Source organism: Parabacteroides sp. KHUB-02, from assembly GCF_056640955.1.
This window is the reverse complement of sequence record NZ_JBWQEV010000001.1, coordinates 2191008-2248678: the sequence shown is the minus strand read 5'-3', so window position 1 is coordinate 2248678 and position 57671 is coordinate 2191008. Positions and strand designations below refer to the sequence as shown.

Sequence of the window (57671 nt, the reverse complement as noted above, 5' to 3'; positions counted from 1 at the left end):
CTGCAAAGGTAGTCGTTTTTTCCATAAAAGAATCCGGATTTACTTAATTTTATATGTGTTAGATGATATTTTACAAATTTAGCCTCAATAGGCGTATTTTCGATCGTTAAAATAGTTGCTAATTAAAAAAAAATGCACATATTTGAAGCAAGTTATATAAAGTGGGTGGTTTTTTAACGAATGTTAGCTGTCATGGAAGAATCAAGGAATAAAAAACATGTTGAAGGTGGCGACAGGGAGATTCTATACTCTAAAGCCATTAAAGCGGGAAAACGGATTTATTATCTGGATGTGAAGAGGAATTTGAAAGATGACCTATTCGTTGCCGTTACGGAAAGTAAGAAAATTCAATCAAAGGATGGTTTGCAAATCTCATTTGAGAAGCATAAGATTTTCCTTTATAAGGAGGACTTTGAGAAGTTCATGGAGGGAATGCAAGATGTAATCAGTTATATCAAGAACTCAAATCTGAAGAAATCCGCGGAAGACGTGGTGGAACCTGAAGAGGAGGAAACGATTCATGGCGATTCCCCGGAGGAGGATATGGCTTCCGGTGCTATAAAGTTGGATATTGAGTTTTAATGTAACACGAAGAGAAAAAGATAACGGGCTGTTTTACTCATGGAGAGAAACAGCCCGTTATGTGTTAGGAGCTTTCCGCAAAGGAAAATCCTATTCTTTGCTGCGAATTATTCAGCCGGGTGGATAGCCTCTGTAGGACATGCGTCAGCGCAAGTTCCACAATCTGTACACATTTCAGGGTTGATGCTGTATTTATCACCTTCTGAAATTGCTCCTACCGGACACTCATCAATACAAGTTCCGCATGCAATACAATCATCGCTAATTACGTAAGCCATTTTTTTAAACGTTTAAATTGATAACTATTAGTAGGTGCAAAAATATAGCTTTCTTTCTATTTAAAAAATATCTACTGGCTTATTTTCTTCAAAAATCTTCTTTTTTGCAATATCTTTGTCGGGTTTTCGTTATTAAACAAAATAGGTTGAGATTTGAGACGATTATTACTTATATTATATGTGGTAAGCTTGGCTACCATGGGAGCCATGGCTCAAAAGGAAAGGGTGAGGAATCAGCCGTACGCTGATTTGAAATGGCTTCATCTGGGGTTTCATGTGGGTATTCACTCGCAGGATTTGTTATTGACCCATACCGGTGTCATGACCAATGGAGAGACTTGGTTCGCGGAGATTCCTTCTTACTCACCCGGCTTTAGTGTCGGGGTGATCGGAGATATGTATATGAATCCTTATTTCAATTTACGCTTCACGCCTTCTATCCATTTCGGAGATAAGAAATTTAAGTTTCGGGAACAGGCTACGGGAGAGGAATTCATCACGAACGTTCGTTCCAGTTATCTGAATTTCCCCTTAGACGTTAAATATACGGCTTTACGCTTGAATAATTACCGTCCTTATTTGATCGGCGGTATCTATGGCTCCGTGGATATAGGCCGTAAGAAAGGTAATCCGATTCTATTGAAAAGCACGGACTTCGGATTTGAGTTTGGCTTGGGATGTGATATCTATCTACCCTACTTTAAGTTATGCCCAGAGTTGAAATTCTGTTTCGGATTGGTTAACCTATTGGAGAAAGATCGTCCGGACTTGGTAGATCAAGCAAATATCAAATATACGGATGCCTTATCGAAAGCTACATCCCGTATGGTGATCCTGACATTTAATTTCGAATAAATAACTCGATATAGATATAAGCGGCCGGAATAGCCATCATTACGCTATCGAAGCGATCCAGCATGCCTCCATGTCCGGGTAATACATGCCCGGAATCTTTCACGCCTAACGTACGTTTCATCAAAGATTCGATCAAGTCGCCCCAAGTCCCGAATACTACGATTGTGCCGGCTAATCCAAGCCATGTGTACCAGTTCGTGGCCGGCATGAACCAAGCGAATATTTGGGAGGTTATTAATACGAATGCCAACCCTCCGTAAAAACCTTCCCAGGACTTCTTGGGAGAGATACGTTCGAACAATCTTCTTTTTCCAAGCATAGATCCCACTAGATAAGCTCCCGTATCATTTACCCATACGAAAACGAAAATAGCCAAGGCAAAATAGGGGATATGTACGATCTCGCCCGGCGTATTAGGTACCGATGTAATGAAGTTTAGCAGAGAGAAAGAGCCTGCGCAATAGATTTGACCGAATAAGGTCAATGCCCAGTTATTGATTGGATTACTGGCTTTATCGTAAAGCTCGGTGATCATGGTATACATTAAGAATAAAAGATAGGGGAGAAATATATTGCCTCCAACCAAGCCATTGGCGTAACCGAATGTGGCGGCGAAGAGGTAGGCTCCCCCCAAGGAGCTGACAAATCGTTTGATGGCGGCATTCTCATAATGTTTAACCAATCCGTAGAACTCCCATAGAGAAAGTCCGGTAATGAGTCCAAATACCGTAAGAAAATAATAGGAGTGGAAATAGATCGCACCGACTAATACCGCGACGAAAATGATGCCAGTCAATGCACGTGTAATCAGATTTTTCAAAACAATAGTGTTTTTGCTTGTTTGTAATTTTGGCTGCAAATATAACTAATAAATTGATAATACAGCAATAAGGAAGGCTGGATAGTAACTTTTGATCAAAGATACACCCCAGCCTTACTTGTTATGAATGTCTTGACTTTGGTCAAGCTATTTTCCCTGTCTTGTTTTCTTCGGTAGGAGTATCGGTTACGTTCTCCGTTGTTGCGTCCGCTTCCGCCTCCTTATCCGCATTCTCCTTGTTCTTTCCGTTAGCCTTTTCCTGCAACTCCAGAATCTCTTGGGAACGGGAGATCCAGGCGCGTTTCCCGAAGATATGCTCTACATCTTCCGAGTAGATTACCTCACGATCCAATAATACCTGCGCAAGTTTACTATGTCCTTCCTTATTCTCGGATAATATCCGTTTTGCCCTGTCGTATTGCTCATTGATGATCTTCTGTACTTCCGTATCGATCAATTTCGCGGTCTCCTCACTATAAGGCTTGGTGAATCCCCAATCCTGTCCGGTGGAGTCGTAATAGTTCAAGTTTGGAAGTTTATCGCTCATACCAAAGTAAACGACCATCGCATATGCTTGTTTCGTGACACGTTCCAAATCGTTGGATGCGCCTGTGGATATTTTTCCCAAGACTAATTCCTCTGCGGCACGTCCTCCTAAAGTAGCGCACATCTCATCCTGCAATTGCTCGCGGGTGGTGATCTGTCTCTCTTCCGGCAAATACCATGCCGCACCTAATGCCTTACCACGGGGAACGATTGTCACCTTAACCAGCGGATTGGCATGTTCCAACAACCAACTTAACGTAGCGTGACCGGCCTCATGGTTCGCGATACATTTCCGTTCTTCCTCCGTCGTGATCTTCGAACGTTTTTCAAGACCACCGACAATGCGGTCTACCGCATTCATGAAGTCTTCTTTCTGTACGAATTTCTTTCCGTTACGGGCGGCGATCAAAGCGGCCTCATTACAAACATTAGCGATATCAGCACCCGAGAAGCCCGGAGTCTGCCTTGCTAGGAACTCAGCGTCTACGCTTTCATCTATCTTGATCGGACGCAAATGCACCCCGAATATCTCTTTACGTTCATTCAAATCCGGTAATTCAACATGGATTTGTCGGTCAAAACGTCCGGCACGCAACAACGCTTTATCCAAAATGTCCGCACGGTTTGTAGCGGCTAAGATAATAACACCACTGTTAGAGCCGAAACCATCCATTTCGGTCAACAGCTGGTTCAACGTGTTCTCACGCTCATCGTTGCTATTCATATTCGCGTTCTTCCCACGGGCACGGCCTACCGCATCGATCTCATCGATAAAGACGATACAAGGAGATTTTTCCTTCGCTTGGCGGAATAAGTCACGCACACGGGAGGCGCCTACACCGACAAACATCTCCACGAAATCAGAACCAGACAAGGAGAAAAACGGCACATTAGCTTCTCCGGCAACAGCCTTCGCCAATAATGTCTTACCGGTTCCCGGAGGGCCTACCAACAATGCACCCTTGGGAATCTTACCTCCTAGTTCAGTATATTTTTCCGGATTCTTCAAGAAAGAGACGATTTCCTCTACCTCTTGTTTCGCTTCCGCCAATCCGGCGACATCCTTGAATGTCACCTTACGGTCATTATCTTTATCAAAAAGCTGAGCTTTTGCCTTACCAACGCTGAACACGCCACCCGGACCTGCGCCGGTACCACCGGACATACGTCTCATCAAGAACATCCATACACCGATCAATAAGATAATCGGGCCGAATGAAACCAAGAAATTCCAGATAGCGTCATCGCCTTCCTCGAACCGGACTTGTGTATCGATATGACTATCGGCTACCGCTTTGTCATAGAAATCGGAAAACTTGTCGGCCGACGGGATCTTTACGTATACTTTCGGAGAAACCCCGATTTTAGAAACGTCCATATTCCCAAAGACCTGTTCAGTCTTTCCATTTTTCACTGTAGCCTCCACCAAGTTCTTCTTGTTGTAGACTGTCATTTTATCGAATACGTTTTCCTGCGCTAGTTTCTGGAACTCTGTCCAGCCTAGCTCTTTCGTTCCCGAAGAATCATTTGTCATGTATAGGGCAACAAGCATGATGAAGATCAACCCGTACATCCAATACAAATTAAAGCGGAACATCTTAGGTTTCCCGCCTTTCGGTGTTTTATTAAATATATCGTTTTTATTTTCCATAAGAGATTATCATCAAATATTTAGGCCGGCTTAATCAATGTTAGGTACTTGTATAACCTTCGAGTCTGCCCAAAGGTTCTCTAAGTTATAAAATGCACGTTGTTCCGGCAGGAATATATGTACAAGAACCGTGCCATAATCCATGCCGATCCATTGAGCGCCCTGTGTACCGTCAATAGACAAAGGCTTCTCATTTGCATTCTTGCGTGCGAAATCCCATACGGAATCGGATAAAGCAGAAACTTGGGTAGGAGTGTTTCCCTCACAAATAACCATATATTGACAAATGGCACCAGAAGTCTGGCTTAAATCTACTGTTACAATATTTTTGCCTCTTTTTTCTTGAAGGCCTTCAACAATCGTTTTTACTAATTCTTTTGTTTGATCCATTTATTTCTATTGATATAATTTTCCAAGTCGCAAATATACTTCTTAATTCGTTACATACGTCTTTTTCTTTCATTAATATATGTGTAATACCTTGTTTGAGACTATCTCCTCGATCGTTATAAGCTTTTAAAAAAACACGTACGTCTTTCGGAGAAAACATGTACGTGTTTTATCCGAAAGACGTACGTGTTTTTTCTGGATATTTTTTTCGAAGGTTTATTTGCAAATTTTGAAAAAGTATATACCTTTGCACTCGCTAACAAGAGAGTTGGTGATTTGTTAAATATTGTTCTATGGTGTAATGGTAGCACAACAGATTCTGGTCCTGTTTGTCCTGGTTCGAATCCAGGTAGAACAACGTTTAAAGTTTACTTGACAATTTTGTAGAGATTGTTCTATGGTGTAATGGTAGCACAACAGATTCTGGTCCTGTTTGTCCTGGTTCGAATCCAGGTAGAACAACATAAAAAAAGCCTCGTTATTCGATAAGAGTAGCGAGGCTTTTTGTTGTAGATATCATGTTTTTATTTGTAACGAAGCCATTTGGACATCTCCTTTATACTAGGTTTCTTACCATACATGAGAATGCCTACACGGTATATTTTGGCGGAAAACCAAGTAAAACCGATGGATGATATATACAAAAATCCAATGGAAAGTAGTATTTCCCACAAAGGCACCTCGAATGGCACCCGGACCATCATGACGATCGGAGAAGTGAAGGGGATCATGGAGCACCAGAAAGCTAATGGTCCGTCAGGGTTTTCCATGCTATAGATCCCCGCATAGAGGGCGAAAACCAAAAGAAGCGTGACTGGTAGCATGAATTGTTGCGTGTCTTCTTGGCCGTCTACAGCTGATCCGATAGCGGCGAATAAAGAAGAATATAATAAGTAGCCGCCTATGAAATAAGCGATAAACAAGATGCCTATCTCGGTGAAGTTAATCGTATGAAGCATCTCTATCCATTCATTTGCCGGCTGCTGGGCTGCGATAACCGTCATGTTAGGGGTTGTGTTAAGTGCCATGCTTGATTGCAAGATCTCGCTTTCCATACCTCCTCCCAAAAAGAAAGTTCCCCCGGTGATGAGAATAAAGGTCATAACCGCCCAAAGGAATACTTGCGTAAGCCCGACAAAACCGATTCCTATAATTTTACCCATCATTAAGTCGAAAGGTTTGACGGACGAGATCATAATCTCGATGATCCGGTTCGTCTTTTCTTCCATAACCCCTTGCATGACCATTCCTCCATAGATTAGGATGAACATATAGATAAGCATGGTGAAAATTACTCCGGTTATGGATGCCACTACGGACGAGGATTGCTTTTCGCTTCCGTCATCCCCCCATTTGATCGTTTGTATGTTGAAATCTACTTTACTTTCTTTTATGATCTCTTGTAGATTGGGGATATTGAATGTTGCCAGTTTGTCACTCTCTATCTGTTTCTTTAATGTCATATTGACGAGTCGGCTCAAATCCGCCGGGATTTGTTTCTTGGAATAGAGGGTTGCGTTTTTCGGATTTTTCTGCAAGTCGTCGGAGATGTTGAGAAATGCGAATATCTCCTTTTCCGACATTTGCCTGTACTTATCCATATCTTTGTCGCCGTTGATAAAACGATAGCTTTCCGTATCCTCGAACAACGGGGCGTATTTGCCGGTGGCGTCGAGTATGGCGACTGTATGAACCTCATCTCCCTTGATGGAAGAGAGCCATAGGGGGACGAACGCAAGTGCAGCGAATAGAAACGGTGTGAGGAACGTGAGCAGGATAAATGACTTTTTACTTACTCTCCGGAGATATTCCCGTTTGATGATTAATCCAATTTTGCTCATACCTTTGATGTGTTTGTACCGGAAACGGTGTTGATAAAAATGTCATTCATAGAAGGGATCTCCTCCGTGAAGGAAAGAATCTCATATTGGGACGCCAGCCGGGTAAGCCAATCGGAGTTACTGATATTTTCTTCCTTGCGTATCCTTAACTCCTCAATACCTCCAGTCTCCTTGCGTACATTTAATATATAGGTATTACTCTTAAACCGTTCCCGTACCTCCTTGACATTGCCGGACAGGACGACCTCAGAGCGATTGATTAAAGCAATCTCGTCACAAATCTCCTCAACGGAGGACATGTTGTGAGTTGAGAATATAATGGTATGTCCGGCCGCCTTCAATTCCAATATCTCTTGTTTAAGGCGATCGGCGTTGACCGGATCGAATCCGCTAAATGGCTCGTCAAAGATCAATAGCTCGGGTTCGTGTATCACGGTAATGATGAACTGTACTTTCTGTTGCATACCTTTCGACAGCTCTTCCAGTTTGCGATTCCACCAAGGCATGATGTCAAATTTCTCGAACCAACGGGTCAAACGACTGCGTGCCTCTGGGTAGGAGAGACCTTTCAATTGTGCCAGATAGATCGCCTGCTCCCCGACTTTCATCTTTTTATACAACCCTCTCTCTTCCGGCAAGTAACCGATCTGGTAGATGTCTTCCGGGCTGGATTCATGGCCGTTGAAGCGAACGATTCCGCTATCCGGTGCCGTAATCCGGTTGATGATCCGGATCAAGGTTGTCTTGCCCGCCCCGTTAGGCCCCAGTAATCCAAAGATTGTTCCTTGAGGAACTTGGATACTTACCTTGTTCAGCGCCAGATGCCCGGCGTACTGTTTTACCACGTTTTCTGTCTCAAGGAAATTCATAGATGTTTTTTTATTACATTTTTAATACGATACGCTCACCTAGCTCTTTGCAGAGCACGTTCTTGATCTCGTTGAGGTGGGCGTTCTGTTTCATTAAATCAAAGATCTGTTCCATGTCACCCTTGTTTTGAGCCTCTTTGATTTTCGCTTGGATATCCTTTATCTTATAGAGGATATAGGCATCTTTCATGGAATAGATTTCCCGGGGTACCAAGTAATCCAATTTATCTTCTTCTTGCTCCAGTTCCCTGAACTTCGTATGATATTTACTAAGCTGGTACTTATCGCTGATAAGGTTGGCGGCAAGCCGGCTGATGTTCGGGTCCGGATGGGCAAGGAAATAACGACTGGCCATAAAGCCCTCGTTTTGACAATGTTCAGCAGCTTCGTCCAGCATTTGTTTGAAGGCTGGCGTATAAAACGTAAGGTCATCACGTTCCAGATCGAAACGGATATAATCGGCGACCCTCATGATGACATGCTCGTTGGTCTCCTCATCTACGTAGTCATAGAGGACACGTTCGCCATATCGTACGATATAGCGCAGAAGAGCCAACTCATAAGCCTCAAAAGGAGAACGTTTCGGTTGGACCTGTATGTTGGGAGCCGTCGGAACCTCGTAGGGAGGAGTAGGGGGCGGACCCGCTTCCTCTTCCGGAATATAGTCCTCGGGCGGTGGAGGCGGAATATTTTCCGGAGGAAGGGTATTCGCCTCTTCCGGTGTATACGGTTGGTAGCCGGGGAAATCCGGATACTCCGGAATCGTATTGACGGGAGATTGAATGGGCGGTGTATTCCTTACGGATTTAGCCGCTTGGTTCTCTTCCTTGTTGAGACGGATCTTATTGACCTCGTTGAGTAAGACTTGCTCGTCTATCTCCATGGTCGTACTACATTCCCGGATATACACGGAGCGAGCGATATTATTAGGTATGATCGCTACCGTACGGATAATATCCGAGATCAGGGCGGAACGTTTGATCGGATCGCCCCCCGCTTCCGCCAATAGTAACTTTGTCTTGAAACGGATGAAATCCGTCTCGTTCTGGCTGATAAACTCTGCGAACTCGCTTGCGCTATGGCTGCGGGCAAACGAGTCCGGATCTTCTCCCGCCGGAAGAAGCACGACCTTGACGTTCATCCCTTCTTCCAATAACATATCGATACCCCGGAGAGCCGCTTTGATTCCGGCGGCGTCTCCATCGTATAATACCGTGATATTATTCGTGAAACGATGTATGAGCCGGATTTGCCCTTGCGTGAGCGCCGTACCCGAGGAGGCAACCACGTTCTCTACGCCCACTTGGTGCATACCGATTACGTCCATATATCCTTCCACCAAGAAACAGCGATCCTGTTTCATGATTGCTTGCTTAGCGAAATAGATGCCGTAAAGCTCGTTACTCTTATGATAAATCTCGCTTTCGGGAGAGTTTACGTACTTCGCGGTCTTCTCGTCCTTTTTCAATACACGTCCGCCGAATGCCACGACCTTTCCACTTAGCGTATGGACGGGAAAGATAACACGTCCCCGAAAACGATCGTTCACGTTTCCGTTATCATAAGCGATAACTAAACCGGTTTTCTCGAGGAATTCCTTTTTATAACCTGCTTTTATAGCGGTTTTGTATAAAGCATCCCGCTGGTCCAAGCTATACCCGAGCTGGAATTTACGGATGATATCTTCCCGCAATCCTCGCTCGGCAAAGTAACGCATACCTACGCTTTTCCCTTCAACATGCTCATGTAATAAAGTAGAGAAGTATTGTCCCGCCCAACTATTGACGATAAGCATACTTTCCCGGTCGCTACGGATTTGTTTCTCTTTCTCGGTAAGTTCCCGTTCCTGTATCTCTATATTGTATTTTTTCGCCAGAAAGCGTAAAGCGTCGAAATAGCTGAGTTGCTCATGCTTCATGATGAAGTGAACGGCGGTTCCACCTTCTCCGCAAGCGAAACACTTACAGATATTCTTTGAGGGGGATACGTAAAAAGACGGTGATTTGTCCGAATGAAATGGGCATAATCCTACATAGTTGATCCCTCGTTTCCGAAGAGTCACGAATTCAGAGACAACATCCACGATGTTCGCCGCGTCCAATATCCGGTCTATGGTAGGTTGATCGATCATTTTAAATTACTCCTTATTTTAGCGAACACAAATGTAGTGAAAAATAACCAAACACAAACAAGGCTTGATGTTTGCTTGTGTTTGGTTATTTTTTGCTATATTTGCGGCGTGAAACGAATGCTACTCTCCAAGTACGCCTTCCAACTTATAAGATTATATTTTGTAACTGATTGGATATTAATAGAATATACATCCTTTCAGGACTAGAAGAATTATCCATCATTCTGTGGAACATCCTTTGACAGACAATTGGTTCGTATTGCGAGACTTGACCCGTCCCAATGCTAAACGCCCGGCCTATAGGTTGCTGGAGGAAAAGGGCATAGAGGTTTTCACTCCTATGCGTTGGCAGTTGGTCGAGAGGAAGGGTAAGCGGATTCGTGAGGAGGTTCCTCTTCTGCACGATTTACTTTTTGCCCATACGATCTGTGCGTGTATGGATCCAATCGTAGAAGAGATCAGTACTCTCCAATATCGTTATTTGCGTGGTGGCTACCGTAAGCCGATGACGGTAGGCCATGCGGAGATGAACCGTTTTATCCGTGCTGTCCATTCCGATGATTCCCCGCGTTATTTCTTGGTTGAAGAATTAACTCCAGCGATGTACGGTCGCATGATCCGCATCGAGGGTGGCCCATTGGATGGCTACGAGGGACGCTTACTTTCTATACGGGGTTCCCGAGTGAAACGTTCGATAGTGGAGATCCCCGGTCTGTTGGTCGCCGCTGTGGAGGTCGATCCTGTATATATTCGATTACTATAACATAGATCCCCTATATTCTACGGGAACGCATTGGGTGGCGTTTGAGCGGTCTGTTTATCAGCTGTTGCGTTTGTCACCCCAAAATCATAGGGCAATTTCAATTAGTTGACTTGGAGGATTCAATTATTCTTTATATTTTTGTCTTTAGAACAAAAAGAATGAGCCTATGAAGTCTACAGAGGAATACTTAAGTATATTAAGGAGCGAAAAAGAATCGTTGTTTCGTAAATATCAGATAAGTAATCTTGGTTTGTTTGGCTCGGTGGCTCGTTATGAACAAAGGGAAGATAGTGATATTGATATATATTACGAGAGTTCTCATATGAGTTTGTTTACATTATGTCGCCTAAAGTCAGAACTTGAGAAACTTCTAGGTTGTTCTGTTGATTTATTCCGTAAAAGAGAGTCATTTGCAGGAACTCGTATGGAAAAATCCATAAATAAAGATTTGATTTATGTATAAATGGAAAGATTCGGGACGAATTTTGGATTTAATAGACATGATGATTGATTCAATTCATGTTATATAAGTCCGTACATCTCATATTAAGGATGGCAATGATTTCTTATTGACTCCTGATGATATGTTCGTTTTGGATGGTGTTTGTATGAAATTGATTTTTATTGGTGAAAGTGTAAAAACTATAGATAAACTTTCAGAAGGAGAACTTTTCCCTTTATATCCTGTAATTCCTTGGAAGGAGATTATGAAGTTGCGGGATGTGATACTCATCATTATCTTAAAATAGATGTTGATATTGTTTATTCAACAATGAAGGAGGACTTACCCCTTTTGCAGGCAACCTTATTATCGATGAAGCAAGCTATTCTATCATAAACCATTCATCAATAATCCGTTCTCCACATGGGTCAGCAGGATACGCTCATTGAGTACTTCTGCCCCGCTGACAATTATGGGAAAGGTCTCTTGTATCATTGTTGTCTAGGTTTAAAAGAGAGAGACGCAAGAAGATATACCCAAAGCCGTCAAAGCGGCGATTAATGAGGAAAGATGTTTGGAGATTTTTTGAATAGGGGTAAACACGGACAGCTTGACTTTGAGAATATAGATGACTTGGAGGACGGAACTCCGATCGTTGCTAGATATAATAATAGGGAATTTCAGTTTGGTATTTACGGGGAAGGTTATGTTATCTATCAAGATTGCTGGCAGACGAAAGCCGGAGTTCTTGTGTTCAGTTTGGAACAAAGTTCCATTGAAGGGTTTTTCGAGGATTCAACAGTCTATGAATATACGCCCGATTTTGAATTTGATAAAAAGAAAGCGTATTATAATGCAAGACGCAATTTCTCGGAGCCGGGAAATAGTGTATGGGGATGATTTCACGCTCATGTGTATGCTCGACAGCATCGAAACTCATCACTTTCGTCACTTGGTTCTTGCATATGCTTGTTCCTTTGCGATCTCATGCCTGAAATGATCCGAAAATAACCCCCGAGGAGATGGTCAAAGAGCGTTTCATCCGTACCCGTATCAACGATGCGTGAAGCAGTCGTCTCAGACACCGCTCAACTGGCCGTTTTTGAGAAGATATACTGCATGTGCCCGAGGATATATACTGCGTTAGGCAATTAATATATACTTCACAGGGCAATTAATATATACTTCGTTTTCCATATCTACGGTTGCAATGTGCAGATCCTGCCCAATGCAACCCATGCGATCCAAATCATCCACCAGGGTGATGGTACGATCTTGCGGACGGAAAGCTGTATTACGCCCGCCGCTTCGGGACGCCACGAGTCACAGGCGCCGCCGTTGGGAAAAGTTAGGGCACTGAATATAAAACAAACAAAATACAAATGATGGATTTTCATAAGGGCAGATGGCGATTGGCCTTAGGCCGTCTGGTGAATTTGCGGTATATCAACCGTTGGATCATTTTTAGTGCGGACCTTTTCGTTTCGCTCTCCGTGTCGTTGCTGGGCGTACTAGGAATGTTCTCCATTCTGCATATACGTATAGGAGAGTCTGATGTGCTGAAAGTAGGCCTCTCCTCATTTGTGGGCAGTATCGTTTCGTTCTTGCTGTTCAAAGCATATCATGGGGTTATTCGCCATTCCACGCTGCGTGGCTTGTGGCGGATCGGTGGTGCTGCGATCGGCAAGTCGCTCTTGATGTTCCTGCTGCTTTGGCTGTTGAAAGCCCGTTTCAGCCCTTCTATCTATTGGTTGGGTGGAATCATGGACAGTACGTTGACGATCGTGATGTTGGTCACGTTGCGTGTCTTCGTGATCAATGTCTATAACAGCGTCCTCCTGCAACTCGGCAAGAAACGCAAGCGGGTATTGGTCTTTGGCACGGAGGAGGAGAGTGTGATGATCGCCACATCGGCGAACCGTCAGGTATTCATGCAGAATTATAGCATCATGGGCTTCCTTTCCTTTGGCAATTCCAAGAAAAGCATCCGGATCGCGGAGTTACCGGTCTACCAGATCGAGAACGTGGAGGATCTGTATCGCTTGATCCCTCGTAATAGTTTGGATGGCGTTCTCTTCCCCAATATAAAGGTTGCCCATCAGGAGCGTGACCGTTTGATCCGTTATTGCGAGCAGGCCTCCTTGAAGACATTGGTAGTCCCGGAGATGGAGGAGCTACGTGGAGGTGAGGCGAAACGTTCCGTCCGAGAGATCCGTATCGAGGATTTGCTAGGTCGTGAGGAGATCCATATCAACCTGGATGAGATCGGCAATTTGTTGGAAGGGAAGACTGTACTTGTCACGGGAGCCGCCGGCAGTATCGGTAGCGAGATCAGTCGCCAGCTGGCTCATTTCCCGATTAAGAAGTTGGTTTGCTTCGATTCCGCCGAGACTCCGATGCATAATCTCCGTCTGGAATTGGAAGAAAAATATAAGGGACTAAACTTTGTCCCAGTAATCGGCGATGTCCGTAGCCCGGACCGTGTGGATTATGTGTTCCGCAACTGGCACCCCCAAGTAGTGTTCCATGCGGCGGCCTACAAGCATGTCCCTTTAATGGAGGAGAACCCCTGCGAGGCGATCCGAACAAACGTGTTCGGTACTCGTGTGATGGCGGATGCCGCTGTAAGCTATGGTGTGGAGAAATTTGTGATGATCAGTACGGATAAGGCGGTGAACCCCACGAACATCATGGGCTGTAGCAAGCGCTTGGCCGAAATCTATGTACAGAGTCTGAGCCTTGCGATCGAGCGAGGAGAGGTGAAAGGCGAGACGCGTTTCATTACGACCCGCTTTGGCAATGTTCTAGGTAGCAATGGGTCGGTTATCCCCCGTTTCCGTGAACAAATCGCTCAAGGAGGCCCCGTGACGGTTACCCATCCCGATATCATCCGTTACTTCATGACCATTCCTGAGGCTTGCCGTCTGGTATTAGAGGCCGGTACGATGGGCAAGGGTGGTGAGATCTTCATCTTCGACATGGGAGAGCCGGTGAAGATAGCGGATTTGGCGAAGCGCATGATTGAACTGTCCGGGTTGCAGGTAGACAAGGATATCGAGATCAAGTATACTGGTCTTCGCCCCGGCGAGAAACTATATGAGGAGCTATTGAACAACAAGGAGAATACGAAAGAGACTCCTCACGAAAAGATCCGGGTAGCGGCGGTTCGTGAGTATGACTATAAGGATGTAGTAGAGCACATCCGTGTATTGACCGAATTATCCCTCCGTGTTCAGATCCTCTCGATGGTGAGGGAGATGAAATCCTTCGTGCCTGAGTTCAAGAGCCAGAACTCCCGGTTTGAGGAGTTGGATTGAATGTATTGTTATAATTGAATATTTATTTGTTTCTTTGCCATTATCCTTAGCAAGACAGATCGTCTGAAAAGCAATCAATAGGAGGAAGGAGGTATGGTAATAGAAAAGATTGGTTACATAGTGATGCTTATCACAGAGTTTGCCAAACCTTATCATTTGACACCGCAGCAGGCATATCGTTATATCGCTAGATATAAGGAATAGAAGTCTGTTTTGAGCATTATGGTATAATGCATACTTTGTCGTTGGATGATAATTTGATTAGCTTCGCTCTTTTTGGAAAAAAACTATTTCTAAGCTTCAAGTAATTTAAATGATGGAAACTGCAGATGTTGAATTTATGATGAATTGCCTCTGTGTGATATACTGAGTACTCTTGTTGAGGAACGAGGAATGGTAATTACAGTGGCTTTTGAGATACTATACAATTCTGATACTTATCAAAAACTGCTGAATCCTACTTCTGACCTTTATTTCCAAAGTCCACGCCATGTCTTGTTTTATTTGGATAAAGAATTCACTCAGGGGAAATTGGAAAGTGCTTAACGATAGGACGGTTAATTTGATAAACATTGTAAACACTCAAATTAGGGCTCAATATTAGAAGACTTATCTTTGCTGCGTAAATTTTAAATTTAGAATTATGTGCAGTAGCGAAGATTTAGAAGAGTCTTTAATTTGATACAGTTCCATTTCCCTTAATATATGTAAGAGCAGAGTTTATGGCAAGATGGATTTAGGGATTCAGATAAGTTCTAAAGTGATTACTTGCAGTTTAAAATCCCGATTGCTTTGTTCTATTAGTCTAAAGAAAACGTTTATGTTCGATTGATATGTCTTCTCCTTCGATAAAAAAGAACTTTATTTATAAAAGTATACTGACCCTATCTACTTACTTAATTAATCTTATGATATTCCCTTATGTATCAAGAGTATTAGGTGTGGAATATGTTGGCTTGGTTAATTTCGTGGATAATACAGTGAATTATTTTCTGTTATTTGCGACCATGGGTATGAGTATATTAGGGATACGTGAGATAGCTGCGGTAAAAAATGATTACCAAAGGAAAAGTCAGGTATTTTCCAATTTGATGGGTATGAACATCGTGTTTACATTATTTACATTAATCGTTTATCTAATCTGCATAGCTGTTGTACCTAAATTCAACCAATATGAAGAATTGTTTTATATAGGAGCAGGTAAGATACTATTTTCCGCATTTCTGATAGAATGGTTTTTTACCGGAATTGAGAACTTTCATTATATAACTTTGCGTAGTTTGTTTATTAAATGTATATATATCATATCCATATTGTTCTTGATTAAATCTCCTGCTGATTATCGGCTCTATTTTATCTTGACTGTGGGTGTTGTAGTGATAAATGCGTTGATTAATACCGTATATGTATATCGTTTTATTGATTTTCAGTTCAAGGATTTATTTTCCACACGGTTTTATAGGCAAAACTGTATGCTAGGACTTTATGCGATCATGACATCTATGTATCTTACGTTCAATGTGATGTATTTAGGTCTTGTGTCTGATAATGTGGAAGTAGGTTATTATACCACGGCGTTTAAGCTCTATTATGTAATATTGGGTTTGTTCTCAGCTTTTACCAATGTGATGCTGCCACGAATGAGCGCATTGATTTCAGAAGGAGAGGGACAGCGTTTTCATGAACTGATTGGTCGTTCGTTTATGGTAATAACGATGTTTAGTATTCCGATGATAGCCTGTAGTATAGCCTTGGCTCCTCAGATGATTTTTATTTTGGCGGGAGCAGGATATGAGGGAGCTATATTGCCTATGCGAATCATAATGCCCGCGATATTATTTGTAGGGATTGCGCAAGTGTTGGCTATTCAGGTTCTAATTCCTATGAAGAAAGACAAGATACTGTTGAAAGCTTCTGTTATAGGTGCTTTAGTTGCTTTATTAGTAAACTTAACAGTGGTATATCGGTTGGAAAGCGTAGGATCTGCTTTGGTATTGGTGGCATCTGAGACGGTGGTGACATTATTTTATATTTTATATACATTTCATCATAAGTTAGTTCATTTACCTTTGAAATACCTTGGACAAAGTATAGTTTGTGCTATACCAAGTCTCTTAGTTTGTTTATTATGTGGTAATATGATAGAAAATCCATCCCTGTCTTTTTTAGTAGCTCTTTTTGCTGGGGGGACTTGTTGGTTAGTGTCCTTTTATTTTATGAAAGGAAGAAATATTATAAGATATAAACCTTAATATATCCTCTGATGATTTATGCGTTTATTGTATTCCTGATGATTTTGTGTATCTACATTTATGATATACATAATAGCACTCGCTATAAATATACTTCTTTTTATTCGATTATATTCATCCTTATCCTGCTGAATGTGTTGAGTTATAAGATTGGTGGAGACACAGAAGTGTATATGTATCGTTGGAAGTATGATTATAGATCAATTTTTAATGTACCTTTGGCAGATGAAATAGATATTCGTTCAAAAGAAAGGCTTGGCTGGATATTATTGACATCATTTCTAAAAGGAATATGGGATAATTTTATCCTGTTAAGAATTGTCCTAGCTTGTTGGATAAATATGGTAGTGGCTTATTTTATTAAGAAAAACACTCGGTATATATTTACTGTGTTGCTGATCTATTTTGTAGTTTCTTATTTTAATTATAATTTTGAAATATTGCGTGAAAGCATTTCTATATCGTTTTTCTTGTTGTCATTCTCTTATTATCTAAATAAGTCATGGTTGAAGTATTTTTTGTGTTTCTTAGTTGCCTTCATGTTTCATGAGTCATCTTTGGTTTTACTGCTTCTTCCATTTTTTTATCTTGTTAATAAATTGAACTCTAGTAGTTTGTTTCTTCTTGTGTCTGTTCTGTATATATTTTTGAGTTCTTTGGATCTTGTAAATATATTGCTCTCTATAGTAGGATCTGATTTCGCTTTTTATGAAAAGTTGATAATTTATATGAATTCGGATATATATGGAGAAAATACAAGGGTTAATCCTTATGCATTCATTGTTGCTTCTGTTTTAACTCCTTTTATATCGTTGTTTATTTTAAAAAAACAACGAGGAAAAGAGTATTTAGTGATTTTTATATTGATGTCGATACTATTTAATATTTTGACATCAAGAGTGTATATATTTTATAGATTTACCAATTATATACTTTTGCCACTTGCAGTGGCTTATGCGGAAGTAATACATGCATTTTCTTCAAGATTTGTTGTTGGGAAACGGAAGAATATATTTGTTATACCTGTTTTGCTGTTCTATTTGTCATATAAAGTGTATAATATTTATATGGGCGATGGAGGAACAGATGGTAAATTTTATGATAGATATTTCCCCTATAGTTCTATAATCGATAAAAATGTTTCCAGTTATAGAACTCATATCTTAGATCAAATATCTGCTCGTCAGATGTGATAATTATGAATTATTTGCGAATTAAATAAAATTTATGGAATATCAAAATAGAAAAGCTCGTGTTATAGCCTTTTATCTTCCTCAATTTCATCCTATACCAGAAAATGATAAATGGTGGGGTAAGGGATTCACTGAATGGACGAATGTAGGAAAAGCTAAGCCCTTGTTTAAAGGTCATTATCAGCCACGTGTGCCTGCTGATTTAGGGTATTATGATCTTCGGATGCCGGAGGTACGTGAGGCTCAGGCGGAGATGGCTCGTGAAGCAGGGATCGAGGGCTTTTGTTATTGGCATTATTGGTTTGGTAATGGAAAACAATTATTGGAGCGTCCATTCAATGAGGTTCTTGAAAGTGGAAAGCCTAATTTTCCTTTTTGTTTGGGGTGGGCAAATCATACTTGGACAACTAAAACGTGGGCAAATGGAAGGATGGGTCAATCTACAGGAATGATTGCTGAACAAAAGTATTTAGGAAAGGAGGATTATATGATGCATTTCGAATATGTACTGAAAGCATTTAGGGATCCTCGATATATTTGTGTGGATGGAAAGCCTTTATTTGTTGTGTTTGATCCCTATGCTTTACCTAATGATTTTATCCCATTATGGCGTGAGTTAGCGCAAAAAAACGGACTTAAAGATATTCATTTTGTTGGATATACTCAAAATACGAGTGCTCATGGATTAAAAGATGAGCTAGGTAATGATATAGCCAAAGGATATTTCTCCCTTGATGAAGCAGGAATATATTACCAATATTTAATCGATAAATTAGGTTTCGATGCAGTTGCTTCTTTTGGCACTTGGCGTGCTGAAGTGCAACTTAAAAATAGAATATGGTTTATTATTCATAGAGTATTATCTTCTAGGTTTCATATTTCTTCATTAGATAAGTATGACTATTTAAAAATTATTAAATATTACTATGTTCCTGAGGATAAGTGGGATAATGTGTATCCTTCGCTTCTGCCTCAGTGGGATCGAAGCCCTCGTTCAGGAGTAAATGGCATTTATGTTAATTCCACACCGGTGAATTTTAAGAAAATGATTTACGAGGCTTTGAATCTTCTAAATAATAAGCAAGATGAACATAGAATTTTATTTCTTAAATCATGGAATGAATGGGCTGAAGGTAATTATGTTGAGCCTGACTTAAAATATGGTCATGGCTATTTAGACGTATTACGAGAATGTCTAGTAAATGATAAATAGGATTATGTTTATAGCATTAATATCTCGTGGTGTTCCTTCTAAACGTGATCCTCAATGGGGTTGTTTTGAAAAAGATCAAGCGGAAGCTCTTGTGGCAGTCGGGCATAAGGTTGCCGTGATTAGTGTGGATAGCCGTTTCCGGCTCTATTGGCGAAAACCTGGTATTTCTCATTATCGCTTGAATGGCATTGATTATTATGATTGTTTTTGGGTACCAGGAATTATCACCCATAGATTATTTGGAAAAAAAGTTGATTTTTCAATTAAAAGAATTCAACTTAAGAGGTTGTTTAATCGAGTGATTCGGGAACATAGCCTGCCGGATGTACTTTATTCTCATTATTTGACAAACTCATATGCTGCACTTATTTTGAAAAAGATGTATAATTTGCCATTGGTGGCAATTGAGCATTGGAGTCAGCTTAATAAGGATGTTTTATCGGATTATGCTGTTTGGTTAGGACGGGCAACTTATTCAGATTGTGATGCCGTGATTTCTGTTTCAGAATCTTTGAGGCAGCGTTTACTTCAACATTTTCAGATAAACAGTATTGTTGTGCATAATATGGTTGGATCAGAGTTTTGCTATAATTGTTCGAGAGGTAGCAAGGATGGTAAGATTCGTTTTGTTTCAACAGGTAGTTTGATTCATCGTAAAGGATATGATTTGTTAATCTCTGCTTTTGGTCAGCTCAAACTTCCTTTGGATAAATGGGAGTTGTTATTATAGGTGAGGGGGAGGAGCGTGTGAATTTGGAACAGCAGATTGATCGGGCAGGCTTGAATAGTAATGTTTATTTGTTAGGAAGGAAAGGGAAAAAAGAGATTGGCTCTATATTATGTAATAGTGATGTTTTTGTCTTGCCGTCGCGATCTGAAACTTTTGGTGTTGTTTATGTAGAAGCAATGATGATGGGATTACCCGTTATAGCTACAGTTTGTGGAGGTCCTGAAGAATTTGTGCAAAAAACAGATGGCTTACTTGTTCCTTGTGATGATGTTGAGGCGCTTTCTTCTGCAATAAAGGATATGTATGAGAATTGTCATCAATATGATCACAAAAAGATTTCAGCTGATAGTCGTGCTCGATTTTCTCCAAATGTAATAGCTTCTCAACTAATCAACGTATTTCAAGAAGTAATGTGTAAATAATGAAGGATATTGCTATTTATGGGGCTGGTGGTTTTGGTCGTGAAGTAGCCTCATTGATAAAACGAATAAATCGTATAGAAAATCAATGGAATTTTGTTGGTTTTTTTGATGATGATTTTAGGAATAAACCAAAAGGAAGTTCAAATGAATATGGATCTTTATTGGGTGGTATTGATGATTTGAATACTTATCCGTCAAATTTATCCTTGATTCTTGCTTTTGGAAATCCTAAAATATCGTATAGAGCTTATTCGAATATAAATAATCCTTTAATTGATTTTCCTAACATTGTTGCGCCCGAAGCTTATGTTTTAGATTGGGATAATTTTTTGATGGGAAAGGGTAATATTATCTGTAGTTTCGCTTCAATGAGTTGTAATGTTAGATTAGGAGATTTTAATGTTTTCAATAACAGGGTTTCTTTAGGACATGATGCTAAAGTTGGAGATTTCAATTCTTTTATGACAGCCGCTAGAATTAGTGGAGATACTCAAATTGGAACATTGAATTTTTTTGGTGTATCTTCTGTGGTTTTACAAGGTGTCAAGATAGGAACAGGTACGACTATTGGTGCAAATAGTGTTATAATGCGAAAAACAAAGGATAATAGTGTTTATGTGGGTAATCCCGCAAAAAAGTTTGATTTTATTTAAATATAATAATATATGGAATTACAAGATTTTATCAACAAGTTTTCTGAACAATTTGACGATACAGAGATATCTGTATTTAAGCCTGATACTCATTTTAAGGAGTTGGAAGACTGGTCATCGTTAGTAGCCTTATCCGTAATTGCTATGATTGATGAGGAATATGATGTATCTTTAAAAGGGGATGACTTGCTAAAGTCTGATACTATACAGGAATTGTTTGAACGTATAAAGAAGTGATAGATGGCGACTAATTTGGAAAAATTACAAACCGCTTTCTTTAAGGGTTTAAATCTGTCTTCTATAGACCAAATTCCTGCTCTTAAGTTAAAAGAATCTCCGAATTGGGATTCTGTTGGACATATTACGCTTATTTCAGAAATAGAGGATGCTTTTGACTTAGATTTGGAAGCGGATGATATGTTTGAGATCGATACGTTTGACTCGGCCATTAAGGTCTTAGAAAGTAAATATAATCAAAGATTCTAATGTTTGATTTCTCCTCTTTTCTATCGAATAAGGCTTTTATTACAGAGGATCATCATGTGTATACGTATGCTGATTTGCTGGGATTGTCTGAACGATTTTCTGAGCATCTAGTGCCACGATCATTGATTTTTATCGGCTGTGAGAACTCATTGGAGTCAATTGTGGCTTATGTCTCGTGTTTGCGATCGGGGGTAGTTCCTTTGCTGCTGAGTCGGGATGTTCCGGATGAGACCTTGTATCATTTGGAGGCTATTTATCACCCTCGATATTGTTGGTTCCCTAGTAGAAGAGATCTGCTTGTTAAGGGGAAGGAAAAATATTCATTGGGGGGATATTCTTTGATTCAATATGACGGAGATTCTCCTGTTTTACCTGAGGGGTTAGCTTTGCTATTGACTACATCGGGTAGTACAGGATCTCCTAAACTTGTTCGCTTATCGCATGACAATTTAAAAAGTAACGCATGTTCTATCATTGAATATTTGAAAATAACCTCTTCCGAGAAAGCGATCACATCTTTACCGATGTATTATTCTTATGGTTTATCTGTACTGAATAGCCATTTATTGGCAGGTGCTACCTTGTTGCTGACTGATAAATCGTATGTGCAGCGAGAGTTTTGGAAATTTGTTTTAGAAGAGAAGGCGACATCTTTTGCAGGTGTTCCCTTTACGTATGAAATTCTTAAGAAAATGCGTTTTGAGAAATTCTTGCCTTCATCTGTTAAGGTTATGACGCAAGCTGGTGGTAAATTGAATTCTTCTTTAATTAAGTATTTTTCGGAATATGCACGTTTGCACGATATACGTTTTTATGTAATGTATGGGCAGACAGAGGCCACCGCAAGAATGAGCTACTTACCTGCTGAGTATACTTTGAATAAAGTAGGGAGTGTAGGGGTCGCAATACCGGGTGGGCATTTTTCTTTGATTGACGAGGATGGTATGCGGATAGTGTCTCCTAATGTGGAAGGCGAATTAGTATATGAAGGCTCTAATGTTTTTTGGGGATATGCCGAATCATTAGATGATCTGTTTAAAGGTGATGAGAATAAAGGGATACTTTATACTGGCGATTTAGCTTATGTTGACTCGGAGGGATTTTATTATATATCAGGGAGAAAGAAACGTTTCTTGAAATTATATGGAAACCGAATAAGTTTAGATTTTGTCGAATCTATCGTGAAAGATCATTGCCAAGAATGTGCTTGTGTTGGTAGCGATGATAAACTAATTGTTTATGTTACAGATTTGGATAAAATTGATTCTATAAAATCGGTTTTGTCAAACCGAGTATTAATAAATCCTTCAGCTTATGAGGTTCGATTTATTGGCAAGATACCAAGGACTGATTCGGGTAAGATTATCTATTCTGATTTATCAATTATCTAATAGGGAAAATGAGTCATTTAAAAATCTCAAATGTAAAGATTGCGGGAATTACGTCATGTGTTCCTAAAATGATTGAGGAAAATAAGGAATTGTCTTTTTTTAAAAAGGGTGAGGCTGAAAAAGTGATAGCTTCTACAGGCATTGAGCGTAGACGTATTGCGGATGTGGATACGACTTCTGCGGATTTATGTTATGACGCAGCTGAAGATTTGCTCATGGGGCTGAACTGGAGACGGGATGAGATTGATTGCCTGATATTCGTGACCCAAACTCCGGATTATATATTACCCTCAAATGCTTGTATTATGCAAGGACGTTTAGGCCTAAAAACGGAATGTTATACATTAGATATATCTTATGGTTGTCCGGGTTGGGTTTATGGAATGAGTGTTGTTGCTTCTCTTTTATCATCTGGGTATATGAAGAAGGCTTTGTTGCTGGTTGGTGATACGCCTACGAAATTCAAATCAAGGAATGATAAGACCGCTTGGCCTTTATTTGGAGATGCGGGAACAGCAACGGCCTTAGAGTATTCGGAAGAATCGGATGATATGTTTTTTACGTTTGCGACAGAAGGGAAATCTTACCGTTCAATTATTGTTAAAGATGGTGGAGCACGGAATCCTGTAACTGAAAATTCATTGAAAGAAGTGGTTTATGGGGAAGGCATTGCTCGGCGACCATTAGATAGTGAAATGGATGGAATGTCTGTTTTTGCATTTGGGTTAAAAAGAGCACCGGAGTCGGTTTTGGATATTCTTAGCTTTGCTTCTTTAGAGGTGAATGAGATAGACTATTTTATATTTCATCAGGCCAATTTATTTATGAATGAGAAGATTCGTAAGAAATTGAAAATTCCGGAGGAAAAGGTTCCTTATTCGTTACGAGATTATGGAAATACAAGTTGTGCTACAATTCCATTGACATTAACCGCTTCGTGTAATGATATGCTTAAGAAAAAACAAAAAGTAATTGCGACAGCTTTTGGAGTAGGATTATCATGGGGTAGCATTTATTTTTCGACAGATTTACGTTATTTATCTTTGATAGAGTATGAGGGAAAACTATAATCCTTTTTCTCTTAAAGGAAAAAGAATTTTGGTAACCGGAGCTTCTTCCGGTATTGGAAAAAGTATAGCCTTAGAATGCAGTCGGATGGGAGCGGACTTGATATTAGTCGCAAGAAATGAAGAACGCTTAATTCGGGCTTTTACAGAGTTAGAGGATGGAGATCATTCTTATTTTAGCTGTGATATAGCGGATTCTCAGTCCATAGAGGACTTGTGTAATCATGTCGGTGTGATTGATGGCTTAGTGCATTCCGCAGGTATGGGATTGACATTGCCGTTTAAGTTTACAACGTATGAGATTTTGAGGAAGATGATGAGTTTGAATTTTGAATCTCCCGTACTATTAACTCAGAAACTGTTGAAATATAAACGAATAAATAAAGGAGCTTCTATTGTGTATCTATCTTCTATCGATGGACCGATTACAGGACATATCGGGAACTCTATTTATGCAGCGTCAAAGTCTGCGATACAGGGAATAGCGAAAGTTCAAGCGGTAGAATTAGCTGCTCAACGAATTCGTGTGAATTGTATACTTCCTGCAAGGGTAGAAACACCCTTTATTCATAGAGATAATATTTCAGAAGAACAGGTTAGTAAGAATCAATTGTCTTATCCTTTGAAGCGCTATGCGAAACCAGAAGAAATCGCTTACTATGCGATTTATCTGCTTTCTAATGCAAGTACTTTTACAACAGGTTCTAGTTTAGCGATAGATGGTGGATATACTTTATTATAATCTTGTTTTGAATTTTTATTCATAAACATATAAATGTCTTCTCATTTGCTATATCCCCGTTCTCCCAAGTCTATCGAAATGTTCTTAGCGGATTATAATATCAATCGTGAAACAGATATAGATTATTTCTTGATTCATCAAGCGAACAAGATGATTGTGGAGCGTATTGTGAAAAAACTGAAGTTGCCCAAAACGAAAGTGCCTTGCAATTTGGAAGAGTTTGAAAACTTAGGAGGTGCTTCGATTCCTTCATTGATGGTAACAAGGATCGCAGATCAACTTAGGACTAAAGAAACGACACTGTTAATGTCTTCGTTTGGACTGGAATTGAGTTGGGGGGCCATGTGGATGAAGACAAAACCGATGGTGGTTTCACAATTAGTAATATTGAAATAAAGGTAATAAAATGAATAAAACAGCTTTGATAACAGGAATAACCGGGCAGGATGGTTCTTTCCTTGCTGAGTTTTTATTGGATAAAGGTTATGATGTACATGGAACGATTCGTCGGTCATCGGTTGATTATCGTGAAAGGATAGCTCATCTTGAGGGGTTGCCCCATTTTCATTTGCACTATGCGGATTTGGGAGATTCAATGAGTATTTTGCAGGTTGTTAAACTTGTTCAACCCAATGAGATTTATAATCTTGCGGCTCAATCTCATGTGCAAGTCTCTTTTGATTCACCAGAGTTTACGGCGAATGTAGATGCGACAGGGGTACTTAGAGTCTTAGAGGCGGTGAGACATTGTGACTTAATAGGTAAATGTCGGATTTATCAAGCCTCTACATCAGAGTTGTATGGAAAAGTTGAGGAAGTTCCTCAGAACGAGAATACCCCTTTTCACCCCTATAGTCCATATGCGGTAGCAAAGCAATATGGATTTTGGATTGTGAAAGAGTATCGTGAGGCTTATAACATGTTTTGTTGCTCGGGTATCCTTTTTAACCATGAGTCAGAACGACGGGGGGAAACGTTTGTAACCCGAAAGATCACGTTAGCAGCAGCTCGCATAGCTCAAGGAAAGCAGGATAAATTGTATTTAGGCAATCTTTCCTCATTGCGCGATTGGGGATATGCCAAGGACTATGTGGAATGTATGTGGCTTATCTTACAGCAAGATACACCTGAGGATTTTGTGATAGCTACAGGAGAACAACATTCTGTCCGAGAGTTTTGCTATGAGGCTTTCAAGGCTGTTGGCATAGATCTGGAATTTAAGGGTGAGGGAGCTAATGAGATAGGAGTGGATAAGTCAACAGGGCGGATATTGATAGAAGTTTCCTCTGATTTTTATAGGCCTACGGATGTGGTGAATTTGTGGGGAGACCCAACAAAGGCAAAGCAAAAATTAGGCTGGGATCCAGCAAGGATGACCTCGTTTAAGGATTTGGTGAGAATCATGGTTGAGGCGGATATGGCAAAAGTAGCTGCTGAACGTGCGGGTGAGCAGGTTAAGTTAAATCTAGCGGAGTATTTGGAAAAGGGTATTGTGAAGTGATATGGAAAAGAACGCTAAGATATTTGTCGCAGGCCATCGAGGAATGGTGGGAAGTGCGATCGTTAGAGAATTGAAACGACAGGGATATACCAATATAATTACTCGCACGCATGCGGAGTTAGATCTTCTTCGGCAGGTAGATGTGGAGAATTTTTTTGAGGCTGAGTGCCCGGAATATGTTTTTCTTGCGGCAGCTAAAGTGGGAGGGATTATGGCTAATCAGAACTCGCTTGCTGATTTCATGTATGAGAATATGATGCTTGAAATGAATGTAATTCATTCCGCATGGAATACAGGGTGTAAAAAATTGGAATTTCTTGGTTCTTCGTGTATCTACCCGAGGTTAGCCCCTCAACCAATGAAAGAAAGCTGTTTGTTAACTTCGGAATTGGAGAAAACAAATGAGGCGTATGCGCTTGCAAAAATATCAGGATTGAAATATTGTGAGTTTCTCAATAGACAATATGGTACAGACTTTATTAGTGTGATGCCGACCAATTTATATGGTCCAAATGACAATTATCATCCAACCCATAGCCATGTTCTACCCGCTTTAATTCGTCGTTTTCATGAGGCTAAGGAAAAGAAACTTCCTTCTGTGGTGTGTTGGGGTGATGGAAGTCCTTTGAGAGAGTTCTTATATGTGGATGATTTGGCGAATCTATGTGTTTTCCTGATGAATCATTACAGCGGTAATGAAACAGTAAATGCAGGAACAGGAAAAGAATTGACCATAAAAGAGTTGACTGAGTTAGTGGCAAGAGTGGTTGGATATGATGGTATGATAGAATGGGATTTAACAAAACCGAATGGAACCCCTCGTAAGTTGCTTGATGTGTCGAAGGCGGAAGGTCTTGGCTGGAAATATAAGACAGAACTAGAGGAAGGGATTCGTTTGTCGTATATTGATTTTTTGACAAATCCTATGCGTGCGGAATGTTAGAAATGGTATAAAGACAAAGCATAGTTTAGGAAACAAGCAAATAGCAAGATTAGGGTGTGTCTTCCAAAATTAGGGATTATATGTCGATTATGAAAAAGAGGATAGTTCTAGTTAATCAAAGTTCAGGTTTCTTGGTTGTAGATGATTTGAATGCGTATTGTACTAAATATGATTGTGTGAGTATTCTTTGTGCAGGAATAAAGGAAGGCGTACGTTCAATTAACCCTAAAGTGCAAATAGATAAGATATGTAAATATAATAAAGCTAGTACTTTAAGAAGATTATTGACTTGGTCTTTGGGGACTATTCAGGTTTTATTTAAACTCCTTTTCAAATATAGAAATTTTGAAGTTGTATATTATACAAACCCTCCTATGGCATGTTTCTCCGCATTATTGTTGAGAAATAAGTTTAGGATTGTAGAGTATGATATATATCCCAATGCCCTTGAAGCTATAGGAATCTCAGATAGGCATATTATATATAGGATTTGGAAATCAATAAAAAAGAAGCTATATGCAAAAGCAGATGCTATTTATACTCTTAGTGAGGGAATGAAAGAGATATTGCTTGAGTATGGTGAGGCTGAAAAGATAAAGGTGGTACCATTGTGGTCTGCATCTGATGATTTTAAGCCTATATGCAAAGAACAGAATCCATTTGTTAAAGAACATCATCTTGAAAATAAATTTGTGGTGATGTATTCAGGAAACATTGGTTATACACACAGTGTGGAATGTCTTATTGAAGTAGCTAAAAATATGCAAACTGATAATGATGTTAAATTCTTAATGATAGGTGAGGGGAAAAAGAAAACGGATTTAGTGGCTCAAGCCGAAGAGTTAAATCTTCGTAATATAACTTTTTTGCCTCTTCAGGATTTTAATGTATTACCATATTCGTTAGCTTCTGCAGATTTGGGTATAATTACCCTTGATGAAAATGTATCAAGGGTCAGTGTTCCAAGTAAGACTTTTAACTTAATGGCTGTAGGTGTTCCTCTTCTTGCCATTTCTAATAATGATACAGAGATGTTTCGTTTGATTAGTAAGTACCAGAATGGTCGTTGTATTTCGAAGTCAAATGTGGATGATATTGTTGCTTATATCCGAGAATTAAAATCGGACAAAATGCTAAAACAAAAGTATTGTAATAATTCATTATTGGCTTCAAAGGATTTTACGTTTAAAAATTCAGAATTATATCTGTGATGTATTACTGCGATTTTTAATTTAGATCAGCTAGAGGCACAATCCTTTGCTTTAATGGGAATGTCCTAAATTGTTATATTTTGTATGTTATGTATTTGAAATTTAAGCGTTTATTTGACTTTTTTATTTCCTTCGCTATATTGTTGCTTTTATTTCCTCTTTTTATCATAGTTGCTGTTTTAATAAAGTTGGATTCGAAAGGCCCTATTTTTTATTTGCAAAGTAGAGTTGGTGAAAATGGGCGTGTTTTTAGGATTTATAAATTGCGTACGATGACAAATAAGGAGAGAGATCCTAATGTGAAACAAACGTATTTGCAAGATCCGGATATTACAAGAATAGGGGGACTTTTAAGGCGTTTTAAGATTGACGAGTTGCCTCAAATATGGAATGTGTTTATTGGTGATATGTCTTTAGTTGGCCCTCGCCCTGCGTTACCGAGTTTATATGAGAAATTTGGAGAAATTGCAAAGAAACGATGTGAAGTTAGGCCGGGAATGACAGGTTGGGCGCAAGTTAATGGTAATATCTATCTTCCTTGGGAAGAGCGTTTATGCTTGGATCGTGAGTATGTTGACCGTATGTCGTTTATGTTGGATTTGAGGATTCTTGTCAAGACCGTGGCGATTGTTTTGTTTGGAGAAGAAAAATATATTAAGAAATGAGGGTTGGATTGATTGGTAGTGTTGGCAGTAGTTTGCTGACGTTACAAAAGTTGGTGGAATATTCATTTAATGTTGTTGGAGTTTGGGGGTATGAACCTCACTCGACTTTAAATGTAAGTGGTTATTGTTCGATGCGTAGATTTGCGGAAGATAATCATCTTTCTTATTATCCTTTCATAAAAATAAATTCGAACGATATCAAGGAGCAAATTAGGAACGCTTCGGTTGATATTCTTTTTGTGGTTGGTGTCTCTCAGTTGGTTGATGAAGATATTATAAGATTACCTCGATTGGCTTGTGTAGGATTTCATCCAACGAAGTTGCCAAAAGGACGGGGTCGGGCTCCTATGGCTTGGCTGATATTGGACAAGGGAGAAGGTGCGGCAACTTTTTTTAAAATAGACACAAATGCTGATGAAGGGGATATTTTTGTGCAGGAACCTTTTTCTATAAGGGAAGATGATGATGTTACTTCTATTGGTGTTAAGTTGAAAGAGGCTATGGTTCGGGCTTTGGATCGTTGGCTTCCTTCTTTGTCTTCTGTCGGATTAAAAGGGATTCCTCAAGATGGGAAGGCGGCTACTTTCTATGCTAGGCGGGCTCCTTTGGATGGTTGTATAGATTGGTCGAACACGGCAAAAGATATTGATCGTTTGATAAAGGCTAGTACATCGCCTCATCCCGGGGCTTTCTCTTTCTATGGTAATAATAAGGTTCTGGTATGGAAATCAAATTATTATGCTGCTGGATATGCGAAAGGTGTTATTGGTCGTGTAGTGAATTTCAATAATGATAATCCTGTTGTTCAAACAGCTGATGGTTATGTTGAATTGGTGAAATATAACATGGTTGATTATTTGGATAGACCTGTCGATGAGCATTTGGTTGTAGGTTCTAGATTAGGCTATTATGATCAATATGAGATTTTCCGTTTGCGGAATGAGATAGAAATGATAAAGCAAGATTTAACGTTGTTGAAAAATGAAAAATAATGTTTTGTTTATCGCACCTCATGCGGATGATGAAATATTGGGCTGTGGGGCAACTATTTATAAGATGATACAAGAAGGTCATAATGTGTATGTGCTGATTATGACAAATGCCAGTAAATCTGATCCAAATATTTTTTCCGAAAAAGGTATTCAGCGTGTTAGAACAGAGGCACTGGAAGCTCATCGTTTACTAGGTGTAAAACAGACCTTTTTCTTTGATTTTCCAGCTCCTGCATTAGATCAATATCCAGGTTATATCATGTCTCGTGAAGTTTCAAAATGTATATCCGAAAATCAAATAGATACAGTGTTTATTCCCCATAGAGGAGATATACATAAAGATCATCGGATGGTCTTTGACAGTGTATTAGTCGCTTGTCGTCCTGTTGGAGATTATACGGTTAAGCGAGTTTATACCTATGAAACGTTATCTGAAACTGAATGGGCTGCTCCTTATGCGGATGATGCTTTTATTCCCACGGTGTTCATTCCTTGTAGTCAAGATGGAATGAAAATGAAATTGAGAGCGATGGAGTGTTATCAATCTCAACTAAGGCGGTTCCCTAGTTCTCGTTCTTTAGAGGCTTTGGAAGCTTTGGCGAAATATAGAGGTGCTACAATTAGCGTAGAAAGAGCTGAGGCTTTTATGCTGATCCGAAGTATTTTCTAAAATCACAATAATAATGAATAAACGAATTTACCTTTGCCTTGCTCACATGAGTGGCAAAGAACAAATGTATATCAAAGAAGCCTTTGATACGAACTGGGTCGTGCCTCTAGGTCCGAACGTGAATGGATTTGAGAAAGATCTGGAGGAATTCGTGGGTGAAGGTAAACATGTGGTGGCTCTGTCTGCCGGTACTGCCGCAGTGCATCTGGCGTTGCTTGCCTGTGGCGTGAAGCCGGGGGATGAGGTGCTGGTACAGAGCTTTACCTTCTGTGCTTCCTCGCATCCGATCACTTATTTGGGGGCTACGCCTGTGTTCGTGGACTCGGAGGTGGATACTTGGAATATGGATCCTGTGTTGTTGGAAGAGGCGATTCAAGATCGTTTCGAGAAGACGGGAAAAACACCGAAAGCGATTGTACCGGTGGCCTTATATGGGATGCCTTATAAGGTGGATGAGATTATGGCTGTCGCTGATCGGTATGGGATTCCGATCATAGAGGATGCGGCGGAGGGTTTTGGCTCTCGTTATGATGGACGTATGTTGGGTACGTTTGGAAAATATGGGGTGCTGTCGTTCAATGGGAATAAGATGATTACGACCAGTGGTGGTGGTGCGTTGATTTGTCCGGACGGGGAGGCTAAGCGGGAGATCATGTTCTACGCTACGCAGGCTCGGGAGGCTTATCCGTATTACCAGCATGAGCGGATCGGGTATAATTACCGGATGTCGAATATTTGTGCGGGTATCGGGCGTGGTCAGATGACGGTGGCTGACGCTCATGTGGCTCATCATAAGCATACGTGTGATTTATATCGGGAGCTGTTGAAGGATGTGAGAGGGATCACCTTGCATGAGAATCCTTCCGGTCGTTTTGATAGTAATTATTGGTTGAATACGATTGTCTTGGATCCTTTATTGAGGGTGAAAGGGCAGGAGAATGCTTATCAAGCAACGGTACAAGGTGCTGTTGGTGGTGCGGGCGGTGTGACTCACGCAGCGGTTAACGCACATACGGATTGCGAGCCGAATGCCAATGTTGAGGCGATGCGTGTGGGACTTGATGCGATGGGTATAGAATCCCGCCCTTTGTGGAAGCCGATGCATAAGCAACCTGTCTATAAAGATTGCCCGGCTTACGTGAATGGGGTGAGCGAATCTTTGTTTAAGGTCGGGTTGTGCTTGCCTTCCGGCCCCTATGTGACGGATGAGGATGTGGCTTATATTGTGGATTGTATAAAGAAGAATATTTGTTACAATTGAGAGCAAATGTACTCTAATATTTTTATCGGAAAAGTTAGTGTTAAGATGATAAATGATTATTTTTATTTTCAGTAAAATAATCATTATGGATATATCTCGTAACTATCATCTGGAAGACAAAGTTGAGTACATCATTGCTTTGGTAAATGAAGAGCGTATGATCCGTCTGAGCGGGGTGAAGGGAATCGAGATCCGGTTCACGGGATTGCGAGACGGGGAGAAGTTGTATGAGGAGGTGCTCAATGAGGATGAGACCTCCAAGCCTACTTTTCATCCGAAGATCAAGATCGCCCAAGTCCGTGCGTATGATTATGCGGACGCCAATCTGCGGATTGATGCCTTGGTACGTGCTTGTGCCGTGGAGGGGGATATGCAGATCGTGAAGCGGATGAAGGAGATCGTTCCCGAGTTCAAGAGCCAGCATTCTAAATATGAGGTTCTGGATAAATGAATTGTAGAAAAATAAATAAGATGTAAAAAGAAGGTCTCTCATTGCGGGGGGCCTTTTTTTATGAGATAAGCGTTGTCTTTGGGATAGTATTTCGTATTTTTGCTCATACAATTTAATTAGTGTTGTTTGTGATAAGATGAAGGAATGAGTATGGTACGAATAAGAAAGATATTGCTGGTTGTTGTGTCTGTGTTGGTCGGGATCTTTTTCATACTTCCCTTGATCGGGGTTGGTATACTGAAATGGGCGGTCTTACCTCCGGAGAAGCTGACACCGCTGGTCGTAGAAAAAACAAACGAATTCATAGAGGCGCACTTGGAATGTGAGCGGGTGGAGTTGACTTATTTCGAGACGTATCCTTATCTGGGAGTGAAGTTGACAAATGGGCGTTTGATCTCACATCAGGCTGAGGATTCTATAGAACATCAGGAGGATTTGATGATTCCTTCGGATTCTTTGCTGTCTTTCAAAAAAGCGATCGTCGTATTTAACCCTACGGATTATCTGTTTAGCGGGAAAGTGACGATTCCTCGGGTTATCATGGATAGTATCCGTTTTTATGGTTATGTGAATGAGGAGGGAAAGGCGAATTGGGAGATTTATCAAAGTGAGATGGATTCGGTAGATGAATCATCGTCATCTCCATTGCCTAAAATAGATTTGCAGCAAGTGCATATTACGAATGGGCATTTTGTCTATGATGACCGGCAGCAGGATTTATATACGGCGATCGATGGTTTCTTTTTACATATAGACGGCCTTTTGACCCAACGAGGAAATAAGTTGGATGTGGAGACCGGTTCTTCCTCGATCGTATTCCGTAGCCCGTCTTATTCTTTGGCGAATAAGTTAGCGTTACGCTTCAAGGGACGTTTGTTGTTGGCTGACGGACTTCACCGGATTGGGTTGAGGGACGCGGAGTTGCTGGTGAATAACCTGCCTTTTACGGCGGATGGCTTTATGGTGCCGGCTACCGAGGATAATCCGTCACGGATCGATATGACTTTCGGGTTGAAGGTTTCCGATATGAATGATCTCTTACATTTTATTCCGGATGAATATTTTAAGGATCGGGATAAAACACTTGCTGAGGGACGTATTATTTTGGAAGGGGATATCCGTGGAGAATTAGGGGATAGTATCGTTCCGACCGTGAACTTATGCTGCAAGATAGAGGATGGTTCTTATCATGTAAAAGGTATTGAACAGGGGATTGATACCTTGCGCATGGACGTGGATTTACATTTGAATGGCGCTTACCCGGATTCTTCGTATGTCTCTTTGGAGGAGCTGACATTGATCGGGTTGAATACCTCGCTGACCATGAGTGGCGAGGTTAGGGATATCTGGAGGAATCCCGCGATTCGGGCGGAGATGAAAGGGCAGGTCGATTTTACCCGTTTGGCTAAAGAGTTCTTGAATCCCGACACACTGCTGCTGGAGGGTACCGTGATGGCTGATTTATCTACGGTGTTTAAGGTGGATGATATCGTGAATAGCCGCTTCGCCAAGGTCAAATCATCCGGCAATTTGACGGTTGATCGCTTCAAGGCGTTTAGTAAGCCGTTAGGCGTGGATATGTATATCGCTGGGGCGAATCTGTTTGTAGGATCTACGGAAAATGAAAGTAAATATCTGAATGCGAAAGGATTGTTGAGCGCTAATCTATCGGTGGATACCTTGAATATAAAGTATAAGGATGAGATCAGTACGAATATCGGTGGATTGAAGATGGTAGCCAATACGACGCCGGTTATTGATACAACGGCTGTTATCCCTATGACTGCAGGGTTGGAATTTGATCATTTGCGCACCAAGTTGCCGGATTCTACCTGGATGGTGGCCGGTAAGACCGTGTTGAAAGGGGGCATCAAGGCTTCTTCTACAGATAAGCGGATCCCTATGGCGGGAGCTACGATCTCGGTGGACACCTTAAAATATATTCTTATCCCTTTACGGACGGGTATGGTTCTGACGGAAAGCCAGTTCTCTTTGGAAGCATTACCTTATCGGCAAGCGATTCGTCAACAACGTGAATGCCGTATCGCCGCCGGTGATACCTTGCGCAGGCGCACGCAGACCACCCGAAGGGCGAATAGACAGCGGTCGCAAGTGGATTCGGTCGCTTCCTCAAACAGTGTCTTACGCCAATGGGAGGCTCGGGGACAAGTGAGGTTTAAGCAATTGAGGGGCTTTAGCCGCTTATTCCCCATTCCGATGTATATTGATGAGACAAGCGTGAATTTCAATACTAACAATATGACGTTGAGTGGTGCCCGCCTGCATTTAGGAAAGAGCGATCTTACTTTGAGCGGAGAGCTTAGCGGCATCCGGCGGGCCATGCTACGGGGAGGAAAGCTGAAAGCGAATTTCGAGTTGGAATCCGATCTGATCGATTGTAACCAGTTGATGCTAGCTATAGGTAAAGGTTTGCAGTTTTCTGATCAATTGGCATCCAACTCGGTTAGGGCCTTCTCGGAAGACAGTATCTCCGTACTGGAGACGGATCATCTATTAGCGAATACCGTGGATAGTGTCGCTACGGATTCGATCTCTCAACTATTTGTCGTTCCGAAATTCTTGGATCTGACGCTTCATACAAATGCTAAAAAAATAGATTTTAAGGATCTGAAGTTGGAGGATGTGAAAGGTGAGGTTGTAATCCGGGATCAAAGTATCAATCTGAGCGATTTATGTATGAGTTCGAATATCGGTTCCGGAGATCTGACGATGGTTTATACGACCAAAACAGATCAAGAGGCGACTATGGGATTTGAGTTGTCCTTAAATGATATTTTAGTGGAACGGTTAATCAGTTTATTCCCGGATATCGACACATTGGTCCCTATGCTTCGTTCGTTCGAAGGCATGGTAGATTGCCAGATGACGGCTACTTGCAAGGCGGATTCTACGATGTCCGTGTTGCTACCGTCTGTAAATGCCTCTTGCTACCTGAGCGGAAAGAATATGGTGCTGCTGGATGGTGAGACATTTACCGAGATATCGAAGACGCTGATGTTCAAGAATAAAAAACGGAATATGATCGATAGTATAGCGGTAGATTTAGCGATCCATGATAACAAGATCGAGGTATTCCCATTCTTGGTGGAGATGGACCGGTATAAAGTAGCCGTAGGAGGAACGCATAATTTGGATATGACGTTCGATTACCATCTCTCGGTTTTAAAATCGCCGGTACCGTTTAAGTTGGGTATCGATATAAAAGGGAATCTGGATGATTTCAAGTTCAAGATAGTGAAATGTAAATATAAAGATTTCTTGAAACCTGCCAAGCAAGCGGAACTGGATAGTACCCGCAGGAATGTGCGTGAGGAGATACGCGAGACGATCCGGAAACAAATAAGAGAGGCCGCTCCCGAATTAGGAAACAGCCTCTCTGAGATTCATCCACATACACACGGTCACGTTGAGGAATCAACGTGATCCATACATTTGCTCGTAATATTTCATGTAATCTCCACCGGTGATATCCTCTACCCATTTTTGGTTCTCAAGATACCAACGGATGGTTTTTACGATACCGACCTCGAAGCAGGTCTCTGGTGTCCAGCCTAATTCGTTGGTAATCTTCGTCGGGTCGATGGCGTATCGTTGATCATGGCCCAGACGGTCTTTTACGAATGTAATCAAACTGTCGTTGATCCAGTCGATAGAGATTTGTCCATTGGCACCGATCTCTTTTTTCTTTAATACTTGGCGATATTCCGGTTGTTCGGTCATTAGTTGATGGATCGTCCGGATCGTGAGTTTCACGATCTCGATGTTCTGCTTCTCGTTATGACCGCCTACGTTGTAAACCTCTCCCACACGCCCGTGGTGGATTACGGCGTCGATCGCCTTGCAATGATCCTCTACATATAACCAGTCGCGTACGTTTGTGCCGTCACCATATACAGGTAGGGATTTACCTTCCAATATGTTCTTTATGATTAAGGGAATCAATTTTTCCGGGAAATGGTAAGGTCCGTAGTTGTTGGAACAACGGGTAATAGATACCGGCATCTTATATGTCTCGTGATAAGCCTTTACGAATAAGTCCGCGCTTGTCTTGGAGGCGCTGTACGGGCTTCGGGGATCTAAAGGCGTGGTCTCGTGGAAATACCCTTCGGCACCTAGGCTTCCATAGACCTCATCGGTAGAGACTTGATGGAAACGTACACCTTCACGCCATACCGGATAACCTGTCTCGGCCTTACCGGTAACCCATGCTTTTCGTGCGGCGTCCAATAGGTTTTGTGTACCGAGGATGTTGGTTTGCAGGAATAGCTGGGGATTTTCGATGCTTCGGTCTACATGACTTTCAGCGGCGAAGTTCACGACATAATCGAAGTTGTATTTCTCGAATAGCTGGTTGGCCAAGGCACGGTCGCAAATATCGCCTTTCACGAACTCGCAACGTACTCCATCGATATCCTCGGCGATGGTGCCTAAATTACCTGCGTAAGTCAGCAAGTCTAGGACAACGATCTTGATATCGTCATATTTCGCCAGCATATGTTTGATAAAATTGGCACCGATAAAACCGGCGGCACCGGTAACTAGGTAAGTTTTCATATCTGTACAGTGTTTAGTATTTGAAATTAAGCTCAGCGTCTTTCAGCGATGGAGCCTTGGTGTCTTTCTCGGATAGGTTGATCGATTCCGGATCTGTGATGCTCCAATCTACATGGACCGTGGGATCGTCATAGCGGATTCCCCGTTCATGTGTCGGAGTATATGGATTATCTACTTTATAGGTAAAGATAGCCTCGTCACTTAATACATGGAATCCGTGGGCGAATCCCTGTGGAATGAATAACTGGCGTTTATTCTCGTCCGATAACTCTACAGCTACATATTTGCCGAATGTGGGGGAGCCTTCACGTACATCTACGGCTACATCCAATACCCGTCCTTTGATCACCCGGACTAATTTAGATTGAGAATAGGGCGCTAGCTGATAGTGTAATCCTCGTAATACGCCTTTAGAGGAGCAAGATTCGTTGTCCTGCACGAACTGGATTTTTCCGATATGCTCCTCGAATTCCGCTTGCTTAAAAGCTTCCATAAAGTATCCGCGCGCATCTTTCAATACCTTTGGCTCAATGATCCATACGCCCGGTATTACAGTTTCTGTATAAGTCATTTTTTCGTTATTTATCTATTTGATAGGCAAAGGTAAGCTCATTTTCTCTACTTCTATAATATTCGGAGGGAAAAATAAAAAAGAAAGGAAAAGTTTGGTAATTCCAATATTATTCTCTTTCTTTGCACTCGCAAAACGAAAGTAGTTGTTTTGTGTTGAAATTATGGTTCCTTGGATGAGTGGCTTAGTCAGCGGTCTGCAAAACCGTGTACGGCGGTTCGAATCCGCCAGGAACCTCTTGGTAATTGAAAATTACTTTTATTTTTGATTGATTCGGTTCCTTGGATGAGTGGCTTAGTCAGTGGTCTGCAAAACCATGTACGGCGGTTCGAATCCGCCAGGAACCTCGGAGGAAAGCCTCGAAGTTGTTTGTAATGAACGCTTCGAGGCTTTTTTTGTTTTGTCCGTCCGTAACTCTCGCCGGGTTGTCGGGCGGTTCGCTGTTTTCATGGCTTCCCTTGGCCGGATCCTTAGGGGGATTTGTGGTTTTCCTCTTGAGGTATTCATCTTCTAATGGCTGTTGCATGATCGTCCACCATCCGTTGCATGATCATGCAACAGATGGTGGATAATGAATGTCTCAGGAGGAAAGGCGTAATAGGACAAGGGAAGATCCTTTAAAAGTATCGTGATAAGGAAGAATATTTGCCCAGTGTGTTTATGCTTCCCGAATTTATTACTACCTTTGCGCCACTCAATTAAATAATCATAATTGCATGCACGAGAAACTTATTATTCTTGATTTCGGCTCGCAAACAACCCAGCTTATCGGCCGTAGGGTCAGAGAGTTGAATATGTATTGTGAGATCGTTCCTTATAACAAATTCCCGCATGACGCTACCGACGTGAAAGGTGTGATCCTTTCCGGAAGTCCTTATTCCGTATACGACGAGAATGCCTTTAAGGCTGATTTGACCGAGATACGGGGGAAGTATCCCGTCTTAGGTATTTGTTATGGAGCGCAGTTTCTAGCTTATACATCCGGAGGTAATGTTGAACCGGCTAATTCACGTGAGTATGGACGTGCTAATTTGTCGCACATTGATGGTGAGGATGAATTACTGAAAGGGATCCATGTGGGTTCACAGATATGGATGTCTCATGGGGATACGATTACCGTATTGCCGGATAATTTCAAGGTGATCGCCAGCACGGACGACGTGAGGGCTGCCGCTTACCATGTGGAAGGTGAGCAAACGTGGGGCGTTCAGTTTCATCCGGAAGTATTCCATTCGACAGACGGTACGAAGTTGCTGGATAACTTCTTGAATATTTGCGGATGCGCCAAGGATTGGACACCGGCTTCCTTTATCGAATCTACCGTAGCTGAGTTGAAGGAGCAATTGGGAGATGACAAGGTGATCTTGGCTCTTTCCGGCGGTGTGGATTCATCTGTTACGGCCGTATTGCTGAATAAGGCGATCGGTAAGAACTTGACTTGCATTTTCGTGGATCATGGTTTGCTGCGCAAGAATGAGTTCGAGAACGTAATGAGGGATTATGAGCATTTAGGATTGAACGTGATCGGCGTAAACGCGAAAGATAAGTTCTATAAAGAACTAGCGGGCGTTACGGAACCGGAGAAGAAACGTAAGATCATCGGCAAAGGATTTATCGATGTCTTCGATGAGGAGGCGCATAAGCTGAAAGATATCAAGTGGCTGGGGCAAGGTACGATTTATCCGGATGTGATCGAGTCGCTGTCTATCACAGGTACGGTTATCAAGAGCCATCATAATGTGGGCGGACTTCCGGATACGATGAACTTGAAACTCGTCGAGCCGCTTCGTCTTCTTTTCAAGGATGAGGTTCGCCGTGTCGGTATGGAGTTGGGTATGCAACCGCATTTGATCAAGCGCCATCCGTTCCCGGGACCGGGATTGGGTATCCGTATCTTGGGTGATATCACGCCGGAAAAGGTACGTATCCTGCAAGACGCTGACGATATCTATATGTCATTGATGCGTGAGTGGGGACTTTACGATAAGATTTGGCAAGCTGGGGTAATCTTACTTCCGATTCAATCCGTAGGTGTAATGGGCGATGAGCGTACCTATGAGAATACGGTAGCTTTACGTGCGGTAACTTCCACGGACGCTATGACCGCCGATTGGGCGCAGCTTCCGTACGAGTTCCTCGCCAAAGTTTCCAACGAGATTATCAATAAGGTGAAAGGCGTAAATAGAGTCGTGTACGACATCAGCTCGAAGCCGCCTGCAACCATCGAGTGGGAGTGACATTTGTCTTAGGTATAACAAAGTGTAAAATCAATAAAATTTAAAAGTCACATGAAGCAAGATATGATTGTTATCTTGGATTTAGGTAGTCATGAGAATACGGTGTTGGCTCGTGCTATTCGTGCGTTAGGCGTTTATAGTGAGATTTATCCGCATGACATCACGGTTGAGGAATTAAAAGCCTTGCCAAACGTGAAAGGTATCATTATCAATGGTGGCCCAAACAATGTTATCGACGGTGTAGCTATCGACGTGAATCCGGGTATTTACGAGATGGGCACTCCTGTAATGGCCGCAGGTCACGATAAGGCGTTGTGCGAGGTTAAATTGCCGGAGTTTACGGATGATGTCGAGGCGATCAAGGGCGCTGTCAAGTCTTTCGTGTTCGATACTTGCAAGGCTGAGGCAAACTGGAATATGACGAATTTTGTCAATGACCAGATTGAATTGGTAAAGCGTCAGGTAGGGGATAAGAAAGTTCTGCTGGCCTTGTCTGGAGGTGTCGATAGCTCTGTAGTAGCCGCTTTGCTTTTGAAAGCGATCGGCGATAAATTGGTTTGCGTGCATGTGAATCATGGTTTGATGCGTAAGGGCGAGTCCGAGGATGTCGTTGAGGTCTTCAAGAACCAGTTGAATGCTAATTTGGTGTATGTAGACGCTACCGATCGTTTCTTGAATAAGCTAGCTGACGTGGAAGATCCGGAGCAAAAGCGTAAGATTATCGGTGGTGAGTTTATCCGTGTATTTGAGGAAGAAGCTCGCAAATTAGATGGAATCGATTTCTTGGCTCAAGGAACGATCTATCCGGATATCGTGGAGAGTGGAACGAAGACGGCTAAGATGGTGAAATCCCATCATAACGTAGGCGGTCTGCCGGAAGATTTGCAATTTGAGTTGGTTGAGCCTTTGCGTCAATTATTCAAGGACGAGGTTCGTGCTTGTGGCGTAGAGTTAGGTTTGCCTTATGACATGGTTTATCGCCAGCCGTTCCCCGGACCGGGTTTGGGCGTACGTTGCTTGGGCGCTATCACTCGTGATAGACTGGAAGCGGTACGTGAGTCGGATGCGATCTTACGGGAGGAGTTCAAGAACGCCGGATTGGATAAAAAGGTATGGCAATACTTTACGGTAGTACCCGACTTTAAGTCGGTTGGCGTACGTGATAACGCCCGTTCTTTCGAATGGCCCGTGATTATCCGTGCCGTCAATACGGTAGATGCCATGACCGCTACGATCGAGCCGGTTGATTGGCCTATCTTGATGAAGATTACGGATCGTATTTTGAAAGAGGTGAAGAACGTGAACCGTGTATGCTACGATATGTCTCCGAAACCGAATGCGACAATTGAGTGGGAGTAATTAGGCTTACTTATTAAACAGATATAAAAAGGCCCGGTGATTTATCTGAATCCCGGGCTTTTTATTTATATACGATAGATTCGAAGAACTATTTTAGTTCACGGATCTTGATATTACGGAACCAGATCGGATAGCCATGATCTTGCAGACCGATATAACCTTCTTTAGAAATACCTTCGGTAAAGCCCGGGAAGTTCTTGAATTTACTGTTAGCTACCAAATCATCCCACTCTTTGCTCCATAAAGTATACTCAACAACTTTCTTACCATTTTGGGTATGCGTTACTTTTCCATCTTTTACACGGATTACGATCGTATTCCACTCGCCGGCAGGATTAACTGTTTTCGGATCTGCGGGAAGCATGTCATATAGAGAACCTGCTAAGTGGTTCGCTAATTTGTTGTCGGTTGCGTCCACGTTATCTAGTACCTGTACTTCGGGAGCCGCATAATAAATAGGTTTACCGGGTACTTCGCGTACATAATAGAAGATACCGGAGTTTCCCATCTTGCTCGCTTTCCAGTCTACCGAGAGCTCGAAGTTTTTGAATTTCTTGTTCTGGTAAAGGATATCGCCATTAGCGCCTTGTCCCGGTTTCTTACCTTCGCCGGTAAATACTTTCATGGCATTGTCTTCTATAACCCAGTTTGCGGGCATAGCGGTACCGTTACATTGGCGCCATCCAGAGAAGTCTTTTCCGTTGAATAATAATTCCCAGCCAGCTTTTTTTTCCTTCTTAGTCAATGTATTCGGAGTTTGAGCGAAACAGGGGATAGCCATAGCTATGGCCGAAAGAATCAAGAATGATTTGAACAACTTTTTCATGTTACTTAAATTGTTATTAGATTAGATTTGTTAATATCATTACAAATGTAGCAATTTGCTTAATAACCCTTATGAGGATTAACGTATTTTTAATGGAAATAGGATTATTCTATTGATTTAACACATGAATCGTATGGCAAGCCACTAGCGCAGCCGTTTCCGTACGCAGCCGGCTCTCTCCTAAAGAGATCGGCTCGAAGCCATTCTCTTGAGCCAGCTTGATTTCTTCCGGGCTAAAATCACCTTCCGGTCCGATGAGGATTAAGGCATTCTCTCCCGGCTGATACGTATGTTTTAATAGTGGCTTCTCGCCTTCCTCGCAATGGGCGATAAACTTACGCCCGTCAAAGGGAGTGGCGACAAACTTCTTGAAATCTGTCATTCCTTCTAACGCCGGCAAAGTCGCTTTCTGGGATTGCTTCATGGCACTGACCAATATCTTCTCCAATCGAATCGGCTTGATCTCTTTACGCTCCGAGAAACGACAATTCAAACAGGTGATCGCATTGATCCCTATTTCCGTCGCTTTCTCCACGAACCACTCCATCCGGTCCATGTTTTTGGTAGGAGCTATGGCTATATGGAGATTGAAGTTCCAGAGATCGGGTTGTTTCCAACTCTCTAAGAGGGTCACCTCACAATGTTTGGGATGCGCCCGGCTAATAGCCGCTTTATAAAAAGAGCCTTGCCCATCCGTCAATACTATCTCATCGCCTTCACCTAGACGAAGTACCCGTATACAATGTCCTGCTTCTTCTTCCGGTAATTCCGGCTTGATAGCTATATCTGGTGTATAGAAAATCTGCATGACCATCTAATTTTCAATTCTCAATTTTCAATTACCCAAGGATCATACCAATTATAGTAGCCGATAGCACAGAGACCAGGGCTCCGCCGATCATGGCCGGTACGCCGATACGTGAAATTAATCCTCGTTTTTCCGGGGCTAATACGCCCAATCCGCCTAATAAGATACCGATAGACGATATATTAGCGAATCCGCAAAGGATATAAGTAGACATCAAGATCGATTTCTCATACATGAATAATCCGGCATCTTTCCATTGCTGCAATTGGAAATAGGCGACAAATTCGTTCAATATGGTCTTTTGTCCCAATAAAGAACCAACTAACATGATGTCTTGGCTGGGAACCCCGATCAACCACATGAAAGGAGAGGTGATTACGCCCAGTATAAATTGGAAGGTCAAGCCCTGCGCCTTACCGTCCGTAATCTTTACAATCCAGTCGTTCAGTCCGGTATAACGTCCTATCACACCTTCCGTAATATAATTCGCTAACGCTACAAGGGATATGAATACCAATAACATCGCGGCAATATTCGTCATCAACTTTACGCCGGTAACCGTACCCGATGAGATGGCATCTAGAATATTCGAGTTCTCTTTTTCCTTACCGGAGATAGCTACATGGTCCGTGGCTTCTTCCGTCTGCGGACAAAGCATTTTCGCTAAAACGATTGAACCCGGTACTGCCATTACGGAAGCCGAGAGCAAGTGAGTGGCGAATAAAACTTTCGCCGCCGGGTCTGTTCCTCCCAACATACCTATGTAAGTACCCATTACGGAACCGGCGATCGTACCCATTCCGGATACCATGACCAAAAATATCTCCGAACGATTCATCGTCGGCAGGTAATTCTTGATTAACACAGGAGATTCTGTCATTCCCATAAAAATATTGCCAGCGGCCACTAATCCCTCCGAGCCGGATATATTCATGAATTTACGCAATACCCACGCAAAGGCACCGACTACTTTCTGGATAATCCCCCAATGGTAAAACATGGAAACCAAGGCGGAGAAGAAAATAACAATCGGTAGCGAATGAAGCAAGAAACTGAATCCTGCCGCTTTAGAGGCATACGGGCCTAATAAGAAAGTAAGACCGGCATCCGTGAAGTCCATCAACTTAACAAATATCTTGCCACATCCTTCCAATAGGCTTCCGACGAACGGCACATATAAAACCGCCAAGGCGAATACGATCTGCATGAACAAACCTCCACCTACTAATTTCCAATCGATCCGTTTACGGTCATAACTCATCGCATAGGCGATACCTAAAATCGTAATGATCCCAAGCAGACCTCTTAAAAGTGAGACCAGTCCGAATCCTCCTTGTTCTCCAATCATTTGTTTGTGTCCTCCTCTTCTTCTCGACGGCGCAACTCGTCTTTATACATTTTCGCGTATTCGTAATTTTCGTCGGCTATAGCGTCTTCCAATCGCTCGTTTATTTCTTGGATATCCAATAGGCTTAACCATTTCTTTAACTGGGCTTCGTCCTTAATCTCATCCGGTTCTAATTCTAATAAATTGTCATCCTCCTCCGGTTCGTCAGCGGGGATGGACAGGGTGTCTTCCAGTACGACACCGCATTCCTTTACAATCTCCTCGGAAGTAAAGATGTCGCAATTTACCCGAAGCGCTATGGCAATCGCATCGGAAGTGCGAGAGTCTAGCTTTATCGAGCGCTCACCGTCGCTAAACTCTAATTCTGAGTAAAACACACCATCTTCGAATTTGTATATGTAGACTTCCTTAAGAATGACGTTGAAGGCTTGCGCAAAAGTGGCGAATAAGTCGTGTGTTAATGGACGAGGAGGTACGATATGCTCCAAAGCGATCGCTATAGACTGTGCTTCAGCGGTTCCTACGATGATTGGAATTCGCCGTGGACCATTTTCCTCTGCCAAAATTAACGCATAGGCCCCGGATTGAATTTGGCTGTTCGCTAATCCTTGAACCCTTAATTTTATTCTTGTACTCACAGATCTGAAATTTAAAATTGTATACAAAAGCAAAAGTAATATTATTTTCGGGATTATCGCGAATAAATGTGATTAATCACTTTCAGTGTGTTTGGGGTTAAGGGGAAGGATAATGGAAAAACGGCTTCCTTTTCCTATTTCGGACTCTACGGCGATATACCCATCGAAACGTTCGGCTATCACTTTGCAAATGGATAGTCCCAAGCCGGTACCTTTGGCGAATTCATCCAGTTTCGTGAAACGATTGAAAACGGCGTCTTGCTTTTCTTTCGGGATACCAATGCCGGTATCTTCTACGAAAATATGTACATGCCGCTCTTCCTCTCGGTATTCATAACCAATCAATATATATCCCTTTTGCGTGAATTTGATAGCGTTGCTAAGAAAGTTGGTAATCACTTGTGTCAACCGAAGCTTATCCGTGGGAATGGATATGCTTTTTTCCGGTATTTGCATACGAAGTTCTACGTTCTCCGGCATTAAAACTTGGAAAGTCTGGTAAATCGTGCTTATTAATTCATTTAGAGAATATTGCTGGAAAGAGAATGACATACGGCCCGATTCGATACGGGAAAGATCTAAGATATCATTGATAAGGTTCAATAACAGATCGCTGTTCGTATTGATTAACTCGGTAAAGTTTTCCCGTTCTGCCTTACTGAGCTCGATGTCTGTGTTCATAAGATTCGAGAATCCGACAATAGCGTTCAATGGAGTCCGTATCTCATGGCTCATATTCGCTAAAAATGCCGATTTCATTTGGTCGGACTCTTTAGCCTTCTCTAAGGCTACTTCCAGTTCCTTGTTCTGTTTTACCAAATTGGCTTGCGCTAATTTCTTATATTTCTGTTCTCTGGAATATAGCTTCCATAATCCCGTGGCAACGATATTGATAAAGATGAACGCTACGCAAATGAAAGCGATCAGCTGTTTCTTGTATAGCTCATAAAAAGGGATATTGACTAAACGGGCATAAGAAGGGATCTTCTCGATAGGTATTCCCCATGCTTTTATGCTATGCCATACGAGAATATATTCCTTACTGCTTTCTTTGATCGGAATTTCTGCGACAGGGGTCCCTTTCAACACTAACGAAGCCATTTCCGCCTGTTCTTGTGCTTGTATTTCTACGGATGTGAAATAACCTCCGATGTATCGATTCCGTCTTTTAGCCGGATGATATTGAATCGGTTCGTAATGAGCGGAGAAGCTGGGATAATTGACTAATTGATAAAAAGCTTCGGAGGTATGATCGTATTTTATATCTAGATAAGTGCTTTGATCCAGAGTGCCGGACAAATTAAAGAGCAAAGAAGATCCCGGTAAAACTCGGTATGGAAGGGTATTTATTTTTGCTATACAGTTTTTTCCCGGTAGCGACCGTATCTGAGTGCCATTTTGGGTAAGGTCTATGAGCCTCTTTACAAATAGACTGTCATTTGTTCCGATTTTATCTAACTCTAGCCCCCGGATTTTAAGGCGGATTATTTCTATTTCCGGGTGTCCTTGTATTTGTTGCCAAAAGTCATTAAAGGATTTTCTTCCAAGGATTGTCCGGTCGCAAGGAATCTGGATTTGCAATACTCCGAATAATTTATGTATAAATTCTATATTCTTGATGAAGTCTTGTTTGTCGTGTAGTCCGGTAACATTGGGGTACTTCTTTAAAAGCGACCAATTCGGATAATTTACGCCGGCGAAAACAATCGGTATTTCTTTTAGATACGGGTGTCCGCAAGCTAATAAAGAGTAGCAAGCTTGATCATCGTTTACTAATATGATATCGGGTTTAATCTCTTTGATCGAGTCAATATAATTATACATTCGGGCTATTTCGGCACTATCCAGATATTGCTCGCAATCTAGATAGAATGTATGAATCTTCGGGTTTATTTTTTGCTTATTGAATGTTCGTTCCAGCACTTCATTAAAAATCGGGTAGGTATCTTTCTTTTGCTCAAAAGAATGGATAAGCACGACTTTCTTTTCTTCTTTTTCTTGGCAACCTAGGGTTAACAAAGAGACAAGAAATATGGATATGGCAAAAATTAAATATTTATGTGTGTGTTTCATGATTCTTAATAGATAGATCTTTTGCAAAGGTAGAAGTTTTTTTGATTATCAAAGCAAAAAAAATGATCATCCGTCACGGACGACCAATCTTCATTGCTAACCTTAAATCTAATACCATGAAAAACACGGTACAAATATATGGTATTTTATGTTGTACAGCATGATTTCGTGGCGCAAATCCTTGATACGTTAGCTTTATTTTAATAATAGTCCGTCCTGCTAAAGGACCGTTAACAGTTATTGCTTGCTTTTCACGTACTCATCGGCCTTCTCTTTTACCCGATCGGCACGTTTTTGAGTCTCGGGATGGCTTGAGAACATCTGCATAAACTTGGACGATTTAGCTTCTGACTCACTTAGTTGTAACAATTTATTTAATGAGTTAGACATTCCGTACGGATCTCGCCCGTTATCTATACAAAACTGGAAACCGAATTCGTCCGCCTCATACTCTTGTTTCTGGGAATATTGAGCGCCGGCCAAGGCCTGTGCCATGTCTCCCAGTTGAGAGTCGGTCAGTTTGGATACGGTTCCACTTACAGCTCCGGCGGCGTTTTTAGCGGCGGAGGTCAAGTAAGCGTTTTTCATGGCGTCTTTAGAGTCGGAATGAACGACGTGCCCGATCTCATGACCGATAACGGCGAATACCTCGTCATCGTCCATGATTTTCATCAATCCGCCACATACGCGTACACTTCCGTCTCCACAGGCGAAAGCGTTTACATCTACTACATTATATACTTTAAAGTTTAAGTCTAGGCCGGAAACTTTCTTTACATTGGCGGTCAAGCGTTCCAAGCGTTGTCCCATTTCCGTATCCGGACCTGCTACCTCGTTATGAGTGTCCATCCATTGGATGTACTCTTTTGCCATTTTGGCTACATCCTCGTCAGATAGAGTAGCGGCATGCGCTACATCAGTCGCGGCATTAATCACTTTTTTCGTATTAATGGTCTTGCCGCCAATCTTGAATTGGGCGGAAACCGTTAGGCTCACTCCTGCTAAGAAAGCCAAGGACAATAAGATTTTTTTCATGTTTTAAATTAGTTAGTTGTTTGTGATAAATAATTTTCGATCTGTTGAAAAGTAGCGTCTTTCAACAATACTTTTTTCTCTTTGTTTAATAGATATAATGTGGGTATCGCTTTTAAGTCGTAGATCTCGTCGTTTTTAAGCGAAACACTTTTGTCGTATGAGTTGATCCAATCTTTAGGCATGACGGAAACATGCTCTTTCCATGCGTCCAGATCCTCGTCCGGATAAACGGCTAAGATCTTTAGTTTGTTGCTTTTTGAAAATTCATTGATCAAGAAGGACGATTCCATTTGTCTGGTTATTTCTTGACAAGCATGGCAGTCCGGATTATAGAAAAATAATAATAGATAATCCGCTTTTATATTGTATAATTTCCCGGTTTTTCCGTTCGCTAATGTGTACATGAAATCGGTCGCAGGCGTCCCGATTCTGTTTTTTAATGCGAGCTCTAGCAAATGGGCGGGACGTATCTTTTCCACATCGCTTAATGACGAGGATTCGGTAAGATATTCCAATACCGCTATATACATTTCCTCATTCCTTAGGGGGGAGTTCGGGTCGTATAGATATTTCTCCATCATCTCGGAAAAGTACTGAAACATGGCACTGTCTTGTTCTGTTTGTTTCATCATCGCTTTTACGGAAGAAGACATAGCCGCAGGCGAGACATAGTTCATCAAATCTATATAGTTGGATAATGCCTGCTCGGTCACTTGAGGTTCATGGATATAGGTCGTATCCTTGAAGTCGAATTTATCCCAATAATGTTTCACTAAATATTCGGCCCTTTCCACCGGGTCTGTGATTAGGGTGGGGACCGAGACCATTTCAAAGGTGGGTGGCGCTACATTGGATTCTTCCGTTTTTTGATTGCGTTGACCACTGCATGCGTTGACGGTCAACGTCAACAATAAAACATATAGATATTTCATATTCATTCATATATTTATGTTTCAATCCACAAATATATAGTATTTTTTTTATCTTTGTTAAATTAAAACAGCAAAAGGTAGAATATCATGGATTTTCGATTAAAAGTATTTCATAGCGTAGCTTGTAACTTAAGCTTCACGAAAGCGTCTCGGGAATTGTTCATTAGCCAACCCGCTATTAGCAAGCATATCCATGAGTTGGAGGTTCAGTATAAGACGCCTCTCTTTGAACGAACAGGTAGCCAGATCCGTTTAACTCGTGCGGGCGAGTTGTTGTTTTCGCATACCCATTCCTTATTGGCTTCGTATCGTCAATTGGATTTCGAGATGAATCTGTTGACAAATAATTTTCTGGGGGATTTACATTTAGGTGCCAGTACGACAATATCCCAATATGTTCTTCCGCCCGTGCTTGCTTTATTCATTAAGATGTTTCCGGATATACATGTATCTGTATTGAATGGGAATAGCCGGGATATAGAGTTGGCTTTGCGAGATGGAAAAATAACGTTAGGATTGGTGGAAGGGACTACCCGTCAAAATACGATGCATTATATACCTTTTATGAAGGATGAGTTAGTGGTTGTCACTCATGTAGGGTCTAAGTTGGCTGCTTATGACGAACTGACGTTGGAACAACTTTGTGCTTTGCCCGTAGTACTTCGTGAAAACGGCTCCGGTACGCTTGAGGTCTTGGAGGGGACCTTGGCAAAACACCAGATCAAACTGTCGCAATTGAACGTATTATTGCAGCTAGGTAGTACGGAGAGTATCAAATTATTCTTGGAAAATTCCGATGCTTTGGGAATTCTTTCTATTCGGGCGGTGACACGTGAGCTGATGGCAGGACGTTTGAAAGTGATAGATATTGAGGGTTTTAAGGCCGAACGGACTTTCTCCTTTGTGGAGCCGCAGGGACAGAACAGCGGTATGGAAGAAAGTTTCATGCGTTTTGCCAGTCAACATTGGCAATAACTTTAGGTTATTCGCTATAAAAACTTGTGAAGTAAGGGATCGGATGAAAATATGTACTTTCGCGAACGAAATCAAATAATGATATGTTGTACTAAATAAATCAATAATTATGTTTAGTGAAAAACGAGGTAACGTATTACATGGTGTCTTGCTGATAGCCCTTTTCTCTTGTTCCGCATTCTATATCGCGGAGTTCCAGTTTATTAAACAATTGTCATTCAGTCCGCTGATTGTCGGTATTATTTTAGGTATGTTGTACGCCAACAGCCTAAGAAACCATTTGCCGGAGACGTGGGTTCCGGGTATCCTGTTTTGTACTAAGCAAGTGCTTCGTGCGGGTATCGTACTATATGGGTTTAAGCTGACCTTCCAGAGCGTGATTGCGATCGGCCTTCCGGCAATCCTGATCGATATGGTGATCGTGGTGCTTACCATCTTGATCGGTGTTTGGGTGGGGCGATTGATGAAAATGGATAAAGACCTTGCTTTACTGACCGCCACGGGTAGCGCTATTTGCGGGGCTGCCGCGGTATTGGGCGCTGAACCGGTCGTGAAGTGCGAGGCTCATAAGACGGCGGTTGCCGTATCGACAGTCGTGATTTTCGGTACGCTTTCTATGTTTATTTATCCGGTGATGTACCGTGCGGGTATTCTTGATTTAGACCCGGAGCAAATGGGACTTTATACGGGTGCGACCTTGCATGAGGTAGCTCATGTGGTAGGAGCCGGTAACGCTATGGGAAAGGAAATTTCGGATGCGGCTATTATCGTGAAAATGATTCGTGTGATGATGTTAGCTCCTGTGCTAGTGGTCATGAGTTTCATGTTGGCTCGAACTGCTGTGAAGTCCGTGGTTAACGGGGGGAGGAATGGCGGAGGCGTTGCCCCTTCTCGTGGTAAGATCACTATTCCTTGGTTTGCGTTTGGTTTCTTGGCCGTGATTGGTTTCAATTCGCTCGACTTGCTTCCTCATGCGGTTGTAGATGGGATCAATCAGGTAGATACATTCATGCTGACAATGGCCATGACTGCTCTTGGTACGGAGACTAGTATCGAGAAATTTAAGAAAGCTGGCGCTAAGCCCTTTGTTTTGGCCACTATTTTATATGTTTGGTTACTAGCTGGTGGTTATTTGTTGGCGAAATATGTGCCTCAACTTGCATAAGATCGTATTTTCCTCTATTTTTGTGATCTTAAATAGGTCGTTGTGGATAAGATGAGTCTTTTATCCATACCGTGAAATATAAAAAGATGGCATCAAAGATTACAAAAGGTATCCTTATTTCTTGTTGGATAGTATACCTCGCTATATTAGGGGCGGTGGTAATGGTGTTTATGGCGATAGCGAATGGTTCAATTGGTTATATGCCTCCGGTGGAACAATTGGAGAACCCGATTGATAAATATGCTTCCCAAGTTATCTCCTCGGACGGAAAGGCGTTGGGAGCCTATGCGCATAGCAAAGACAATCGTATTTACGTGAATTATGAGGATCTTTCGCCGGATTTGGTGAAAGCCTTGATCGCTACCGAGGATATCCGGTTCGCCGAACATAGCGGTATCGATGCGCAGGGTTTGTTTCGTGCCATCGTGAAGCGGGGTATCTTGATGCAAAAAAGCGGTGGTGGCGGTAGTACCATTACCCAGCAATTAGCGAAGCAATTATTCTCGCCGAGTGCCGATAATATGATGGAACGTCTTTTCCAGAAACCGATCGAATGGGTGATCGCGGTTCAATTGGAACGTTATTACACAAAGGAAGAGATTATAAATATGTATCTGAATAAGTTTGACTTCTTGTACAATGCCGTGGGAATCCAATCCGCGTCTCGTGTGTATTTCGGGAAGACCCCTAAAACCTTGAAGATCGAGGAAGCCGCCACGTTGGTAGGCATGTGCAAGAACCCTTCTTATTTCAATCCGGTTCGCCATAACAAGCGTACCATCGGCCGTCGTAATACGGTTTTGGAGCAGATGGAAAAGGCCGGGTACATAACCAAGGCGGAATGTGATTCGTTGAAGGCTTTACCCTTGGTCGTACATTTTACCCGTATGGACCATAAAGACGGTTTGGCTCCTTACTTCCGTGAATACCTTCGTCTGACAATGACCGCGAAGAAACCGGAGCGTAAGGATTACGCCTCTTGGCAATCTCAGAAATTCAGTGAGGACTCATTATCTTGGGCGACGAATCCATTATATGGATGGTGTAACAAAAATAAAAAAGCCGACGGAGAATACTATAATCTTTATACGGATGGCTTGAAAATCTATACGAGCATCGATTCCCGTATGCAGAAATATGCGGAAGACGCTGTCCGCGAGCATATGAGTAAAGATCTTCAACCGGCTTTCTTCCGGGAAAAGAAGGGGCGTAGCTATGCTCCGTTCTCAAGAGACGTAAGTGTCGGTCAAGTAGACACGATGTTGATGCGTGCGATGCACCAGACAGATCGTTACCGGGCGATGAAAAAGAGTGGAATGGCTGAGGCCGATATGCGCGAGGAGTTTGAGAAGCCTGTCGATATGCGTGTGTTTAGTTGGGATGGTCCGATCGATACGATCATGTCTCCCTTGGATTCGATTCGTTATCATAAGAGTTTCTTGCGTACGGCGTTTATGTCGATGGACCCTCGCACCGGGCAGGTCAAGGCTTATGTAGGTGGTATTGACTATAATGACTTCCAATATGATATGGTGAATGGCGGTCGCCGTCAGATCGGTTCTACCATGAAACCGTTCCTTTATTCGTTGGCGATGATCGAGGGGATCAGTCCTTGCGACCAGATGCTACATGTGCAGCAGCAGTTGATGGACGAGAACGGTCGTTTGTGGGTTCCCCGTAACGCCAGCGCGAAGCGAATCGGCGAGATGGTTACGATCAAGTGGGGATTACAGAACTCGGATAACTGGGTAACCGCTTATCTGATGAGCCAGCTCTCACCTTATACGTTTGTTCGTTTGCTTCATTCTTTCGGCTTGAAGAATCATATCGATCCGGTTATCTCGGTCTGTCTGGGTACTCCGGATGTATCGGTGGGTGAGATGGTCGGGGCCTATACGGTATTTGCCAACAAGGGCATCCGGGTAGAACCTTTATTCGTGACCCGTATAGAAGATTCATATGGAAATACAATTGCGAACTTTACCCCACAGATGAGTGAGGTGCTGACGGAAGATGCTTCCTATAAGATGCTACATATGTTGAAAAGCGTAATCGACGGTGGTACCGGAGGACGTGTACGTTTCCGCTACGGTATCAAGGCGGAGATGGGTGGTAAGACCGGAACGACCCAGAATAACTCCGACGGTTGGTTCATGGGATTTACGCCTAGCTTGGTTTCCGGCTGCTGGGTAGGCGGCGAGGACCGTTCCATCCATTTCGACCGCTTGGCGGAAGGGCAGGGAGCGAGTATGGCGTTACCGATTTACGCCCTTTATATGCAAAAGGTTTATAAAGATAAAACGTTAGGCTACTCGGAAGACGAGACTTTCGAGATCCCCGAGAAATACGCGAACCCATGTAGCGAAGGAGGGGAGGAAGATAGCCCTACGACTCCACCGGATACAGGAGGTATCGATAAGATGTTTGAGTGATAATAATCAGACTATTACAGTTTTTTTAAATTCCCCGTAAGGAAAACTTTTGTTTCCCATATTGAAACTAAGTATTTTTTTACAATTTACAAAGGTAGTGAAAACCAATTAACAATCAAATAGTTATCATTTTTTTATTGTTGGTTGATGGTAGAGAAAGCGAGCATTATGGGAGATGTTTTGCTGCGACTTCCGTTACTTATCCGTTACCTTGCAAATACAGGTATTTCATGGATTTTAAACGGTTATTTTTTCAATATATTGCGTTGCTTTTCATAACTTCAAAAAGCTCGATATTTATTAATTTTGTAACTAAAAGAAGCGAGTTTATGAGAAGTACATTTTCCGTGTTGTTTTACACCAAGAACCAATCGTTGAAAGATGGTAGGGTTCCCATCATGGGACGTATAACCATCAATAGGACTACCGCCTGCTTCAGTTGTAAGCTAGAGGTTTCACTGGCATTATGGGATGCTAAAGCCAATAGAGCGAAGGGGAAATCCGACGAGGCCAGACGGTTGAACCAGAAGCTTGACCATATCAAGGCCCAGATAACAAGACATTACCAGTATATCTGTGACCATGACAGTCTGGTGACTGCCAAAAGTGTCTATAATCGCTATCTTGGTTTTGGAGATAGTTATCACACCCTTATGGGGCTGTTTAGGGAGGAGCTTGCCTCTTACAAGGAAAAGGTGGGCAAGGAAAAGGCGGCAAGTACCTATCGCGGGCTGGTGGCAGACTACAACAATCTACTGCTTTTCCTCAAAGAGAAGAGGCGTATCGAGGATATAGCCATCGCTGACCTTGACAAGAAGTTCATCGAGGACTATTACAACTGGATGCTGGGGACATGCGCTTTGGCTAGCTCGACGGCTTTCTGCCGGGTCAACACCCTAAAATGGCTGATGTATACCGCCCAAGAAAGAGGCTGGATAAAGCTTCATCCGTTCATCGGTTTCGACTGCCTGCCCGAATACAAGCGGCGTTCCTTCCTCACCGAGGAGGACTTACAAAGAGTCATCCATGTCAAGTTGAATTATAAGCGCCAGCGTGCCATCCGTGACATGTTCCTGTTCATGTGTTTCACTGGTCTGGCGTATGCGGATCTGAAAGAGATCACGTATAAGAATATCCATACGGATTCCGAGGGTGGTACATGGCTGATGGGCAACCGTATAAAAACCGGTGTGTCCTATGTGGTGAAGCTGCTGCCTATCGCCATCGAACTGGTCGAGAGGTATAAGGGTGAGAATAAAAAGAAAAGTTCGCCTGACAAGGTGTTTCCCGTAGGCGAATACCAGACTATGGTATCCAGTCTGAGGGTTCTGACTCAAAAGTGCGGCTGCTCGACCGAGATAACCCCGCACATCGGGCGTCACACTTTTGCCGTTCTGGCCATTTTAAAAGGGATGCCGCTGGAAACCCTGCAGAAAGTATTGGGACACAAATCCATCCTTTCTACCCAGATTTATGCCGAGCTGATCAATCCGAAAGTCGGTGAAGACACGGACAAGCTGTGTATGAAGATCGGTGACGTATACCGGCTTACCAACTAAAGAAACCACCAGGTATGAAAAAACTCCTTCAGCGACTTTGGACCGAAGGAGTTTTTTCATGTAAAGTATACGTCATTTATCTTATATACTTTCTGAAATCCTTGTAATTCTTTTTTAGAACCTCGTACAATCCGCTTTCCGGATAGAGCAATTTACCTCCCGCCGCGGTGACGGAGGTATAAGGAATTGCTTTCTCGTCTCTGAGGACCTGCAGTGTCCTTTTGGAGATATGCAGTTTCTCACAGACTTCCTCCCCTGAGAGATAATGTTCATCGGCTATGCCCGGGCGTATTCGTGCCGTTGCTTTTTCCAGTGCTCTTCCGGTTCTCTTAATCCATCCGGTGATTTCCTTAAACTCTTCCGAATCTTTGGTAATGATTTCTGCCATCTGTTATTTTCTGTTTCTTATTAAACCTTCTTCCAGTATTTTCTGTATGTCCGCTTCACGGTAGAAATATTTTCCACCGATATGGGAGCAGGGAATCAATCCCCTGTTCCGATGTGCCTGAAGGCATCTCTTTGAGATACCCAGAGCCTGACACACCTCTTGCGCGTCAATCCATTTATCCGGAGACGGCGGGGCAGTTTTTCGATTGAATTCTTCCATTTGTACAGACAGTGTGCTAAGCTGTCGTTTTAATTCCAGATAAGCACTTGTTTCCATAATCGTTATTTCCATAATTTAATGTTTTTAATAAATTCAGATGCAAGATACTGAAGATGAAATCATTTCTTTTTTGTGTCATGCATAGTCATGTATTGTCACCAATGGCCGGTCGTTTTTCCCAAAAGGCTGCCGTAAACCGCTATACCCTTTGTTGGCAGCCTGTTCCGCTTCGGTATGATGGACGGGCTTGTCCCTTATTTATTTCCTACCATATAGGCCGGACCTAGGATCTTCAAGGGAAATCCCGCCCCTTTCTTCTGGAAACTGACCGGAAACGAATCCTGCCAAAACGACGTTTACCACCTAAGTTACAGCTATGCGGGATGCTGTCAGTCCGCTATCCTTCAGGTCTTCTGTCCTTGAATGTAAGCTCCACCTTGTAATTCTCATCCATTCTGAGCGACGCCTCATAGGGTTTTCCCGCCTTGGTGGTGAATTTCAGGAAGGGGGTAGCTTCCCCTGCCATCAGCCGTGTCATATCTTCGTCTGTCATCGTCCGTCCGTTGAACATGCGCGGAAGATGGAACGCGCAGTCGGGATCTCCGCATTTGGCCACCCTGTCGTAGAATGTCACTGTTCCTGTTCTACATTTCGGGCAGGTACACTTTGTCACACTCGGGTTCCTGACTTGCAGGGCGAGCAGTTCGGATACGATCTTCCGTGCATACTCATGTATCCCTTTCATGAACTTCCCGGCACTAAGTCTTCCTTCCTCGATTTCACGTAGCGCTTCTTCCCAGGCGGCCGTCATAGCCGCATCGGCGATCAGTTTGTCTCCTACGATGCCGTATATCTCAAGCCCCTTCTCCGTCGGGATGAGACGGTTTCCGATACGCTCTACGTATCGGCGGGCCACCAGCAGGTCGATGATTCCTGCACGGGTGCCCGGCGTCCCGAGTCCACACTTCTCCATTCTTTTCTTTTTGTTTTCACTGTCCGCCGTGCTGCCGGCGTTTTCCATGGCGGCCAGTAGTTCGGCTTCCGTGAATGGAGACTGCGGCTTTGTACAGTCTTCCAGTATTTCTGTTTCCAATACCGCCAGTATCTCTCCCTGATGGAACTGCGGCAGGGATTTGCCTTCTTCTGCCATGTCCGGTCCGTTATAAATGTCCCGCCATCCCGGATACTTCACACATGAGGTTTCGGCCTCAAATTCCATTCCTCCGTAATCGACCCTGACACGTACGATCTCCCTGACACATCCTTCGGAAAATGCTTCCAGCATCCTCCCGGCGATCAAGGAGTAGATGTTCTGCTCGTCCGGGGAGAGTCCTTCGGGCACCTCTCCCGTGATAAGAAGGGCATGGTGTTCCGTTACGCTGTTCCCGTCCACCGCATGAGGGTTCAGTCCTTTTTCGAGCAGCCTTTCTGCGTGCCTTCCGAACCGGGGATGTCCTTTAAGGGAGGCGACGAGCGTGGGCGCCTGTTCGAAGATATCTTCCGGAATGTGGCAGCATCCGGTTCTCGGATATGAGACGTATCCTCTTTCGTATAGCCTTTGGACGACGGCGAGGGTCTGTCCGGCTGCCATGCCTAGACGTGTATTAGCCTCCTGTTGCAGGCCGGTCAGATCATGCGGCAGAGGCGGATCCTCCATATTCTCTTTCTTTTTCACGGCAAGGACCGTACAGCGGCTTTCGCCCTCCAGTCTGGACCGGGCTTTTTCCGCATCCTCTTTTCTTTCATACTGGAGAGGACATGTGAAAAGAACTTTCTGCCCGTCCTTGCAGACTCCGGTCTGCAGATGGTAACAGTTCACGGGCACAAAATCCCTGTTCTCAAGATAACGGCGGCAGACCAGTGCCAGCGTGGGTGTCTGCACCCGTCCGAGCGAGTGGTTGCTCATGCCGGCGACTATCCCCAGGGCGATGCTCGCGTTCACGCCCAGTATCCAGTCCGCTTCCCTGCGTGCCCTCGCCGCCAGGGCGAGGTTGTCGAAGTCACCGTCCTCTCTCAGATTTTTGAATCCATTCAGGATGGCCTTTTCCGTTAAGGAGGATATCCACAGGCGCAGGGCCGGTTTGCGGTAACCGAGGTAGTCCAGGAGATACCGGCTGACCAATTCTCCTTCGCGTCCCGCGTCCGTGGCTATGACCACCCCCTCGGCGTTTTCGAGCAACCCGCGGAGCACTCCCAGCTGCTG

Annotated in this window: 51 protein-coding genes, 4 tRNA genes and 1 pseudogene (1 of these 56 only partly in view); 37 read left to right on the top strand and 19 right to left on the bottom strand. The window is 42.5% G+C overall.

Annotated features, from left to right (window positions below; genetic code table 11):
- Positions 1-192: 192 nt before the first annotated feature.
- A complete protein-coding gene (locus tag ACYIA1_RS09870) occupies positions 193-582 on the top strand; it encodes a DUF3276 family protein (RefSeq protein ID WP_005864945.1) in 390 nt (129 codons plus the stop codon).
- Between the two features lie 107 nt (positions 583-689).
- Here ACYIA1_RS09870 and ACYIA1_RS09865 read toward each other — a convergent pair whose 3' ends face one another.
- Complete coding sequence (locus ACYIA1_RS09865) at positions 690-860, bottom strand: DUF362 domain-containing protein (protein ID WP_005854886.1); 171 nt, start codon at positions 858-860, stop codon at positions 690-692.
- Between the two features lie 153 nt (positions 861-1013).
- Between ACYIA1_RS09865 and porT the strand changes: the two genes are divergently transcribed.
- A complete protein-coding gene (gene porT / locus ACYIA1_RS09860) occupies positions 1014-1715 on the top strand; it encodes a type IX secretion/gliding motility protein PorT/SprT (RefSeq protein ID WP_008778155.1) in 702 nt (233 codons plus the stop codon).
- On the opposite strand, the gene ACYIA1_RS09855 is transcribed toward porT, so the two are convergent.
- From ACYIA1_RS09855 to rsfS, 3 genes are all read right to left on the bottom strand, one after another.
- On the bottom strand, positions 1702-2535 hold the full coding sequence (locus tag ACYIA1_RS09855; RefSeq protein WP_005854890.1) for a phosphatidate cytidylyltransferase: 834 nt from the start codon (positions 2533-2535) through the stop codon (positions 1702-1704). The two genes, porT and ACYIA1_RS09855, sit on opposite strands and share 14 nt — an antisense overlap.
- Positions 2536-2677: 142 nt before the next feature.
- Positions 2678-4732, bottom strand: a complete 2055-nt coding sequence (gene ftsH, locus ACYIA1_RS09850) for an ATP-dependent zinc metalloprotease FtsH (protein WP_005864950.1) — start codon at positions 4730-4732, stop codon at positions 2678-2680.
- 30 nt (positions 4733-4762) lie between these two features.
- Positions 4763-5122: a ribosome silencing factor gene (gene rsfS, locus ACYIA1_RS09845; protein ID WP_005854895.1), complete on the bottom strand. Its 360-nt coding sequence runs from the start codon at positions 5120-5122 to the stop codon at positions 4763-4765.
- 287 nt (positions 5123-5409) lie between these two features.
- Between rsfS and ACYIA1_RS09840 the strand changes: the two genes are divergently transcribed.
- Positions 5410-5480: transfer RNA gene (locus ACYIA1_RS09840), tRNA-Gln, on the top strand.
- Positions 5481-5513: 33 nt separating this feature from the next.
- A tRNA-Gln gene (locus ACYIA1_RS09835) sits at positions 5514-5584 on the top strand.
- A 62-nt stretch (positions 5585-5646) separates the two neighbouring features.
- Here the strand turns inward: ACYIA1_RS09835 and ACYIA1_RS09830 are convergent.
- From ACYIA1_RS09830 to dnaG, 3 genes are read right to left on the bottom strand one after another with little or no spacing between them, the layout of a single operon-like run.
- On the bottom strand, positions 5647-6963 hold the full coding sequence (locus ACYIA1_RS09830) for an ABC transporter permease (RefSeq protein ID WP_005864952.1): 1317 nt from the start codon (positions 6961-6963) through the stop codon (positions 5647-5649).
- Positions 6960-7832, bottom strand: coding sequence for an ABC transporter ATP-binding protein (locus ACYIA1_RS09825; protein WP_008780206.1), 873 nt, complete (start codon positions 7830-7832; stop codon positions 6960-6962). Before ACYIA1_RS09825 ends, ACYIA1_RS09830 begins: the two co-directional genes overlap by 4 nt.
- 13 nt (positions 7833-7845) lie before the next feature.
- Entirely contained in the window at positions 7846-9963 is a 2118-nt protein-coding gene (dnaG, locus tag ACYIA1_RS09820; protein ID WP_480335140.1) for a DNA primase, read from the bottom strand.
- 226 nt (positions 9964-10189) lie between these two features.
- Here dnaG and ACYIA1_RS09815 point away from each other — a divergent pair, with 226 nt between their 5' ends.
- The 25 genes and pseudogenes from ACYIA1_RS09815 to ACYIA1_RS09695 all read left to right on the top strand — a co-directional run bounded on the left by ACYIA1_RS09815 (position 10190) and on the right by ACYIA1_RS09695 (position 35772).
- Positions 10190-10726: a UpxY family transcription antiterminator gene (locus tag ACYIA1_RS09815; RefSeq protein WP_480335138.1), complete on the top strand. Its 537-nt coding sequence runs from the start codon at positions 10190-10192 to the stop codon at positions 10724-10726.
- Positions 10727-10892: 166 nt separating this feature from the next.
- Positions 10893-11189 carry a nucleotidyltransferase family protein gene (locus ACYIA1_RS09810; protein WP_009275831.1) on the top strand — a complete coding sequence of 99 codons (297 nt, stop codon included), beginning with the start codon at positions 10893-10895 and terminating at the stop codon, positions 11187-11189.
- Positions 11190-11738: 549 nt separating this feature from the next.
- A complete protein-coding gene (locus ACYIA1_RS09805) occupies positions 11739-12068 on the top strand; it encodes a hypothetical protein (protein WP_005864966.1) in 330 nt (109 codons plus the stop codon).
- Between the two features lie 482 nt (positions 12069-12550).
- On the top strand, positions 12551-14485 hold the full coding sequence (locus tag ACYIA1_RS09800; protein ID WP_480335135.1) for a polysaccharide biosynthesis protein: 1935 nt from the start codon (positions 12551-12553) through the stop codon (positions 14483-14485).
- Between the two features lie 833 nt (positions 14486-15318).
- The gene (locus ACYIA1_RS09795) at positions 15319-16737 is read left to right on the top strand and encodes a flippase (protein WP_010183668.1); all 1419 of its coding nucleotides are present in this window, start codon (positions 15319-15321) and stop codon (positions 16735-16737) included.
- Positions 16738-16748: 11 nt separating this feature from the next.
- A complete protein-coding gene (locus ACYIA1_RS09790; RefSeq protein WP_009275835.1) occupies positions 16749-17930 on the top strand; it encodes an EpsG family protein in 1182 nt (393 codons plus the stop codon).
- A 34-nt stretch (positions 17931-17964) separates the two neighbouring features.
- Positions 17965-19143: a glycosyltransferase WbsX family protein gene (locus ACYIA1_RS09785; protein WP_443899633.1), complete on the top strand. Its 1179-nt coding sequence runs from the start codon at positions 17965-17967 to the stop codon at positions 19141-19143.
- 4 nt (positions 19144-19147) lie between these two features.
- Positions 19148-19873, top strand: a complete 726-nt coding sequence (locus tag ACYIA1_RS09780) for a glycosyltransferase (RefSeq protein WP_480335133.1) — start codon at positions 19148-19150, stop codon at positions 19871-19873.
- Complete coding sequence (locus ACYIA1_RS09775; protein WP_480335131.1) at positions 19855-20295, top strand: glycosyltransferase; 441 nt, start codon at positions 19855-19857, stop codon at positions 20293-20295. The genes ACYIA1_RS09780 and ACYIA1_RS09775 overlap by 19 nt, the downstream gene beginning before the upstream one ends.
- Positions 20295-20948, top strand: a complete 654-nt coding sequence (locus ACYIA1_RS09770; protein ID WP_008773341.1) for an acetyltransferase — start codon at positions 20295-20297, stop codon at positions 20946-20948. The genes ACYIA1_RS09775 and ACYIA1_RS09770 overlap by 1 nt, the downstream gene beginning before the upstream one ends.
- A gap of 12 nt (positions 20949-20960) precedes the next feature.
- Positions 20961-21185, top strand: a complete 225-nt coding sequence (locus ACYIA1_RS09765; protein WP_008773340.1) for a phosphopantetheine-binding protein — start codon at positions 20961-20963, stop codon at positions 21183-21185.
- A 3-nt stretch (positions 21186-21188) separates the two neighbouring features.
- A complete protein-coding gene (locus ACYIA1_RS09760; RefSeq protein WP_009275838.1) occupies positions 21189-21434 on the top strand; it encodes an acyl carrier protein in 246 nt (81 codons plus the stop codon).
- On the top strand, positions 21434-22825 hold the full coding sequence (locus ACYIA1_RS09755) for an AMP-binding protein (protein WP_009275839.1): 1392 nt from the start codon (positions 21434-21436) through the stop codon (positions 22823-22825). The genes ACYIA1_RS09760 and ACYIA1_RS09755 overlap by 1 nt, the downstream gene beginning before the upstream one ends.
- Before the next feature lie 8 nt (positions 22826-22833).
- Complete coding sequence (locus ACYIA1_RS09750) at positions 22834-23895, top strand: 3-oxoacyl-ACP synthase III family protein (RefSeq protein WP_057329455.1); 1062 nt, start codon at positions 22834-22836, stop codon at positions 23893-23895.
- Positions 23879-24634, top strand: coding sequence for an SDR family NAD(P)-dependent oxidoreductase (locus tag ACYIA1_RS09745; RefSeq protein WP_010183603.1), 756 nt, complete (start codon positions 23879-23881; stop codon positions 24632-24634). Before ACYIA1_RS09750 ends, ACYIA1_RS09745 begins: the two co-directional genes overlap by 17 nt.
- 29 nt (positions 24635-24663) lie before the next feature.
- Positions 24664-25030, top strand: a pseudogene (locus ACYIA1_RS09740) (3-oxoacyl-[acyl-carrier-protein] synthase III C-terminal domain-containing protein); the annotation flags it as partial.
- A gap of 10 nt (positions 25031-25040) precedes the next feature.
- Complete coding sequence (gmd, locus tag ACYIA1_RS09735) at positions 25041-26135, top strand: GDP-mannose 4,6-dehydratase (protein WP_009275876.1); 1095 nt, start codon at positions 25041-25043, stop codon at positions 26133-26135.
- 1 nt (position 26136) lies between these two features.
- Positions 26137-27078, top strand: coding sequence for a GDP-L-fucose synthase family protein (locus tag ACYIA1_RS09730; RefSeq protein ID WP_009275877.1), 942 nt, complete (start codon positions 26137-26139; stop codon positions 27076-27078).
- 89 nt (positions 27079-27167) lie between these two features.
- Positions 27168-28289 carry a glycosyltransferase family 4 protein gene (locus ACYIA1_RS09725; protein WP_226769911.1) on the top strand — a complete coding sequence of 374 codons (1122 nt, stop codon included), beginning with the start codon at positions 27168-27170 and terminating at the stop codon, positions 28287-28289.
- Between the two features lie 89 nt (positions 28290-28378).
- A complete protein-coding gene (locus tag ACYIA1_RS09720) occupies positions 28379-28954 on the top strand; it encodes a sugar transferase (protein ID WP_009275879.1) in 576 nt (191 codons plus the stop codon).
- Positions 28951-29946, top strand: coding sequence for a formyltransferase family protein (locus ACYIA1_RS09715; RefSeq protein WP_480335127.1), 996 nt, complete (start codon positions 28951-28953; stop codon positions 29944-29946). Before ACYIA1_RS09720 ends, ACYIA1_RS09715 begins: the two co-directional genes overlap by 4 nt.
- Entirely contained in the window at positions 29936-30616 is a 681-nt protein-coding gene (locus tag ACYIA1_RS09710; RefSeq protein WP_009275880.1) for a PIG-L deacetylase family protein, read from the top strand. Before ACYIA1_RS09715 ends, ACYIA1_RS09710 begins: the two co-directional genes overlap by 11 nt.
- Positions 30617-30629: 13 nt before the next feature.
- Complete coding sequence (locus tag ACYIA1_RS09705; RefSeq protein ID WP_480335124.1) at positions 30630-31877, top strand: DegT/DnrJ/EryC1/StrS family aminotransferase; 1248 nt, start codon at positions 30630-30632, stop codon at positions 31875-31877.
- A 52-nt stretch (positions 31878-31929) separates the two neighbouring features.
- A complete protein-coding gene (locus tag ACYIA1_RS09700; RefSeq protein ID WP_008778147.1) occupies positions 31930-32328 on the top strand; it encodes a polysaccharide biosynthesis protein in 399 nt (132 codons plus the stop codon).
- A gap of 144 nt (positions 32329-32472) precedes the next feature.
- On the top strand, positions 32473-35772 hold the full coding sequence (locus ACYIA1_RS09695; protein WP_480335122.1) for an AsmA-like C-terminal region-containing protein: 3300 nt from the start codon (positions 32473-32475) through the stop codon (positions 35770-35772).
- Here the strand turns inward: ACYIA1_RS09695 and rfbB are convergent.
- Both rfbB and rfbC read right to left on the bottom strand, forming a co-directional pair.
- Positions 35764-36903, bottom strand: coding sequence for a dTDP-glucose 4,6-dehydratase (gene rfbB, locus ACYIA1_RS09690; RefSeq protein ID WP_048928649.1), 1140 nt, complete (start codon positions 36901-36903; stop codon positions 35764-35766). The genes ACYIA1_RS09695 and rfbB overlap by 9 nt on opposite strands.
- 13 nt (positions 36904-36916) lie before the next feature.
- On the bottom strand, positions 36917-37474 hold the full coding sequence (gene rfbC / locus ACYIA1_RS09685; RefSeq protein WP_036618026.1) for a dTDP-4-dehydrorhamnose 3,5-epimerase: 558 nt from the start codon (positions 37472-37474) through the stop codon (positions 36917-36919).
- Between the two features lie 165 nt (positions 37475-37639).
- On the opposite strand from rfbC, the gene ACYIA1_RS09680 reads away from it, so the two are divergent.
- The 4 genes from ACYIA1_RS09680 (at position 37640) to guaA (ACYIA1_RS09665) (ending at position 41070) form a co-directional block, all read left to right on the top strand.
- Positions 37640-37711: transfer RNA gene (locus tag ACYIA1_RS09680), tRNA-Cys, on the top strand.
- A 38-nt stretch (positions 37712-37749) separates the two neighbouring features.
- Positions 37750-37821, top strand: a tRNA-Cys gene (locus ACYIA1_RS09675).
- 369 nt (positions 37822-38190) lie between these two features.
- Positions 38191-39711, top strand: coding sequence for a glutamine-hydrolyzing GMP synthase (gene guaA, locus ACYIA1_RS09670; RefSeq protein ID WP_005854975.1), 1521 nt, complete (start codon positions 38191-38193; stop codon positions 39709-39711).
- Positions 39712-39762: 51 nt separating this feature from the next.
- The gene (gene guaA, locus ACYIA1_RS09665; RefSeq protein WP_005854978.1) at positions 39763-41070 is read left to right on the top strand and encodes a glutamine-hydrolyzing GMP synthase; all 1308 of its coding nucleotides are present in this window, start codon (positions 39763-39765) and stop codon (positions 41068-41070) included.
- An 88-nt stretch (positions 41071-41158) separates the two neighbouring features.
- On the opposite strand, the gene ACYIA1_RS09660 is transcribed toward guaA (ACYIA1_RS09665), so the two are convergent.
- The 7 genes from ACYIA1_RS09660 to ACYIA1_RS09630 form a co-directional block, all read right to left on the bottom strand.
- On the bottom strand, positions 41159-41896 hold the full coding sequence (locus tag ACYIA1_RS09660; RefSeq protein WP_005854980.1) for a 3-keto-disaccharide hydrolase: 738 nt from the start codon (positions 41894-41896) through the stop codon (positions 41159-41161).
- Between the two features lie 109 nt (positions 41897-42005).
- Complete coding sequence (locus ACYIA1_RS09655) at positions 42006-42704, bottom strand: 16S rRNA (uracil(1498)-N(3))-methyltransferase (RefSeq protein WP_005854983.1); 699 nt, start codon at positions 42702-42704, stop codon at positions 42006-42008.
- A gap of 31 nt (positions 42705-42735) precedes the next feature.
- Positions 42736-44052 carry a NupC/NupG family nucleoside CNT transporter gene (locus tag ACYIA1_RS09650; protein WP_005854986.1) on the bottom strand — a complete coding sequence of 439 codons (1317 nt, stop codon included), beginning with the start codon at positions 44050-44052 and terminating at the stop codon, positions 42736-42738.
- A complete protein-coding gene (locus ACYIA1_RS09645) occupies positions 44049-44690 on the bottom strand; it encodes a bifunctional nuclease family protein (protein WP_005854990.1) in 642 nt (213 codons plus the stop codon). The genes ACYIA1_RS09650 and ACYIA1_RS09645 overlap by 4 nt, the downstream gene beginning before the upstream one ends.
- 72 nt (positions 44691-44762) lie before the next feature.
- Positions 44763-46763 (bottom strand): sensor histidine kinase, encoded by a 2001-nt coding sequence (locus ACYIA1_RS09640; protein ID WP_480335117.1) that lies wholly within the window; start codon positions 46761-46763, stop codon positions 44763-44765.
- A 237-nt stretch (positions 46764-47000) separates the two neighbouring features.
- Positions 47001-47798: a M48 family metallopeptidase gene (locus tag ACYIA1_RS09635; RefSeq protein WP_008773322.1), complete on the bottom strand. Its 798-nt coding sequence runs from the start codon at positions 47796-47798 to the stop codon at positions 47001-47003.
- An 8-nt stretch (positions 47799-47806) separates the two neighbouring features.
- Positions 47807-48736 carry a DUF5106 domain-containing protein gene (locus tag ACYIA1_RS09630; RefSeq protein ID WP_413639319.1) on the bottom strand — a complete coding sequence of 310 codons (930 nt, stop codon included), beginning with the start codon at positions 48734-48736 and terminating at the stop codon, positions 47807-47809.
- Between the two features lie 81 nt (positions 48737-48817).
- Here ACYIA1_RS09630 and ACYIA1_RS09625 point away from each other — a divergent pair, with 81 nt between their 5' ends.
- From ACYIA1_RS09625 to ACYIA1_RS09610, 4 genes are all read left to right on the top strand, one after another.
- Entirely contained in the window at positions 48818-49705 is an 888-nt protein-coding gene (locus tag ACYIA1_RS09625; protein ID WP_008773321.1) for a LysR family transcriptional regulator, read from the top strand.
- A gap of 109 nt (positions 49706-49814) precedes the next feature.
- A complete protein-coding gene (locus ACYIA1_RS09620) occupies positions 49815-50870 on the top strand; it encodes a YeiH family protein (RefSeq protein ID WP_022191709.1) in 1056 nt (351 codons plus the stop codon).
- An 86-nt stretch (positions 50871-50956) separates the two neighbouring features.
- Positions 50957-53302, top strand: coding sequence for a transglycosylase domain-containing protein (locus ACYIA1_RS09615; protein ID WP_005865028.1), 2346 nt, complete (start codon positions 50957-50959; stop codon positions 53300-53302).
- Positions 53303-53631: 329 nt separating this feature from the next.
- The gene (locus tag ACYIA1_RS09610; RefSeq protein ID WP_074908993.1) at positions 53632-54861 is read left to right on the top strand and encodes a site-specific integrase; all 1230 of its coding nucleotides are present in this window, start codon (positions 53632-53634) and stop codon (positions 54859-54861) included.
- Between the two features lie 76 nt (positions 54862-54937).
- Here ACYIA1_RS09610 and ACYIA1_RS09605 read toward each other — a convergent pair whose 3' ends face one another.
- The 3 genes from ACYIA1_RS09605 to ACYIA1_RS09595 form a co-directional block, all read right to left on the bottom strand.
- Entirely contained in the window at positions 54938-55249 is a 312-nt protein-coding gene (locus ACYIA1_RS09605; protein ID WP_269095546.1) for a helix-turn-helix domain-containing protein, read from the bottom strand.
- A 3-nt stretch (positions 55250-55252) separates the two neighbouring features.
- Positions 55253-55540, bottom strand: coding sequence for a helix-turn-helix domain-containing protein (locus ACYIA1_RS09600; protein WP_005805290.1), 288 nt, complete (start codon positions 55538-55540; stop codon positions 55253-55255).
- A gap of 325 nt (positions 55541-55865) precedes the next feature.
- A protein-coding gene (locus ACYIA1_RS09595) for a DNA topoisomerase (RefSeq protein WP_074908989.1) crosses the window boundary here: on the bottom strand, positions 55866-57671 show its 3' portion. Its footprint extends 99 nt past the window's final position; 1806 of the gene's 1905 nt are visible here — the last part of the coding sequence; its start codon lies off the right edge, out of view; its stop codon occupies positions 55866-55868.

What these genes read in the sequence shown, in the direction of transcription:
- ACYIA1_RS09715 (WP_480335127.1), top strand. Translation starts at nt 28,951, where the DNA reads ATGAGGGTTGGATTGATTGGTAGTGTTGGCAGTAGTTTGCTGACGTTA.
- rsfS (WP_005854895.1), bottom strand. Translation starts at nt 5,122, where the DNA reads ATGGATCAAACAAAAGAATTAGTAAAAACGATTGTTGAAGGCCTTCAA.
- ACYIA1_RS09790 (WP_009275835.1), top strand. Translation starts at nt 16,749, where the DNA reads ATGATTTATGCGTTTATTGTATTCCTGATGATTTTGTGTATCTACATT.
- ACYIA1_RS09625 (WP_008773321.1), top strand. Translation starts at nt 48,818, where the DNA reads ATGGATTTTCGATTAAAAGTATTTCATAGCGTAGCTTGTAACTTAAGC.
- dnaG (WP_480335140.1), bottom strand. Translation starts at nt 9,963, where the DNA reads ATGATCGATCAACCTACCATAGACCGGATATTGGACGCGGCGAACATC.
- ACYIA1_RS09655 (WP_005854983.1), bottom strand. Translation starts at nt 42,704, where the DNA reads ATGCAGATTTTCTATACACCAGATATAGCTATCAAGCCGGAATTACCG.
- ACYIA1_RS09770 (WP_008773341.1), top strand. Translation starts at nt 20,295, where the DNA reads ATGAAGGATATTGCTATTTATGGGGCTGGTGGTTTTGGTCGTGAAGTA.
- ACYIA1_RS09830 (WP_005864952.1), bottom strand. Translation starts at nt 6,963, where the DNA reads ATGAGCAAAATTGGATTAATCATCAAACGGGAATATCTCCGGAGAGTA.
- guaA (WP_005854978.1), top strand. Translation starts at nt 39,763, where the DNA reads ATGAAGCAAGATATGATTGTTATCTTGGATTTAGGTAGTCATGAGAAT.
- ACYIA1_RS09640 (WP_480335117.1), bottom strand. Translation starts at nt 46,763, where the DNA reads ATGAAACACACACATAAATATTTAATTTTTGCCATATCCATATTTCTT.
- ACYIA1_RS09620 (WP_022191709.1), top strand. Translation starts at nt 49,815, where the DNA reads ATGTTTAGTGAAAAACGAGGTAACGTATTACATGGTGTCTTGCTGATA.
- ACYIA1_RS09660 (WP_005854980.1), bottom strand. Translation starts at nt 41,896, where the DNA reads ATGAAAAAGTTGTTCAAATCATTCTTGATTCTTTCGGCCATAGCTATG.
- ACYIA1_RS09650 (WP_005854986.1), bottom strand. Translation starts at nt 44,052, where the DNA reads ATGATTGGAGAACAAGGAGGATTCGGACTGGTCTCACTTTTAAGAGGT.
- ACYIA1_RS09795 (WP_010183668.1), top strand. Translation starts at nt 15,319, where the DNA reads ATGTCTTCTCCTTCGATAAAAAAGAACTTTATTTATAAAAGTATACTG.
- ACYIA1_RS09630 (WP_413639319.1), bottom strand. Translation starts at nt 48,736, where the DNA reads ATGAATATGAAATATCTATATGTTTTATTGTTGACGTTGACCGTCAAC.
- ACYIA1_RS09825 (WP_008780206.1), bottom strand. Translation starts at nt 7,832, where the DNA reads ATGAATTTCCTTGAGACAGAAAACGTGGTAAAACAGTACGCCGGGCAT.
- ACYIA1_RS09800 (WP_480335135.1), top strand. Translation starts at nt 12,551, where the DNA reads ATGATGGATTTTCATAAGGGCAGATGGCGATTGGCCTTAGGCCGTCTG.
- ACYIA1_RS09785 (WP_443899633.1), top strand. Translation starts at nt 17,965, where the DNA reads ATGGAATATCAAAATAGAAAAGCTCGTGTTATAGCCTTTTATCTTCCT.
- ACYIA1_RS09750 (WP_057329455.1), top strand. Translation starts at nt 22,834, where the DNA reads ATGAGTCATTTAAAAATCTCAAATGTAAAGATTGCGGGAATTACGTCA.
- ACYIA1_RS09720 (WP_009275879.1), top strand. Translation starts at nt 28,379, where the DNA reads ATGTATTTGAAATTTAAGCGTTTATTTGACTTTTTTATTTCCTTCGCT.
- ACYIA1_RS09810 (WP_009275831.1), top strand. Translation starts at nt 10,893, where the DNA reads ATGAAGTCTACAGAGGAATACTTAAGTATATTAAGGAGCGAAAAAGAA.
- ACYIA1_RS09700 (WP_008778147.1), top strand. Translation starts at nt 31,930, where the DNA reads ATGATTATTTTTATTTTCAGTAAAATAATCATTATGGATATATCTCGT.
- ACYIA1_RS09755 (WP_009275839.1), top strand. Translation starts at nt 21,434, where the DNA reads ATGTTTGATTTCTCCTCTTTTCTATCGAATAAGGCTTTTATTACAGAG.
- ACYIA1_RS09760 (WP_009275838.1), top strand. Translation starts at nt 21,189, where the DNA reads ATGGCGACTAATTTGGAAAAATTACAAACCGCTTTCTTTAAGGGTTTA.
- ACYIA1_RS09605 (WP_269095546.1), bottom strand. Translation starts at nt 55,249, where the DNA reads ATGGCAGAAATCATTACCAAAGATTCGGAAGAGTTTAAGGAAATCACC.
- rfbB (WP_048928649.1), bottom strand. Translation starts at nt 36,903, where the DNA reads ATGAAAACTTACCTAGTTACCGGTGCCGCCGGTTTTATCGGTGCCAAT.
- ACYIA1_RS09600 (WP_005805290.1), bottom strand. Translation starts at nt 55,540, where the DNA reads ATGGAAATAACGATTATGGAAACAAGTGCTTATCTGGAATTAAAACGA.
- ACYIA1_RS09775 (WP_480335131.1), top strand. Translation starts at nt 19,855, where the DNA reads ATGGGAGTTGTTATTATAGGTGAGGGGGAGGAGCGTGTGAATTTGGAA.
- ACYIA1_RS09780 (WP_480335133.1), top strand. Translation starts at nt 19,148, where the DNA reads ATGTTTATAGCATTAATATCTCGTGGTGTTCCTTCTAAACGTGATCCT.
- ftsH (WP_005864950.1), bottom strand. Translation starts at nt 4,732, where the DNA reads ATGGAAAATAAAAACGATATATTTAATAAAACACCGAAAGGCGGGAAA.
- guaA (WP_005854975.1), top strand. Translation starts at nt 38,191, where the DNA reads ATGCACGAGAAACTTATTATTCTTGATTTCGGCTCGCAAACAACCCAG.
- ACYIA1_RS09705 (WP_480335124.1), top strand. Translation starts at nt 30,630, where the DNA reads ATGAATAAACGAATTTACCTTTGCCTTGCTCACATGAGTGGCAAAGAA.
- gmd (WP_009275876.1), top strand. Translation starts at nt 25,041, where the DNA reads ATGAATAAAACAGCTTTGATAACAGGAATAACCGGGCAGGATGGTTCT.
- ACYIA1_RS09635 (WP_008773322.1), bottom strand. Translation starts at nt 47,798, where the DNA reads ATGAAAAAAATCTTATTGTCCTTGGCTTTCTTAGCAGGAGTGAGCCTA.
- ACYIA1_RS09870 (WP_005864945.1), top strand. Translation starts at nt 193, where the DNA reads ATGGAAGAATCAAGGAATAAAAAACATGTTGAAGGTGGCGACAGGGAG.
- ACYIA1_RS09610 (WP_074908993.1), top strand. Translation starts at nt 53,632, where the DNA reads ATGAGAAGTACATTTTCCGTGTTGTTTTACACCAAGAACCAATCGTTG.
- ACYIA1_RS09865 (WP_005854886.1), bottom strand. Translation starts at nt 860, where the DNA reads ATGGCTTACGTAATTAGCGATGATTGTATTGCATGCGGAACTTGTATT.
- ACYIA1_RS09725 (WP_226769911.1), top strand. Translation starts at nt 27,168, where the DNA reads ATGAAAAAGAGGATAGTTCTAGTTAATCAAAGTTCAGGTTTCTTGGTT.
- ACYIA1_RS09615 (WP_005865028.1), top strand. Translation starts at nt 50,957, where the DNA reads ATGGCATCAAAGATTACAAAAGGTATCCTTATTTCTTGTTGGATAGTA.
- ACYIA1_RS09695 (WP_480335122.1), top strand. Translation starts at nt 32,473, where the DNA reads ATGAGTATGGTACGAATAAGAAAGATATTGCTGGTTGTTGTGTCTGTG.
- ACYIA1_RS09805 (WP_005864966.1), top strand. Translation starts at nt 11,739, where the DNA reads ATGTTTGGAGATTTTTTGAATAGGGGTAAACACGGACAGCTTGACTTT.
- ACYIA1_RS09730 (WP_009275877.1), top strand. Translation starts at nt 26,137, where the DNA reads ATGGAAAAGAACGCTAAGATATTTGTCGCAGGCCATCGAGGAATGGTG.
- ACYIA1_RS09765 (WP_008773340.1), top strand. Translation starts at nt 20,961, where the DNA reads ATGGAATTACAAGATTTTATCAACAAGTTTTCTGAACAATTTGACGAT.
- ACYIA1_RS09745 (WP_010183603.1), top strand. Translation starts at nt 23,879, where the DNA reads ATGAGGGAAAACTATAATCCTTTTTCTCTTAAAGGAAAAAGAATTTTG.
- rfbC (WP_036618026.1), bottom strand. Translation starts at nt 37,474, where the DNA reads ATGACTTATACAGAAACTGTAATACCGGGCGTATGGATCATTGAGCCA.
- ACYIA1_RS09710 (WP_009275880.1), top strand. Translation starts at nt 29,936, where the DNA reads ATGAAAAATAATGTTTTGTTTATCGCACCTCATGCGGATGATGAAATA.